General features: G+C 55.1%; 46 protein-coding genes (1 of these 46 running past the window's edge). 30 read left to right on the top strand and 16 right to left on the bottom strand.

The features are described 5' to 3' along the window. On the bottom strand, positions 1-947 hold the 5' portion of the coding sequence (locus D9N14_RS14560; protein ID WP_290580948.1) for an enoyl-CoA hydratase/isomerase family protein. Its footprint begins 34 nt before the window's first position; only the first 947 of its 981 coding nucleotides appear in the window; it begins with the start codon at positions 945-947; the stop codon falls past the left edge of the window. A gap of 339 nt (positions 948-1,286) precedes the next feature. Here D9N14_RS14560 and D9N14_RS14555 point away from each other — a divergent pair, with 339 nt between their 5' ends. Beyond that, positions 1,287-2,084: an SDR family NAD(P)-dependent oxidoreductase gene (locus D9N14_RS14555; RefSeq protein ID WP_290580946.1), complete on the top strand. Its 798-nt coding sequence runs from the start codon at positions 1,287-1,289 to the stop codon at positions 2,082-2,084. A 54-nt stretch (positions 2,085-2,138) separates the two neighbouring features. Here the strand turns inward: D9N14_RS14555 and D9N14_RS14550 are convergent, their stop codons facing one another. Further along, positions 2,139-3,737 carry a cytochrome P450 gene (locus tag D9N14_RS14550; RefSeq protein ID WP_290580944.1) on the bottom strand — a complete coding sequence of 533 codons (1,599 nt, stop codon included), beginning with the start codon at positions 3,735-3,737 and terminating at the stop codon, positions 2,139-2,141. Positions 3,738-4,150: 413 nt separating this feature from the next. Between D9N14_RS14550 and D9N14_RS14545 the strand changes: the two genes are divergently transcribed. Next, positions 4,151-5,344, top strand: a complete 1,194-nt coding sequence (locus D9N14_RS14545; protein ID WP_290580942.1) for an amidohydrolase family protein — start codon at positions 4,151-4,153, stop codon at positions 5,342-5,344. Positions 5,345-5,554: 210 nt separating this feature from the next. Here the strand turns inward: D9N14_RS14545 and D9N14_RS14540 are convergent, their stop codons facing one another. Next, positions 5,555-7,183 carry an AMP-binding protein gene (locus D9N14_RS14540; RefSeq protein WP_290580940.1) on the bottom strand — a complete coding sequence of 543 codons (1,629 nt, stop codon included), beginning with the start codon at positions 7,181-7,183 and terminating at the stop codon, positions 5,555-5,557. Between the two features lie 291 nt (positions 7,184-7,474). Between D9N14_RS14540 and D9N14_RS14535 the strand changes: the two genes are divergently transcribed. After that, positions 7,475-9,079 (top strand): hypothetical protein, encoded by a 1,605-nt coding sequence (locus tag D9N14_RS14535; RefSeq protein ID WP_290580938.1) that lies wholly within the window; start codon positions 7,475-7,477, stop codon positions 9,077-9,079. 27 nt (positions 9,080-9,106) lie between these two features. Continuing rightward, entirely contained in the window at positions 9,107-10,273 is a 1,167-nt protein-coding gene (locus D9N14_RS14530) for a MaoC family dehydratase N-terminal domain-containing protein (RefSeq protein ID WP_290580936.1), read from the top strand. Between the two features lie 66 nt (positions 10,274-10,339). Here the strand turns inward: D9N14_RS14530 and D9N14_RS14525 are convergent, their stop codons facing one another. Beyond that, a complete protein-coding gene (locus D9N14_RS14525; RefSeq protein ID WP_290580934.1) occupies positions 10,340-11,152 on the bottom strand; it encodes an IclR family transcriptional regulator in 813 nt (270 codons plus the stop codon). Between the two features lie 237 nt (positions 11,153-11,389). Here D9N14_RS14525 and D9N14_RS14520 point away from each other — a divergent pair, with 237 nt between their 5' ends. The 13 genes from D9N14_RS14520 (at position 11,390) to D9N14_RS14460 (ending at position 30,616) form a co-directional block, all read left to right on the top strand. Further along, positions 11,390-12,955, top strand: a complete 1,566-nt coding sequence (locus tag D9N14_RS14520) for an acyl-CoA synthetase (protein ID WP_290580932.1) — start codon at positions 11,390-11,392, stop codon at positions 12,953-12,955. A gap of 38 nt (positions 12,956-12,993) precedes the next feature. Beyond that, positions 12,994-14,118: a MaoC family dehydratase N-terminal domain-containing protein gene (locus D9N14_RS14515; RefSeq protein ID WP_290580930.1), complete on the top strand. Its 1,125-nt coding sequence runs from the start codon at positions 12,994-12,996 to the stop codon at positions 14,116-14,118. A gap of 124 nt (positions 14,119-14,242) precedes the next feature. Next, on the top strand, positions 14,243-15,943 hold the full coding sequence (locus D9N14_RS14510) for a class I adenylate-forming enzyme family protein (RefSeq protein WP_290580928.1): 1,701 nt from the start codon (positions 14,243-14,245) through the stop codon (positions 15,941-15,943). Between the two features lie 71 nt (positions 15,944-16,014). After that, the gene (locus D9N14_RS14505) at positions 16,015-16,671 is read left to right on the top strand and encodes a TetR/AcrR family transcriptional regulator (protein WP_290580926.1); all 657 of its coding nucleotides are present in this window, start codon (positions 16,015-16,017) and stop codon (positions 16,669-16,671) included. Between the two features lie 200 nt (positions 16,672-16,871). Further along, on the top strand, positions 16,872-17,612 hold the full coding sequence (locus D9N14_RS14500; protein ID WP_290580924.1) for an SDR family NAD(P)-dependent oxidoreductase: 741 nt from the start codon (positions 16,872-16,874) through the stop codon (positions 17,610-17,612). Between the two features lie 113 nt (positions 17,613-17,725). Next, complete coding sequence (locus D9N14_RS14495) at positions 17,726-19,579, top strand: flavin-containing monooxygenase (RefSeq protein ID WP_290580922.1); 1,854 nt, start codon at positions 17,726-17,728, stop codon at positions 19,577-19,579. A 49-nt stretch (positions 19,580-19,628) separates the two neighbouring features. Then, positions 19,629-21,023: an aromatic ring-hydroxylating oxygenase subunit alpha gene (locus tag D9N14_RS14490; RefSeq protein ID WP_290580920.1), complete on the top strand. Its 1,395-nt coding sequence runs from the start codon at positions 19,629-19,631 to the stop codon at positions 21,021-21,023. A gap of 42 nt (positions 21,024-21,065) precedes the next feature. Continuing rightward, complete coding sequence (locus tag D9N14_RS14485; protein WP_290580918.1) at positions 21,066-22,502, top strand: aldehyde dehydrogenase family protein; 1,437 nt, start codon at positions 21,066-21,068, stop codon at positions 22,500-22,502. 173 nt (positions 22,503-22,675) lie between these two features. Continuing rightward, positions 22,676-24,613: a pyrroloquinoline quinone-dependent dehydrogenase gene (locus tag D9N14_RS14480; RefSeq protein WP_290580916.1), complete on the top strand. Its 1,938-nt coding sequence runs from the start codon at positions 22,676-22,678 to the stop codon at positions 24,611-24,613. 131 nt (positions 24,614-24,744) lie between these two features. Continuing rightward, positions 24,745-26,361 carry a cytochrome P450 gene (locus tag D9N14_RS14475; protein ID WP_290580914.1) on the top strand — a complete coding sequence of 539 codons (1,617 nt, stop codon included), beginning with the start codon at positions 24,745-24,747 and terminating at the stop codon, positions 26,359-26,361. 205 nt (positions 26,362-26,566) lie between these two features. Next, positions 26,567-27,553, top strand: coding sequence for an MDR family oxidoreductase (locus tag D9N14_RS14470; RefSeq protein WP_290580912.1), 987 nt, complete (start codon positions 26,567-26,569; stop codon positions 27,551-27,553). A gap of 89 nt (positions 27,554-27,642) precedes the next feature. After that, positions 27,643-28,836 (top strand): MaoC family dehydratase N-terminal domain-containing protein, encoded by a 1,194-nt coding sequence (locus D9N14_RS14465; RefSeq protein ID WP_290580910.1) that lies wholly within the window; start codon positions 27,643-27,645, stop codon positions 28,834-28,836. 25 nt (positions 28,837-28,861) lie between these two features. Beyond that, entirely contained in the window at positions 28,862-30,616 is a 1,755-nt protein-coding gene (locus tag D9N14_RS14460) for a class I adenylate-forming enzyme family protein (protein WP_290580908.1), read from the top strand. A gap of 40 nt (positions 30,617-30,656) precedes the next feature. Here the strand turns inward: D9N14_RS14460 and D9N14_RS14455 are convergent, their stop codons facing one another. Beyond that, positions 30,657-31,433 (bottom strand): CbbQ/NirQ/NorQ/GpvN family protein, encoded by a 777-nt coding sequence (locus D9N14_RS14455; RefSeq protein WP_290580906.1) that lies wholly within the window; start codon positions 31,431-31,433, stop codon positions 30,657-30,659. Positions 31,434-31,497: 64 nt separating this feature from the next. Continuing rightward, positions 31,498-33,045 (bottom strand): nitric oxide reductase activation protein NorD, encoded by a 1,548-nt coding sequence (locus tag D9N14_RS14450; RefSeq protein ID WP_290580904.1) that lies wholly within the window; start codon positions 33,043-33,045, stop codon positions 31,498-31,500. A 177-nt stretch (positions 33,046-33,222) separates the two neighbouring features. On the opposite strand from D9N14_RS14450, the gene D9N14_RS14445 reads away from it, so the two are divergent. Further along, complete coding sequence (locus tag D9N14_RS14445) at positions 33,223-33,891, top strand: TetR/AcrR family transcriptional regulator (RefSeq protein ID WP_290580902.1); 669 nt, start codon at positions 33,223-33,225, stop codon at positions 33,889-33,891. Positions 33,892-33,918: 27 nt separating this feature from the next. On the opposite strand, the gene D9N14_RS14440 is transcribed toward D9N14_RS14445, so the two are convergent. The 7 genes from D9N14_RS14440 to D9N14_RS14410 all read right to left on the bottom strand — a co-directional run bounded on the left by D9N14_RS14440 (position 33,919) and on the right by D9N14_RS14410 (position 42,550). Next, a complete protein-coding gene (locus D9N14_RS14440) occupies positions 33,919-35,469 on the bottom strand; it encodes an AMP-binding protein (RefSeq protein WP_290580900.1) in 1,551 nt (516 codons plus the stop codon). A 56-nt stretch (positions 35,470-35,525) separates the two neighbouring features. After that, the gene (locus tag D9N14_RS14435) at positions 35,526-37,181 is read right to left on the bottom strand and encodes an OmpP1/FadL family transporter (protein WP_290580898.1); all 1,656 of its coding nucleotides are present in this window, start codon (positions 37,179-37,181) and stop codon (positions 35,526-35,528) included. 203 nt (positions 37,182-37,384) lie between these two features. Continuing rightward, a complete protein-coding gene (locus tag D9N14_RS14430) occupies positions 37,385-37,966 on the bottom strand; it encodes a TetR/AcrR family transcriptional regulator (RefSeq protein ID WP_290580896.1) in 582 nt (193 codons plus the stop codon). Between the two features lie 24 nt (positions 37,967-37,990). Then, positions 37,991-38,311 (bottom strand): 2Fe-2S iron-sulfur cluster-binding protein, encoded by a 321-nt coding sequence (locus D9N14_RS14425; protein WP_290580894.1) that lies wholly within the window; start codon positions 38,309-38,311, stop codon positions 37,991-37,993. Between the two features lie 12 nt (positions 38,312-38,323). Continuing rightward, positions 38,324-39,598, bottom strand: coding sequence for a cytochrome P450 (locus D9N14_RS14420; RefSeq protein ID WP_290580892.1), 1,275 nt, complete (start codon positions 39,596-39,598; stop codon positions 38,324-38,326). 244 nt (positions 39,599-39,842) lie between these two features. After that, on the bottom strand, positions 39,843-40,709 hold the full coding sequence (locus D9N14_RS14415; protein ID WP_290580889.1) for an alpha/beta fold hydrolase: 867 nt from the start codon (positions 40,707-40,709) through the stop codon (positions 39,843-39,845). 38 nt (positions 40,710-40,747) lie between these two features. Further along, on the bottom strand, positions 40,748-42,550 hold the full coding sequence (locus D9N14_RS14410; RefSeq protein WP_290580887.1) for an OmpP1/FadL family transporter: 1,803 nt from the start codon (positions 42,548-42,550) through the stop codon (positions 40,748-40,750). A gap of 747 nt (positions 42,551-43,297) precedes the next feature. Here D9N14_RS14410 and D9N14_RS14405 point away from each other — a divergent pair. The 6 genes from D9N14_RS14405 to D9N14_RS14380 all read left to right on the top strand — a co-directional run bounded on the left by D9N14_RS14405 (position 43,298) and on the right by D9N14_RS14380 (position 47,105). Then, entirely contained in the window at positions 43,298-44,026 is a 729-nt protein-coding gene (locus D9N14_RS14405) for a hypothetical protein (protein WP_290580885.1), read from the top strand. After that, entirely contained in the window at positions 44,023-44,799 is a 777-nt protein-coding gene (locus D9N14_RS14400; RefSeq protein ID WP_290580883.1) for a hypothetical protein, read from the top strand. The genes D9N14_RS14405 and D9N14_RS14400 overlap by 4 nt, the downstream gene beginning before the upstream one ends. A gap of 31 nt (positions 44,800-44,830) precedes the next feature. After that, entirely contained in the window at positions 44,831-45,463 is a 633-nt protein-coding gene (locus tag D9N14_RS14395) for a cytochrome c oxidase subunit 3 (protein WP_290580881.1), read from the top strand. A gap of 15 nt (positions 45,464-45,478) precedes the next feature. Then, positions 45,479-45,784 (top strand): cytochrome C oxidase subunit IV family protein, encoded by a 306-nt coding sequence (locus tag D9N14_RS14390; protein WP_290580879.1) that lies wholly within the window; start codon positions 45,479-45,481, stop codon positions 45,782-45,784. 43 nt (positions 45,785-45,827) lie between these two features. Further along, positions 45,828-46,592, top strand: a complete 765-nt coding sequence (locus D9N14_RS14385) for an SDR family NAD(P)-dependent oxidoreductase (RefSeq protein ID WP_290580877.1) — start codon at positions 45,828-45,830, stop codon at positions 46,590-46,592. 105 nt (positions 46,593-46,697) lie between these two features. Then, positions 46,698-47,105 carry a nuclear transport factor 2 family protein gene (locus tag D9N14_RS14380; RefSeq protein WP_290580875.1) on the top strand — a complete coding sequence of 136 codons (408 nt, stop codon included), beginning with the start codon at positions 46,698-46,700 and terminating at the stop codon, positions 47,103-47,105. Positions 47,106-47,164: 59 nt separating this feature from the next. Here D9N14_RS14380 and D9N14_RS14375 read toward each other — a convergent pair whose 3' ends face one another. From D9N14_RS14375 to D9N14_RS14365, 3 genes are all read right to left on the bottom strand, one after another. Beyond that, positions 47,165-47,998 (bottom strand): TauD/TfdA dioxygenase family protein, encoded by an 834-nt coding sequence (locus tag D9N14_RS14375; RefSeq protein ID WP_290580873.1) that lies wholly within the window; start codon positions 47,996-47,998, stop codon positions 47,165-47,167. A 68-nt stretch (positions 47,999-48,066) separates the two neighbouring features. Then, entirely contained in the window at positions 48,067-48,633 is a 567-nt protein-coding gene (locus D9N14_RS14370; RefSeq protein WP_290580871.1) for a carboxymuconolactone decarboxylase family protein, read from the bottom strand. A 214-nt stretch (positions 48,634-48,847) separates the two neighbouring features. Continuing rightward, positions 48,848-51,205 (bottom strand): efflux RND transporter permease subunit, encoded by a 2,358-nt coding sequence (locus D9N14_RS14365; RefSeq protein WP_290580868.1) that lies wholly within the window; start codon positions 51,203-51,205, stop codon positions 48,848-48,850. Positions 51,206-51,452: 247 nt separating this feature from the next. Between D9N14_RS14365 and D9N14_RS14360 the strand changes: the two genes are divergently transcribed. The 6 genes from D9N14_RS14360 (at position 51,453) to D9N14_RS14335 (ending at position 57,590) form a co-directional block, all read left to right on the top strand. Then, a complete protein-coding gene (locus tag D9N14_RS14360) occupies positions 51,453-52,226 on the top strand; it encodes an enoyl-CoA hydratase/isomerase family protein (protein ID WP_290580866.1) in 774 nt (257 codons plus the stop codon). A gap of 43 nt (positions 52,227-52,269) precedes the next feature. After that, complete coding sequence (locus D9N14_RS14355; RefSeq protein WP_290580864.1) at positions 52,270-53,526, top strand: MFS transporter; 1,257 nt, start codon at positions 52,270-52,272, stop codon at positions 53,524-53,526. Positions 53,527-53,554: 28 nt separating this feature from the next. Further along, positions 53,555-54,394: an SDR family oxidoreductase gene (locus D9N14_RS14350; protein WP_290580862.1), complete on the top strand. Its 840-nt coding sequence runs from the start codon at positions 53,555-53,557 to the stop codon at positions 54,392-54,394. Between the two features lie 32 nt (positions 54,395-54,426). Further along, positions 54,427-55,230, top strand: coding sequence for an SDR family NAD(P)-dependent oxidoreductase (locus D9N14_RS14345; RefSeq protein WP_290580860.1), 804 nt, complete (start codon positions 54,427-54,429; stop codon positions 55,228-55,230). Positions 55,231-55,245: 15 nt separating this feature from the next. Further along, positions 55,246-56,112 (top strand): acyl-CoA thioesterase domain-containing protein, encoded by an 867-nt coding sequence (locus D9N14_RS14340; protein ID WP_290580858.1) that lies wholly within the window; start codon positions 55,246-55,248, stop codon positions 56,110-56,112. 170 nt (positions 56,113-56,282) lie between these two features. Then, a complete protein-coding gene (locus D9N14_RS14335; protein ID WP_290580856.1) occupies positions 56,283-57,590 on the top strand; it encodes an ISNCY family transposase in 1,308 nt (435 codons plus the stop codon). Positions 57,591-57,671: the final 81 nt, after the last annotated feature.

The raw sequence follows: 57,671 nt of genomic DNA, 5'->3' as shown, positions 1-57,671 counted from the left end.
CACTCTGGCGGGTACATCATGTCGATATCCTTCACCACGTTATTGAGGCCTTTTTCGAAGGTATCGCTGTCCACACCCGCCTGATTTTGTCGATCGTTGGTCATCATCGGCAGCATGCCTTCCACAAAACCGGTCAACAGGCTGCCCATGTATTCGCCGCGGTACTGTTTGTACATTTCAATAAAGGTTTTTTGTACCTGAACCACATCGGTGGGCCGGCTGCGGGAGCAGGCGAGGGCGTATTTCCGGGTCTCATCCGCCAACTTTTCCAACGGCACTACGCTGTTAATGAAGTTTGTCTCGTACATTTCGGCTGCGGTAAACGGGCGACCGGTGAACAGCATTTCAGAGAACTTACGGAGCCCGATTTGCTCGATCCAGGTCCACATGCGAGGGCCCCAGCCGGCATAACGGAAGGAGGGATGTCCGAACAGGGTGTCCTCTGACGAGATCAGCAGGTCGGCATCCGCCGCCTGGTAGAAGTGCCATCCATAGCAGTAGCCTTTGGTTTCTATGATGCTGATTTTCTTGAATTCCTGCAGTGGACGGCTGCCGGCCGGTGCCTTGGCATAATGATCCGTCATACTGTGCAGGAACCGGTAAGAGCCCCGCGGTGGATATTTGACATCGGGGTCGTTGATCCCGAATTCATGCAACAGGGACATGTCCTCGCCGGAGTCGGAGTACATGTCGGCCTGCTCCTGCAGATCACCACCGCTGCCGAAATGCTTGCCTTCCCCCCGAATCACCAGCACTTTAACGTCATCATCCACGTTGGCCTTGAATACCAGGTCGGCATAGTACTGTCGCATACCCGTGGTGGTGGCGTTCAGCGCGTCCGGCCGGTCGAAAGTCAGATAGGCAATCTTGTTTTCGGTGTCTTTCTCATACCGGATATATTCCTTTGCCTCTTCCTTGAGCTGATTGATATCGGGAGCTTGTTTCATAGAGATACGCCTGTGCTGGAAACGGAAGTCAGAGATAGATCGTCAGTACAGGTTGTACCATGGGGGTCTGGAGGCGTCCTGACAGTTCATGCCACAGTCTCTACCATGAGCGCAGCCGGCGCCCCAACCTCACTCACTAGCCTGAACAGGCGCACTGAAATGCCTGAGCCTGTATTCCGGGCGGATCTTCGGCCTGGCTATATCGTCAGCTGGATACCCGGGGATATACACTGTTGTGACTGTTCCGGGAGCGTTCCCGGATGTTGAGAAATGTCCGAATGGGCCCGGCGCAAACGGGCTCTAAGTAACGGGCTGTACACAGGGGAGGCTAATAACAATATGAATGATCAAGCTCAACGGCCAGTGGCTCTGATTACCGGCGCCAGTTCCGGAATTGGCGAGGCCATCGCGCGCAAGTTTGCCAAAGAGGGATGGCGCATCGTCGCCGTAGCGCGACGGGAACCCCGCCTGCAGCAGCTGCAGCAGGAGCTCTCCGAACTGACGGATCTGGAGTACCTGGTGGCGGATGTCACCGATAAAGATGCCCCCAAGCGAGCGGTGGATCTGGCTTTACACGCGTTCGACCGTCTCGATTGCCTGGTCAACAACGCCGGTTCCGGCAAGTGGGCACCTCCGGGAGAGACCGACGATGATACCATCGATGAAGTGCTGAACATCAGCCTGAAAGCACCCTTCCGCTTCGGACGGGAGGCATTACGAGCCATGCAACCGGGTTCGTCCATCATTAATATCGGCTCGGTGTTTGGGTTGTTGGGGGGCCTGGACGGTGGTATCTATTGCACCGCAAAAGCCGGCATGATTGGCATGAGTCAGGCGTTCGCCGTGCAATACGGCGCCAAAGGCATACGCTCCAACGTCGTGGCACCCGGTGTGGTTAAGACAGAAATGACCGCTGCGGCCTGGGACTTTCCCGGCTTTCAACGCACCAATCAGGAACTGACCCCGTTTGACCGCGACGGTACGGTGGACGACGTTGCCAACACCGTGTTCTTTTTGGCGTCCAAGGAAGGCAGCTATATCAACGGTCAGACCATCGCGCTAGATGGCGGCTGGTCAACCACCAAGTACGTAGCCCCGGAAGCCCTGCTCTGTGAACGGGTGATGCCAGGCGAGTAATACCAGAAAAAAGAGCCGCATAAGCGGCTCTTTTTCAACTGCGTACATCACAGCTTATTTGGCGACCGGGGTTCCGCTGAACGGAATCTTGGTCATCATGGCCTTGATGTGGCCGCTGATGTTGTTGTCTGCGTCCACGGTGGCGCTGTACGTCACGGTGAGCTTCACTGGCTTGGTGACTTTGCTTTTCCAGGTCAAGGTTTCGCCATCGTATTTGCCGCCTTCGATGGGCTGCTCACCAAACTCCGGATTGGTGATGGTGCCGGTCAGCACCTCGCCTTCGGATTTCAGGGTCACAACACTTCGCTGTTCACCGTTGGGGGCTTTGATTACCAAATCCCAGGCATTATCAATACCTGCTTCTGTTGCATTAGACACGGCTTTCTCCTGTGGTCTGTTTTTGTTTTGCTCTTGTTTCCACTTCGCTTCGTCGGTAATCACCGGCAAAGTTTCCCAGCCCCGAACCGTTGAGGTGCGGGCCTGTTTGGCGTTCTCCCAATCCACTTTCCAACTGGGGAAACGTTTGAGAACCTCTTCCAGGGCTATCCGACCTTCCAGCTTGGCCAGGTGACTACCCATACAGAAATGCAGACCATGACCAAAGGTCAGAGTCTGATCGATCTTGCGCCGGATATTAAAGGTGTCCGGATCCTTGAACTTGCGCTCGTCCCGATTGGCGGAGGCGTTCAACAACAGGATGACACTGCCTTTCGGCACGATCTGCCCGTAGTGCTCCACATCGCGGGTAACATAGCGGGCCTGAACCGGGGAGGGAGGCTCAAAGCGCAGCACTTCATCAATGGCGTTATTAATCAGGCTGGGGTCTTTGGCCAGCTCGGCCAATTGCTCCGGGTGATCGGCCAACACCTTGCCAGTCCAGCCAATCAGGCGCGTGGTGGTTTCATTGCCGGCACCGGCCAGTAACCGCACATAACCCAGGATTTCCTCCCGGCTCAGGCGGCGCTGGGTACCGGTCTCATCCACAAACTCACTGGTCAGCAGTTGCGTCATAAGATCGTCGGAGGGATTTTGTTCGCGCCAGTCCAGATAGGCGCCAAACAGATCATTCACTTCAATGGGATCGCCATCTTTGCCGTTAAAACGAAACTCGAAATCCACAGCCGGGGCGCCGCTCTCATCCAGATCCAACCCTTCCAGGGAGAAGTCACGAAACTTGGCCTGATCCGCCTCTGGTATACCCAACAACATGCCAATGGTGCGCATCGGCATCTCCGAACCCAGGTCTTTGATAAAGTCGAAGCCCCCTTTGCCAATCTGGGGATCCAACACCTGGGTGGTAAACTCCCGGATTTTGGGTTCCACCGCGGCAATAGCACGGGGGGTGAACAACCGGCGCAGGATGTCCCGGTGAATGTCGTGCAGTGGCGGATCTTCAAAGATGAACATGCCCGGTGGTGGCTGAAACCCGGCTTTGATCAACTCCATGATGGTGCCCTTGGCTGAGCTGTAGGTTGCAAAGTCCTTGAGACACTTGGTCACATCTTCGTAACGGCTCAGGGCATAAAAATCATATTTTTCATTGTAATAGAGCGGCGCTTCGTCTCGCATCCGTTTCCAGACAGGATACGGGTTCTCATCGATATCAAAATCATAGGGATCGTAATACAGCGGTGAATCCACTTTTGCGTTCATCTTTCCAGACACCTTTAGTCCAAACACCTCTGTGTTAATAGGGTTCCAGGCAACGTTGTAACCGGATCGAAGGTCTAGGGTGGCCTTACCGGGACTCGACGCTTTGGGACCTGCGGTATGCTCTTTGCGCACTGCAAGCCTTTGCGCACCAGAAAGTTGTGCACTGGATTCAAGCGCTTAGCGCTGCATTTGCCGGCAGCGATTAACGATTGCCGGAGATGGTGCTTAAGCTTAAACTGCCCACCAATTGTTAGTCAACATTGGTGTTCACTTGCTGGGTTGCATCCGAGTACCTGTCCAGACAAGCGAACACGTGTTAATCTGCCCAATATAAATCAACAGTGTTGTTGACTTAGAGGGGTTTCCTTGGATACCCTACTACAAACAAATAGAATGCATGAAAGGTGAATATTATGTCTGGCTTACCCTATCCAACTTATGACGCGGACCATCATTTTTACGAGCCACCCGAAGCTTTGATGCGTTACCTGCCCAAGGAATTCAAGCACGCAGTTTCCTATGTACAGGTAAATGGACGCACCAAGTTGGCGATCGGTGGCCTGATCAGTGACTATATTCCCGACCCCACCTTCAGCCACATTGCCGCCCCTGGCAAACTGGTGGAGTGGTACATGGGCAAGAACGCCGAAGGGCTTTCCATGCGCGAATCCATGGGCAAGCCCATCGCACCCAAGAATGGATGGCGCACCGGCGAAGAACGCATAAAAGAGCTGGATGAGCAGGGCCTGAACGGAGCACTGATGTTTCCGACCCTGGTTTCCGCCGTTGAAGAACGCATGGGCCAATACAACATTCCAGCCATGTGCGCGATCATGCACTCCCTCAACCAGTGGATGCTGGAAGAATGGACCTTCAACCGTCAAAACCGTATCTTCGCCGCCCCGGTGATCAGCCTTGCGGATATCGACTGGGCGGTTAAAGAGCTGGATTGGGCAATCAAAAACGGTGCCAAAACAGTACTGGTGCGACCAGCGCCTGTGCCCGGCATTAGCGGTACCCGCTCTCCCGGCTTCGAAGAATTTGATCCGTTCTGGGCCCGCATCAACGAATCCAAGATCTTTGTATCCATGCACGCATCCGACAGCGGTTACGATCGGTTCGTTCGTATGTGGGTGGGTGGCAACGAATACAAACCATTCAAGCCTTCCGCGTTCTCGCACATCCTGAAGCCTGCTGCCCGGGTTATTGCAGACACCTGTGCCGCCCTTATTTGTCACGGCGTGTTCGACCGTTTCCCCGATGTGAAAATTGCCACCATCGAAAACGGCGCCGCCTGGGTTGGCGAACTGCTGCGCACCATGGAAAAGGCCAAAAACATTTTCCCGCAGGAATTCAAATACGATCCGGTTCAGCGCTTCAAGGAGAACGTGTATGTTGCTCCTTTCTATGAAGATTCCCTGGACGGTTTGCGTGATCTGGTCGGCGCTGACCAGGTACTGTTCGGTAGCGACTATCCGCACCCTGAAGGGGTCGCCAGCCCGCTGCAGTTCATCGACCGACTGGATGCCTACACCGAAGAAGAGCAACGCAAAGTGATGGGCGGAAACCTGTTGGGCCTGCTGGAACGTTCCGGCTCCCTGCAGTAAGGAATACCCACAGTGGGTCGACGCCAAGCCGCGACCCACTTCAACAATCTTTTGTGCCAAGTCTTATGGGTTTCTATCAAGAAAGGATTTGGTATTTTGCCGACCCCCAGTCGGCATTTTTTATTCCGGGCGCTCCGTGCAGGCTACCGAAATGCCAAGCGCCCACTCTCTATATCAAGCCTTGTCAAAGCACCAAGCGCAGCAGAAGCGCTAGGCCTCTGCCTGCAGCAACGTTTGACGAATCTTGTGCTTCAACACCTTACCGGCATCATTTTTGGGTAATGCTTTCCAGATGGCTACCTGTTCCGGAAACTTGAATTTGGCGACACCCTGGCGCAGCAGGAAATCAGCCAGGTCAGAGACCGTGGGCGTGGCATCCCCGGCCGGCACAATCACAGCACAGGCCCTTTCTCCGGTTTTCGGATCGGGTAGGCCGACGATCGCAATCTCAGCGATCTCCGCCAGATTGACCAGCAGATCTTCGATCTCCTTGGGGGCAATGTTTTCACCATGGCGGATAATGATGTCCTTGGCTCGACCCACAATGACCAGATAATTCTGATCCACCCAGCGACCAAGATCCCCGGTGCGGAAGAAGCCGTTTTCATCGAACACACTGGCCTCATCTTCGGCATGCACATAGCCCACCAGCATTTGTGGCCCTTTGGCAATCACTTCACCACTGTCGGCCGTTGCGTTCTCGATGCCAGCAAGCCTCACCTGAGCGATACCGGGCTGGCCATCGGTCTCCGCGGCATGATCAACATCCCCCACGGCGCCAACGGTCATCACCGGGACCTCGGTGGACCCATACACCCGGGTCACCGCGGCACGTTCAAAGTAGTCATCAGCCTCGCGGATCAGTGACGCCGGCACCGATGCGCCACCACACACGAACAGTTTCAAGCTGGGTAACCGGGTCTGCTGTTTGCGGGCAGCGGCCAGAGTCTGCACCAAAAATGGCGTAGCCCCGGCAAAATGGGTACAGCCTTCTGACTGCAATAATGTAACGGCCTGGTCAGGGTTCCAATGCTCCATCAACACCGCCGTTGCGCCCAACAGAAGAGGGCACTCGAACGCATAAATTGAGCCTCCGATATGGCTGATCGGTGACGCCACCAAAAATTTATCTCCGGGCTCCACCCGCCAATGTTCGCCAATCTGTTTGATCAGCGCGTGGATGGAGTTGTGACTGTGCATCACGCCTTTCGGGTTACCGGTGGTGCCGGACGTATACATGATCATCCGCACTGCATCGGCCTCCACAATGGGCAGAGCCTGCTCCGGTGCGTTCTCAAACAGACTGTCGAAGGCAGTGAATTTATGGGGATTACCCCGCAGCACGACCACCTGCGGAGGTGACGCCAACTGCTCGACAACGTGTGACAGCATTTCGGCATAATGGTGATTGCGGAACTGCTCTGGAATGAAAATCATCCGGCAGGACATATCCTTCAACATAAAGCGCAGATCATGCTCACGCAACGATGGCAGGATCGGGTTGGCCACCATGCCGGCCATCGTCGCAGCCAGATAAATCACCGCCGCTTCATGCCAATTGGGGAGCATAAACGACACCACGCTGCCCTCGTGGTGGCCCGCTGCCATCACCCGGGCCAGGGTGCGCGCACGCTCGTACAGCTCACCGGCAGACAGGCGAACGCTGCCCTCAATCACGAGCACCCGATCAGGCTCCTGGGCTGCAATGCGCTGCAGGGAATCGGCCAGCGTTTCGTGGGTCCAGTAGCCCCGTTCATAGGCGGCTTTCGCCTGCTCTTCATCCCACCGAACCGATCTGCCAACCAGAGTTCTGCGCCCATCCTTCACTGCGGATTGCATGACAAAAAGTGCTCCATAGATATTGTTTTTTGCTATGTCGTTACGATACCATTTGACCACAAATGAACACAAGTGTTGATTATTATAGCCGCCAGCGGAACTGCTCCGGAAGCCACGGGCTAATCAATATTCATAACAAAATCAACAATTAAATAAGCGCCAGCGGGCACTCGGCCCATCAGCTATCGAGGAAAACAGAGGGGTAACCTGTGATGTTGTTGTCCCTTGGAGAAATAACCGGAAGAACCAAAAGAAGAACAATAACCAGAAACCAGGGGAGCTGATTTCACCATGACCTCAATGAATAGTCGCTATGCGCCCGAAGTCCGCGCAACTCTGGCGCAGGGCTGGACGCTTGAACGGCTGACCCCACCCAGCCGGCTGTTTGGTGCCAACGGAATCCGTACCGGCCCGGACGGGCGCATTTACGTAGCCCAGGTATCGGGCAGCCAGATCAGTGCTATCGACATCCACCACGGACACATCGAAACCATCAGCCCAAAAGGAGGGGACATCGTTGCCCCCGACGATCTGGTGTTCGATGCCCAAGGCAATATTTTCGCCACCGAAATCACCGAAGGCCGGGTCAGCATCCTGAGCCCAAACGGCATCGCAAAAGTCGTGTGCGCAGACTTGCCTTGTGCCAACCCCATCACCATCCACCAGGGCCGGTTGTTTGCGGGGGAGTGCAGGCCCGATGGCCGCATTCTGGAGCTGGATCTGCACGGCGGCGCCCCACGGGTCATCCTGGAAAACGTTCCCTTGCCCAACGCCATGGAGGTAGGGCCTGACGGGTTGCTGTATTTCCCGGTCATGGGGGCCAATGAAATCTGGCGCGTCCATCCCGATGGCGGTGCACCTGAGGTGGTTGCCAGGAACCTGGGCGTACCGGACGCCGTCAAGTTCGATGCAGAGGGCTACATCGTTTCCACCCAGGTGGCCAGTGGGCAGGTGTTACGCATTGATCCCCGCACCGGAGCGCAATCGGTACTGGCCAACATCGCCCCCGGTTTGGACAACCTCACCTTTGTTGGAGATCGACTGTTCGTTTCCAGTATTTCCGGGCAGATCAACGAAGTCCTTGCCAATGGACAAGTGCAGTCCCTGGTGCCGGACGGCTTGAACTGGCCGCTGGGTCTGGCAGTGGATCCGGATGGACTGCTGTTCGTTGCCGACGGGGGCTTCACTTATACCTTACCGTCAGGGGGCCCACTGCAACCGGCTGGTATGCTGTTTACGCCGGGCTTCCCCGGTTATACCCGGGGTGTGGCTGCGGTGGGATCGTCTGAGTACATGGTCACCACCGCCAATGGTCAGGTGTCACTTTGGTCCCCTGCGAAGCAGGAACACACCGTGTTGGCAGACGGGTTCGATCAGCTGTATGGCATCGCCTTAACCAGCCGGGGTACCGCGGTGGTTGCGGAAAAAGGCCGTGGCCGCGTATTGGCGGTCACCGCCGGAAACGTCGAAACCTTGCTGGACGGACTGGCAGGGCCAAGCGGTGTCGCGGTCAGTGGCGACACCATTCTGGTGGCCGAAGAGGGCGCCGGCCGAGTCATCAAAGTCACCGGTAAAGGGCCGCAGACGGTGGTGGACGGTCTGCGTTCACCCCAGGGCATCCTGGCCACGGGTGAGCACTTGTACATTGTGGATGTGGGGAGCAAGGAGTTGATTCAGTTTAACCTCACTACCGGAACCCGGCACAGCATCGCCACCCAATTACCGGTGGGCGCACCACCCGGCGTAACCCCAAAATTTCTCGGGCCCATTGGCGTCCTGTCCGGGCCCATGGGGCCCTTTGCAGATATTGCCGAAGGCCTCAATGGTGAACTCTATATCTCTGCCGATGCGGAGGGCAGTGTTCTGAAACTGCAACCAGGCCTGCCCACCCATTGACTAATCGATTTTTATTTGGAGAACCGCATGAGCGATAAAATTCTGGACTGTTCCGATCTTGATAACCACATGGGCAAGCCCATTGCACCGGCCAGCATGAAGGAACCCCTGAACAACAATGATTTTCGGCGCTGGGCACAGGCAATGCACTATCCCAACCTGCTGCACTACGACCATGATTTTGCTGCCGAGAGCCGCTACGGGCGCCTGGTAGCCCCGCAGTCATTTGCGGTGGCAACCGACGACGGCCATGGTGCCGGCCCGGCCTGCGTCGGCATGATCCCCGAATCCCACCTCATTTTCGGCGGCGACGAATGGTGGTTCTACGGCCCAAAAATGTTCGCCGGTGACTGGATCACCAATGAAAAGATTCCGTTTGATTACGTAGTAAAAGACACCAAGTTTGCCGGCCCCACCTGTTTCCAGCGGGGCGATAACAATTACTACAACCAGAACGGTGATTTTGTTGCCAAACAACGCTCCACCACCATTCGCTATCGCGCGGATCTGGCCGTGGAAATGGGGGCCATGGCGGACAACACAGACGATCCAGTATGGACCCCGGAAGCCCTCAAGGAGCTGGAAGACAAGAAATACGAATACATCAAGATGATGCACGAACTTGGTCACGGCAAACGTTACTGGGATGACGTGGAAGTGAACTCGGAACTGCCGGTGCGCGTAATTGGCCCGCACAGCATCGCCAGTTTCACCACCGAGTGGCGCGCCTACCCATTCACTATATGGGGCACAACCAATCGACCCGGTTACGATCTGGCGGGCATGGGTTTCACTGAGGAAATGGCCGGTTATGAAAATGACCCAGTGATGGAGAAGGATAACCCGGAGTGGACTGACGGTGCCTACTTTGGCCCATCACGGGGTCACCTTTTCCCGGAATACGCCCGTAAGATCGGCATGCCCCGGGGCTATGGCTATGGTGCCTCCATGGGCGCCTGGATTCTGGACTACCTGAGTGGATGGGCCGGGGAGTGGGGCCAGGTTGTCCACTGCAATTCGTCCTACCGCGGCCCCGCGTTCACCGGCGACAGCACCATCATGACCGGCACCATTGTGGAGAAGTCCACCGATGAGGACGGTCGTAATATCGTTCAGGTGAAATGCAAAATGACCAACCAACTGGGCCATGTGATGGCGACCGCCACGGCGGAAGTGGAACTGCCAAAAAAATAGCGAAGATAATAAGCCAATGAGGGTGTCGTTGAGCGCTACTGAACATCAGCAGCGCTCGACGGTTGGTTAGAATTCACCGCTGAGTTGGTTTGACAGCATCTGGGCGCTCTTTAGAAGCGCATTTTGCAGGGCAGGTAACCCGTTTCGGTTCAGGGTGCTGCTGATACCGATGGCAACCATTGCGTGACTGAGCTTCTCCCGGGTTTTCCATACCGGGGCTGCCACAACCGTCACGCCGGAGATGTAATTACCTTCATCGACCGCGTAGCCATCCGTGCGCACCTTCTCAATTTGCGCCATCCATTCCTCGAAGGAGGGCGGATCATCCCAACGCAGGGTGTTGAATTTTTCTTCCAGCTCTTCGTGGGTGTAATTGCCAAAAGCGGCAATGCAACGACCGGTGGCACTGATCAAAGCAGGAAAACGGCTACCCACCTGGGCACTCAGCTGGAAGTTGTTTCCGGCCTGGGAAATGGCGACCACAATGATGTGCTCCAGCCCGACGATGTTGACGCCGAGCACCGTGCAATCGAATTCCTGGCTGATGCGATTGAGTTCGGGCTGGGCCAAATCAGTGAATTGGTTTCGACGCAGCCAGTGCCGGGCCAGGGTGAGGACTCCTGCCTCCAGGGAATAGCGTTTGGTGTCGGGGTCAAATGCAACGAACTCCTCATCCACCAGTGCGCGCAGCACATAAAGACAGGTGCTGGGAACCAGGTTGAGGGAACGTGCGATGGCCTGTAGACCCATCGGCGTATCGCTTTTGCCAAGCAGCCGGAGTATGGCAGCGGCGCGGGAAATGGCGGGAGCTTTACTTTCTTTCAGGGCGTTGGCGAGTTTTTTGTCGCTCGTCATGGCCTGGGTGGAATGTTGCGTCATTGGGGTCCCCTGTGTAGTCCTTTGTTTTTACTGTAATTAGCGCTGAGTCAGAATTTTTACCATTATGACATCACCCCTCTTCATATTCAATATATAAAATCTGTTTCTATATTTACAACACTTTTTTTTCGTGGCATTGTTTTTACACGATGAATTACGGCCCAAAACCACCCGGATTCGAACAACGACGATCTGCTTTGGGGCGCTAGAAACTGATAACAATAACCAGGTGATTGAATGGCAAAGCTCACGGAATACACCACCTACGCAGATGCCCAAGCCCATGCGAATTCCACTGCGTTGTGGGAACTTTTCGATGGTGACAAAGAACATCTCAATATTGCCCACGAATGCATTACCCGCCACGCAGACGGGTCCGGCCGGGCAGCAGTACGCATTGCCAAATCCGACGGCAGTGATGAAATTCTCAGTTTTGACCAGCTGGCCTCCGGCGCTGCGCAATTTGCCCACTGGCTGGATGACAATGAAGTTCAACCCGGTGATCGCATTGCGTTCATGCTGGAGCCGTCACTGCCATTCTATGTGTGCCTGTTCGGTGCCATGCAGACCGGCGCCATCAGCGTACCTTTGTTTACCCTGTTCGGGCCGGATGCCTTACGGCTCCGTATTGACGACTGCAAGCCCACCATCCTCATCACCAATGGGGAGAAAGCAGAACTGGCACGGGAAATCGACGGTTTGCGTGTGATCGTGGCGGATCAAGCATTGTTGGATGACATCGCCAAATACCCATCCCGTTACGAGCCCAAAACCAAAGCCAATGACCTGGCGGTGTTTCAGTACACATCCGGCACCACCCGCGAGCTGCCTGCTGCGGTTAAACACACTCACAAAGCCATCGTCACCCTGATGTTTGCAGCCTTGTATGGCACCGGTATCCGCCCGGGCGATGAGTATTTTTGCCCTTCGTCCCCGGCCTGGGGGCACGGACTCTGGCACGGTACCCTGGCACCACTGGCCCTGGGTGTGACCACCGGCACCTTTGCCGGGCGCTTTGACGCGGTGCGCCTGATGCGGGCTCTGCAGGATTTCAAAATTACCAATATGTCCGCTGCGGCCACGCATTACCGCATGATGAAGAACACCGGCCAGGCAGACGCATTCACCTTTCATTTCACCAAACTGTCCTTTACCGGTGAACCCATTGATCCGGCCACTCTGGAGTTTATTGATCAGTATTTCAAAGTGCCCGCCTGCAGCATGTATGGCACTACGGAAATCGGTGTGGTGTTGGTGAACTACCCTGGAGCGGAGGATTTCGAAGTCAAGCCTGGATCACTGGGCAAACCGGTGCCTGGCCTGAAGCTTGAGGTGCACCGCCCTGACGGTTCACCCACTGCCGCGGGTGAAGTGGGGGAGCTGATGCTGTGGAAACGGGATCACTGGGAAACCACCAAAGACCGCGCCAAACTAGACGATGAAGGTTACCTGTATCACTGCGGACGCGCGGACGATGTGATTATTTCCGCCGGCTGGACCATGAGTGCGGTCGAAATTGAACACACTATGTTAAAGCACGACAACGTTACGGAAGTCGGTGTAATCGGAGTTCCGGATGATACCCGTGGCCAGGTAGCGAAAGCCTTTGTGGTGAGCAATCGCGCCCCCAGTGCCGAATTCATTGTTGAATTGCAGAATTTCACCCGCGAGAAACTCAGTCAACACGAGTTTCCCCGCCACATAGAATTTGTAAGCGAGCTGCCTAAGACGCCCGCTGGCAAAGTCCACCGCAAAATATTGCGTGATCGTGAGGCTGCCAAATCGCCAGCCGCCATTAACTAACGGCTGCGGCCGGCAATTAAGAACCAAGGAGAAAAAAGATGTCCGCCAAGTTTCCAAAAATAACCGAACAGGGTCTGGCTGATCTGCGCGAGCGCATTGGCGTCAAGATCACCAACACCGTAGAACCTTGGAACTACGAAGCCACACGCGATGCCATCCGCCATTACGCTCATGGCATTGGTGACGACAACCCGCTGTGGTGTGATCCCGAATACGCCGCCAACACCAAGTACGGCTCCATCGTGGCGCTGCCCAGCTTCCTGTTCACCACCAGCCGCATTGTTTCCGGTTACTGCGGTGGCCTGTCCGGTGTGCACGCCATGTGGGCCGGTGCTGACTGGACCTGGCACAAGCCGGTTCTGCGCAATGATGTCATCACCACCGAAGCCTATCTGAAAGACCTGGTGGAACACCAAACCAAATTTGCCGGCCGTGCCTTCCAGCAGATCTATCACGTGGACTTTTTCAACCAGTCCGGTGACAAAGTGGCAGAAGCCGATTCCTGGGTATTCCGCACCGACCGCGACGAAGCCCGTGAACGCGGCACCAAATACACCGAAGCCCGCGGCCGGGTGGAACCCTTCACCGAAGAACAGCTGGCGGAATTCAGCAAGGTCTATGAGCAGGAAGAAATTCGTGGTGCCACACCCCGTTATTGGGAGGATGTGAAAGAGGGCGAAGAACTGCCTACCATGATGAAGGGCCCCATGACCGTCACCGGCTTCATCTGTTACGCTCAGGGCTGGGGTGGTCTTTACATCCGCGCCAACAAGCTCGCCTGGAAAATGCAACAGGCGCATCCTGGCCTGGGCATCAAAAACCGCTTTAACGTGCCCGACTGTCCTGAGCGTGTGCACTGGGATGAAGACTTCGCGTTGGAAGTGGGCGCACCGGGTGCCTACGATTACGGCCCGGAGCGTTGTTCCTGGCTGACCCATCAGATCACCAACTGGATGGGAGATGACGGCTTCCTGCGTAAGGCGAAAAGTCAGATCCGTCGGCACAATCCCGATGGGGACGCCATCTTCATCAATGCCACGGTGGTGCGCAAATTCGTGGAAGATGGTAAGCATCTGGTAGAAATCCAGCAGAAAGCAGAAACCCATCGGGGTGAACTGTCTGCCAGCGGTGTTGCCATTGTTGAGCTGCCCAGTCGCGCATAACATCACTGCGCTTACCAGACAAGGAAAGGCGTGCTTTTTGGCACGCCTTGTCCTACCATCTTCTGAAATCTCAAACGCAGTCAGACCACAAAAACAATACTACCGAAAATAAAAAGGTAACAACATGACGCTGCCAACCCAATCTCGCGAAGGCTTGTCCCTGATCAAGGGGATTCCACTGAATGAAGAAGAAGGTATCGGCGCACTCACTTTAGGTGGCTACCTGAAGGAGGTGACCTCCCGTTTCGGCCCACGTGAGGCGGTGATGTTGCCCAGCACCGATGGCGCAGAACGCTGGACTTATGACGAGTTATGGTCCCGCTCGGTGGTGGTGGCCCGTTCCTTATTAGCCTGCGGTGCCGGCAAAGGCACTCGGGTAGGCATTCTGATGACCAACCGCCTGGAGTTTCTATCTGCGGTGTTCGGTACCGCCCTGGCCGGTGGCGTGGCGACAACGCTGAGCACCTTTTCAACGCCCGCCGAGCTGAAAGTGGTATTGGAAAACTCGGGCTGTTCCATCCTGCTGTTCGAAAGACATGTATTGAAGAAAGACTTCGCTACCGTGCTAAGGGAGCTGGAGCCAAAGCTGAGCAACGCAGCCCCTGGTCAATTGTTTTCTGAAACGTTCCCTTACCTGCGACACCTGGCGACGGTAGATAGCGAAGAAACAGCAGGTGGCATTGAAGGCTGGAACGCCTTTCTGGCACGGGGTGAGAGCATCTCACCGGAGCTGGTTGAAGCGACCGCTGCCGCTGTGCAGCCTGCCGATCCAGGCGTACTGTTTTTTTCCTCTGGCTCCACCGGCAAACCGAAAGGCATTCTAAGTGCCCATCGGGGCGTTTGCCTGCAGCTCTGGCGCTGGCGTAAATGGCTGGGGCTGGATCAGGATGTGCGCTCACTCACCACCAACGGCTTTTTCTGGTCCGGTAATTTTGCCATAGGTATCGGCAGCACGCTGTCGGCCGGGGGCACCCTGGTGCTGCAGCAAACCTTCCAGCCGGAGGAAGCACTGGCCATTATGGAGGCCGAGAACGTTTCCTATATTTTCGCCTGGCCCCACCAATGGGCGCAGCTGGTGGACGCCAAAAACTGGCTTGATGTGGATTTGTCAGCGTTAAAATACATTGACGCCAATTCACCGGTGGCGGGTCACCCTACAGTGAATTCCAACTGGATTGATGCCACCCACGCTTACGGCAATACGGAAACCTTTACCCTCAGTTCCGTATTTCCCGCCAATACGCCCAAATCGGTTTCCGGTGACAGTCACGGCATACCGGTGGCGGGCAACACATTCAAGATCGTAGACCCGCTGTCCGGTGATTTAATGCCACTGGGGGAACGGGGTGAGATTGCGGTGAAAGGCCCAACCCTGATGCTGGGCTACATCGGTATCCCCCAAGATGAAGTGTTGGACGAAGAGGGCTTTTTCCGCACCGGCGATGGTGGATTTTTTGATCCGCAGGGCAGACTGCACTGGGAAGGCCGCCTGAACGACATCATCAAAACCGGGGGCGCCAATGTATCCCCCGTGGAAATTGACACCGTCATAGCCCAGTGCCCCGGAGTCAAGGTCACCAAAACCGTCGGCATTCCTGACGAACTGCTGGGGGAGCTGGTGGTGACCTGTATCGTCCCGCAGGAAGGCGCTGAGCTGTCGGAAGAGTTGGTCCGCTCCTTTGCCAAGGAACAACTGGCCAGCTTCAAAGTGCCGCGACGCGTATTGCTGTTCAGGGAAGACGAACTGGAATGGACCGGCAGCGCAAAGGTCAAAAGCTCACAATTGCAGACCCTGGCGGCAGACCGACTCAAGGCACAAGGCTGACGTTTGTTAAAACGACCAGATCTGGTAAAGTGGTTTTTCACTGACAGCAATAAAAAGATACCCCATTCCACATGGCAGTACGAAAAACCACTAAAGCAGAGGCAAAACGGCCACGGGGTCGTCCACGGCCGGAAGACGTTGCAGACATCGAAGACCAACTCCTGGCAGTGGCCTTGCAGGAGTTCCAGGATCAGGGATACGGTGCCGCCTCGGTCAGCCGCATTGTCAAAACCGCCGGCATGTCTAAAACTACACTGTATTCCCGCTACCCCTCGAAAGAGCAGTTGTTCCGCGCCATTCTGAAACAACAGATCGAACGCTATTCACCTTGGGCCTCCCTCACGGTGGATACCAGTGGCAAACCGAATCTCGAAAAAGGGCTCACAGCTTACGCCAATCGCACTTTGGAGCTCAGCCTGGCCAACGACGAGGTGGCGGTGAATCAACTGATCTACAGTGAAATCCATCGTTTCCCGGAGCTGGGTAAAGCCGCCGCGGAGCGTACCGAAATTGGAATCCGCCGTATTGCCGAGTTCATTGAACAATGTGCTCAGGCAGACAACCTGCCCTGTAAAGACGCCAGCGCGGTCGCGGAAGTGTTCATTCACATGATTCGGGGCTGGTACATCAACGCCATGCTTTCGAAAAAAGAAGTCTCCGAGAAAGAGCGCCGGGAATGGGTGGGCAAAGCCGTGCGCACCCTGGTGTCCGCCCGTTCCGACTGGTAGAAATTCGTTACGAAACCATCCCTAAGTCCCGCAGTTTTCAGCGATTTTTAGCGCAATCCACGCCATTTCATTCCCCCACCAGATTCACTCCGGCGCTCCTTAAGGAGCGCTTGTCTTCGTCTTGACAACTAAAAGTACTGACCGGTATTATTAATCAACAGTGTTGTTAAAATAAGAGCCAACCATTGGAGCAAAGATCCATGTCATTACAGGGGAAAGTCGCGGTGGTTACCGGCGGCGGAAGTGGAATTGGAAGAGCCATCTGTCTGCAGTTGGCAAACGACGGCGCGGCAGTATCCGTCTGGGACCTGAACGCGGACAGCGCTGAAGAAACCGTAGCACTGATCTCCGCCAATGGTGGGAAGGCCATCGCCTGTGTGGGCGATGCATCCTCAAAAACGGACATTGCCCACAGTGCCGAACTGACCCGGCAGGCGTTCGGCCCCATCACCGTTTTGGTGAACAATGCGGGTATTTCCGCCTTCATCCCGTTCATGAATATCGAAGAAGAAGCGATTGATCGCATGATGGCGATTAACATCAAAGGCCCCATGCTGTGTTGCCAACAGGTCATTCCAGATATGCTGGCCGCAGGGTGGGGGCGCATCATCAATATTTCTTCATCATCGGCACAAACCGGCGCGCCCATGATGTGTCATTACTCCGCGTCCAAGGGTGGGGTTATTGCCTTCACCAAATCCCTCGGCCTCGAACTGGCCGCAAAAGGCATTACCGTCAACAACATTCCCCCCGGCTTTGTCGACACACCGATGTTGCGCCAATCCCCCGTGGACATCGACAAACAAATCGAAGCGTCGCCCATGAAGCGAGCCGGTAGCCCGGATGACATAGCCGCAGCATGTTCCTTCCTGGCGTCGGAGCAAGCGGGTTACATCACCGGCCTCACTCTGGGCGTAAACGGTGGACGTGTAATGCCTTAGCCGTTCGATATATAAAAACGGCCTGAATATTTACTGCAAATCCCAATCATGGCAATGTTTGAATAGCTCACCAAGCTGACGTTACTGCCACAAATATAAGAAGAGATCGGACCATGAAGTGTAAAGCGACGAATGTGCCACCCGCTGGTGAAGTTGATATCCCGGCACTGCGGGAAAAGTATCGGCAGGAACGGGAAATACGAGTAAGACCCGAAGGGCAAAAGCAATATGTGCGCCCGGACGATGACGGCAACGATGCCTATGAGATCGACCCTCACACACCAGTGCAGGCCCGCGCGCCCATCTCGGAAGATCTGGATGTGGCAGTACTGGGTGGTGGCTGGTCTGGTTTATTGGCTGGCGTGGAATTAAAAAAAGCGGGCGTCAAAAACTTCCGCAACATCGATCACGCTGGTGATTTCGGTGGTGTCTGGTATTGGAACCGCTATCCGGGAATCCAATGCGATAACGATGCCTATTGTTATCTCCCCATGCTGGAAGAGATGGGGTACATGCCTTCCAAAAAGTACACCGATGGCTATGATATCTACGATTATATGCGTAGCATCGCTGATCGTTTTGACCTGTACGAAAAAGCCTTGTTCCATACGCTCGTGTCCACCATGAAGTGGGACGACAGGCTGAATCGTTGGCGCATCAAAACCAATCGCGGCGACGAAATTCGAGCGCGGTTTGTGGTCATGGCCAATGGACTGCTGAACATTCCCAAGCTGCCGGCAATCCCCGGAATTCATGACTTTAAAGGCAAAATGTTCCACACCGCACGCTGGGATTACGAGTACACCGGCGGTGAATATCGCAATCCAGAACTGTCAAAGCTGGCCGACAAAACCGTAGCCATTATTGGTACTGGTGCCACCGCGATCCAGGCCATCCCCTATCTTGGACGGTATGCAAAGCAAGTCTATGTGCTGCAACGCACGCCCTCTACCGTGGACGAGCGCAAAAATGTTCCCACCGATCCTGAATGGGCAAACAGCCTGAAGCCTGGCTGGCAGCAGGAACGCAAAGCCAATTTCCAGCGTGCCGCTATTGACACCTTCGCCCCCGGTGACGAAGACAATATTTGTGACATCTGGACTGAGGTCAATCGCAACCTGGTGGCGGAATTTGAACAGGAAGGTTGGCCCACCAGCCCAGAGCAATTCATGGAAAAACGGGAGCTGATGGACTATCGCGTGATGGAGCGTCTACGCGCCCGTGTAGAAGCCCTGGTGGAAGACAAAGCCACGGCGGAATCCCTGAAGCCCTGGTACCGTTTCCTGTGTAAACGACCCTGTTCCAACGACGATTATTATTCCACCTTCAATCGCCCCAACGTTACCCTGGTGGATGTCTCCAAGACCCGGGGTGTGGAAGAGATGACTGAGAAGGGCTTTATTGCCCAAGGTCAGGAATACGAAATCGACTGCATGATTTTTGCCAGTGGCTTCGAAGTTACCAGTGATCTGGACCGTCGCTGGGGGATCGATGCCATCGAAGGTCGTGACGGCTTGTCTCTCTATGAACATTGGGCCGATGGCTATCAAACACTGCACGGCATGATGAGCCACGGCTTCCCCAATCAATTCTATGTGGGCTTCTACCAGGGGGGCTTTAACGCCACCACCACAGAAACCTTCAGCCGGCAGAGCCATCATATTGCCTACATCATCAACGCGGCATTGGAGCGCGGTTTAACGTCGGTTGAGCCAAGCAAGTCCGCCCAGGATGCATGGATACAACACATCCGTGAAACGGCCATTGATATTTCTCAGTTCCAGCGGGAATGTACCCCCAGTTACTTCAACAACGAGGGTGAAGCCCAACTGGATAGCAAAGGCGAGGAAAAATTCCGCTGGTATCTGGGAGAATCCTACGGTCCGGGTTGGGATGCGTTCCAATCCCTGATGCAGGACTGGCGCGATAAAGGCGACCTGGAAGGCATGGTCGTCGGTACTGACTGAAATTTTCAATGGCTTTGCACCAATGACATCGCCATGGCTGGAGAACCATATGAACAAGAAAGCCGATATTAATCCTGACAAAGTGATCCCGGTGGAGGACCTCTCCGAACCTTTGACCTACGGCGTCGAGGCATTCACCTGCCCCGAGTATGCGCGCGAAGAGGGCGACAAGATTTGGTCGAAGGTCTGGCAGCACGCCGGCCGGGTTGAAGAAATCCCCGAAGTGGGCAACTTCATCACCTATGATGTCATGGACGACTCCATTATCATCGTGCGTACCGGCCCGGATACATTAAAGGCCTTTTATAACGTCTGCTCCCACCGGGGCCGGCAACTGGTGGACACCCCGGAAGGCGCCCACAGTGCTTGTGGTCGCAAACAGAATTTCGTGTGCGGTTATCACGGTTGGACCTACAACCTCGAAGGCAAGTGCACCCGCATCCTGGATCAGGACGATTGGAAGGGCTGCCTGAACGACGAACGAACACAATTGGGTGAGGTGAAAGTCGACACCTGGGGCGGCTGGATCTGGATCAACATGAACCCGGATTGTGAGCCGCTGGTGGAATACCTGATGCCCGCATCTGACCTGTTGAACCAGTTTGAATTCGAAGACATGCGCTATCATTGGCGCCAGTACGTAGTGTTTGACTGCAACTGGAAGACCGCGTTAGAAGCCTTTATGGAACCTTACCATGTTGAAGGCACCCATCCGCAACTCTGCGTGTACGGCGACTTTTATGCCTGGAGCAAAGCACAAGGGCTGCACGGCAACGATGGTTTCGATTCGAAAGATCCGGAAGAGGGTGACTCCGCCGCCACCACCACCGTCACCCGCACCGGCAAAGGCCCGGATGCACGCAAGATGATTGCCCAGATGCAGAATGAGTTCTGGGATACCATTCGGGGCAGCACCACGCCAACGCTGGTGAATGCCGCCAATCGACTGGTGGACGAGCTGCCAGAAGACACTCCGCCACACGAGGTGCATGAACACTGGTATGAGTCAGCCAAACGGGATGATGCAGCCCGTGGTGTGGTCTGGCCCACCATTGATCCGGACAAGCTGGCCAAAGCTGGGCTGGCGTGGCACATCTTTCCCAACATGTCGTTTATCCCTGGCCTGACATTCCTGCTGGGTTACCGGGCTCGGCCGTACGGTGGCGACCCCAATAAGTGCATTTTTGAAGCTTATGCACTGGAGCGTTATCCGCAGGGTGAAGAGCCCAAGACGGAGTGGGTGTACGCAGAACCCACCGAAGAAAAATGGCGCAAAGTGCTGGCACAGGATTTCTCCAATATGGCGGCCGTACAGAAAGGCATGCGCAATCGCGGATTCCGTGGCGCCCTGCCCAATCCGCACCAGGAACAGAAGATCACCAATTTCCACCGCAACCTGGCCCGTTTTATGGGTAAAGGATCACCCCGGGTGATCGAGGATTAACGCGGTTCATAAAACAATAAGACAGAATACAGGATGCTTACCATGCGCGAATATTTGCAATTCTACATTGACGGTGAATGGGTCGACCCGGTTGAGTTAACAACACTGGATGTGGAAAATCCGGCCACGGAATCCCCCTGCGGCCGGATCGCAATCGGCTCCGCCGCCGACGTGGATAAAGCGGTACGGGCAGCGCGCCAAGCATTTTCCAGCTGGTCTGTGACCCGGACTGGCGATCGGCTGGAGATCCTGCAGAATATTCTTGCGGAATACGAGAAACGCACAGCGGATCTGGCCGCAGCCTTGACCGAGGAAATGGGCGCACCGTCGTATCTGGCCAATGGTTTTCAGGTAGGGCTGGGCTCCGGGCATTTGCAAACTGCCATTGAAGTACTCAAGACGTTTCAGTTCGAAGAGCAGCGTGGTGCCACTTTGGTCGTGAAAGAACCCATCGGTGTCTGTGGCCTGATCACACCCTGGAACTGGCCATTGAACCAGATCGCCGTCAAAGTGTTCCCAGCCCTGGCCACCGGCTGCACCATGATTCTCAAACCCTCTGAAATTGCACCCTTCACCGGCCAGATTTTTGCGGAAATCCTGCACGCCGCCGGCGTCCCGGCCGGGGTCTTTAACCTGGTGCAGGGTGATGGGGCAGGGGTAGGCGTAGCGCTGTCTTCCCATCCCGATGTGGACATGGTCTCTTTCACCGGTTCCACCCGGGCCGGCGTGGAAATAGCGCGCAATGCCGCGCCCACCGTCAAACGGGTCACTCAGGAGCTGGGGGGCAAAAGCCCCAGCATCATCCTGGATGACGAAGCCTTTGCCGAGAGTGTCGCCGCCAGCGTCGCCGGCATGATGGGGAATTCAGGCCAAACCTGCAGTGCCGGTTCCCGCCTGTTAGTACCTGCCGCCCGCATGCAGGAAGCCATGGATATCGCCCGGGAAGCCGCAGCCCAGGTCTCTGTGGGTGATCCCAATTCCGAGGTGGTGATGGGGCCGGTTTCATCGAAAGCGCAATTCGAAAAGATCCAGTCTCTGATCCAACAGGGGATCGATGAAGGCGCTACGCTGGTGGCTGGTGGCGTGGGGCGCCCGGATGGCCTGCACACCGGCTACTATGTGAAGCCCACGGTTTTCGGCCAGGTCAACAATAACATGACCATCGCCCGGGAAGAGATATTCGGACCAGTGATCTGCATTTTGGATTATGACGACCTGGAGCAGGCCATTGAGATCGGCAACGATACCGAGTACGGATTAGCCGGCTATGTGTCCGGAGCCAACCTGGAGCAGGCCCGTTCCGTAGCACGACGCCTACGGGCCGGTTGGGTGGCGATCAACGGCGGCTTTGATTTCAACTGCCCCTTTGGTGGTTATAAGAAAAGTGGTAACGGTCGCGAGTGGGGCGAGTTTGGTTTCCACGATTATTTGGAGATCAAAGGCATCCTGGGATACGCCCCGGATCAGGCGCCCCAATAATCCAGCCCGAAAATCCAGCCCGAAAATCCATAGCAGGGCTACCACATTGAATTGACGCAGCAACGGATTGGTGACAGCATACTGTCATTAATTTATTGCAGGCCGGGGTCGTCTGGAACAAGCTTGCCCAGAAACTCGTGCCAAGGATACACATGCCAGGAATAACAATAAGTATGAAAACGCTGTATAGAATGCCTTTGTTAAAAACCCTCGTGACGCCCATTCTGTTGGTCACCGCGCCATTGTCCCTCGCCGCCAACTCTGTAGTGGATCAGCTTCAGCTGGGAACCAAATATTCCGCACTCAAGCAAATCAACAAAGACAATGTCACCCAGCTCGGGGTCGCCTGGGAATACCATACCGGCGACGGCAAGGAGCCCAAACCCGGATCGTTAACCTCGTTCCAGGATCAACCCAGCCTGATCGAAGGCAACCTGGTGGTGTGCAGCACCAATCGCCGCGTCATCGCCCTTGATCCCAAAACCGGAGAAGAGCGCTGGGTGTTCGATCCCAAAGACCCCGAAACCGGCATGAAGAAATGCCGGGGCGTCGGCAACTGGGTGGACAGTCAGGCGGAAGCGGGCGCGGTCTGTCAATCCCGCATCTTCCTCGGCACCGCCAACTATCGATTGTTCGCCATCGACGCCAAGACCGGTAAACCCTGCCCCGGTTTCGGGAACAACGGTGAAGTGATCATGCCAGTGGAAAAGCCGCAGATCTTCACCGGGGAAGTGCTGGCTAATTCGCGCCCTGCCATCGTCAACGATGTGGTGGTGGTGGGTTCGGTGGTGGCGGATAACCAGCGGATTGAAGCCCCCAGCGGACGAGTCCTGGCGTTTGATGCCCGCAGCGGAGAACAACTCTGGTCGTTCGATCCATTACCCCGCGACCCGTCTGACCCGGCCATGAAAACCTGGCTGAAGGGATCGGTGGGTGAATTCGGCGCCGGCAATGTGTGGGCCACCATGTCAGTGGACCAGGAGTTGGACATGGTCTATCTGCCCACCTCCAGCGCCTCTGGTGATTTCTACGGTGCCGGACGTCCGGGCAACAACGAATACACTTCATCCGTGGTGGCGTTGAAAGGCACCACCGGCGAAGTGGTCTGGCATCAACAGTTAGTGCATCACAACGTTTTTGATTATGACGTGCCTTCGCAACCTCTGTTGCTGGACTTCCCCCACAAGGGCAAGCTGGTGCCGGCATTGGTGCAGAACACCAAGATGGGTTTGATTTTTGTCTTCGACCGTAAAACCGGAGAGCCACTGATTCCCATCGAGGAACGCCCGGTGCCTCAGGAGGGCAAAGTGGAAGGGGAGTGGCTGTCACCCACCCAACCGTTCCCGGTGGGCATACCCAATATCATGCCCCTGGGTTTTTCACCAGATGACGTATGGGGCTTCACACCGTTGGATGAGTGGCTGTGCCGCCGCAAAACCGAAAGCCTGCTCTACGGTGATATTTACACCCCGGCCAGCCTCAAGGGCACCATCTTCAATCCGTCCGTAGGCGGCGGGCCCAACTGGGGTGGCGGTGGTTACGACCCGGCCACCAACATCATGGTGGTGCCGTCCAACCGCATCCCCACCATCGTTACCCTGGTGCCCCGTGAGCAGGCGGAGTTCAAGGAAGGCCAGGCCATCGAGGCCACCTCCGAAATGATATTCCCGGTGGAGGGCTCCCCCTATGTCCCCAAGGTACAGGGCTTGCTGTCCATCTTCGGCGCCCCCTGTTCCAAGCCACCCTGGGCGGCACTCACCGCAGTGAACATGGCCACCAAAGAAATTGCCTGGGAAGTGCCTCTGGGCAGCGTCGACAAGATGTCCCCATTCCCCATGCCCTGGGACTTAGGCATGCCCGGCGCCGGTGGCCCCCTGGTCACCGCAGGGGGGTTGATCTTCATCGGCTATTCGTTGGATGACACCATGAAGGCCTTCGATCTCAACAGCGGAGAGCTGTTATGGGAAGGCGACCTGCCCGCCGCCGGCACCTCTGTACCCATCTCCTATGAATGGGAAGGCGAGCAGTACATCATCATTCCCGCGGGGGGGCACAGCATGTACAACTCCACCATGGGTGATTCGGTGATGGCCTTCAAGCTGAAACGGTAACGGTTTGAATCCGATAAGAAAGTAGAAGAGGGGGTAGTTCAGGCTACCCCCTTTTTTGTGGATTATCTTGACGCTGAAATCATTTGGTGTCAGCATGCTGTCACTAATTATAAAAAGTGGAGATGGTTGTCATGGCAGAGAATGCAGTATTGGGTAGCAGCACTGGTAGCACCGCCGGTGACAAGGTCTATTACGACCCCTACCTGCGAGAAATCGTTAAAAACCCCTATCCGGTGTATCGACGCCTGCGTCAGGAAGCACCGCTGTACTACAACGAAAAATACGACTTTTACGCCGTCAGCCGTTACAGCGACGTGCAGAAATGTTTTCTCGATCACGAGACTTTCATCTCCGGTCGGGGTGGCATTCTGGAGTTGATCAAGGAAAACGTGCAGATGCCCCCCGGCACCTTCATTTTTGAAGATCCACCGCAGCACACCGTACATCGGCGCATCGTGCAACGCATTTTCGCTCCCAAACGCATGGCGGCGCTGGAAGAACAGATCCGCGAAATGACCAAAAAGCACATGGCGGAACTGGCACACCGGGATGAATTCGATTTTATCGGCGACGTGGGCGGGCAGATCCCCATGCGAGTGATCGGGATGTTGCTGGGCATTCCGGAAGAGGACTTCCAGGAAGTGCGCCGCATCACCGACTCGAAGCTGGTGACCGAAGAGGGCAAACCGGTGGACTACTCGGCGGGGCTGAACATCGAACAGGATTTCGAGCGCTATGTGCATTGGCGCCGGGAAAACCCTTCTGACGATGTCATCACCGAATTACTGAATGTGGAATTCACCGATGAGAACGGTGTGGAGCGCAAGCTTTCCATTGAAGAGCTCACCACCTTCGTGAACCTGCTGGCAGGCGCGGGTAATGAAACCACCAACCGCCTGATCGGCTGGATGGCAAAATCCCTGGCAGAAAACCCGGACCAACGCCGGGAACTGGTGGCAAACCCGGCCCTGATTCCACAAGCCATCGAAGAGGCATTGCGCCTGGAGCCACCACCGCCGCACGTGGGCCGCTATGTGGCGAAAGACGTGGTGATTCAGGGCCAGACTGTCCCGGCGGGCAGCACCATCCTGCTCCTCGTAGGCTCTGCCAATCACGATGACGAGGTCTTCCCCGATCCCGAGCAGTTCAACATGCACCGGGAGCGTCCGCGCCACATGACCTTTGGTCACGGCATTCACACCTGCATCGGTAATGTGCTGGCCCGGATGGAAGCCCGAGTGGTGTTCGAAGAGCTGCTGAAGCAGATTCCGGATTGGGATGTGGATCTGGAGTTGGCCAACCTGTCTTCCACCTCCACCGTGCGCGGCTGGGAGACCCTGCCCACCTATCGTAATGAAGCGGGCAAACAGAAGCTGCGCGCGAATGCCGCGGCCAAGGTCGCCGCCGAAGCCAAAGCCAAGGCGGAAGCCGGTTCCAAAGCGCCTGCCTCAGTGGAAGGAAAGTGGACGGTCACCGTCAAAGGCCCCACCGGACCGATGGACAGCTCGCTGGAGCTGGCAACCGTCAACGGCGCGTTAGGCGGCACCCAGGCCGGCGACGGCAACGTGGATCCCATTGATTCCATTACCTATAACCCGGCCAACGGTGAGATAGAGTGGATCAACAAGATCAAAAAGCCCATGAAGCTCAAACTGACCTTCAAAGGCGTGGTTGAGGGCGACACCATGACCGGCAAAGTGAAAACCGGATTCATGGGCGCGTTCCCATTCACCGCGGTAAAAGCCTGATCCGGCGGCTTCCGGAAGGCATACTGGGGGTTTGCACGTATTGTCAATGGGATCGGTTTGCAGGGGCGAGAACGAAACAACACTGTTGACTACTATGTCCCGAACCAGCAGACTAAGGTCTCTTAAAACGGTCGCACTTGGCATAGCGTTCTCGCATCACATGCGGCCTTCTCACATAAATTGATAGTAGCGAGAGACAACTAGTATGTTTTCCGGAATTCTGATTAGCAAAGACGATCAAGGCCAGACGGTTGAAGTAGCTCAGATCGAGGAATCCCAGTTGCCGGAAGGCAACGTGACCGTGGAAGTAGAGTGCTCGACGCTGAACTACAAAGATGGCCTGGCCATCACCGGCAGTTCACCGGTCGTACGCAAGTTCCCCATGGTACCGGGCATCGACCTGGCCGGTGTCGTCAGCGAAAGCAGCCACCCGGACTGGAAAGAAGGTGATCGGGTTGTACTGAACGGCTGGGGCGTGGGCGAGACCCATTGGGGTGGCCTGGCCCAGAAAGCCCGCCTTAATGGCGACTGGCTGATTGCACTGCCGACTGCCTTCAACAGCCGCCAGGCCATGACCATCGGCACGGCGGGTTACACGGCCGCACTCTGCGTGGACGCCCTGGTCAACTACGGGATTACCCCGGATCAAGGTGAAATCTTGGTCACCGGAGCCACCGGCGGCGTGGGCAGCGTTGCGGTTATGCTGCTGGCCAAGGCCGGATTCAAGGTGGTGGCCGCCACCGGTAAAGCCTCTGAAGAAGCCTACCTGAAAGGTTTGGGCGCCACCGACATCATCGAACGGGCCAGCCTGGCTGAAAAAGGCAAGCCCCTGCAGAAAGAACGCTGGGCCGGGGTCGTGGACGCGGTGGGTAGCCATACACTGGTGAACGCCTGTGCCCAGACCCGCTATTGCGGTGCTGTTGCTGCCTGTGGTTTGGCCCAGGGCGCGGATTTTCCCTCCACCGTGATGCCGTTCATCCTGCGGGGTGTGGCGCTGTTGGGTGTGGACTCCGTAATGGCCCCCAAAGCGCGCCGTATGGCGGCCTGGGAGCGTTTGGCCCGGGATCTGGATCTGAACGCACTGGAAGATGTCATCGCCAAGGAAGTCGGACTGGCGGACGCCATTCCCGCCGCCGCCGAATTGCTGGAAGGCAAAATCCGTGGCCGCGTTCTGGTAGACGTAAACAAATAAGGCGCCTGCCGCCAGCGGGGTCACTCAGCCTGTGTGACCCCGCCTGTTACGGGCGCTATCCGATGCAATGTAAGACGGAGCACGCTCGTATGTCTGTTGTCGAAACACAACAAAACCAAACACAACTGGACTTAAGTGAACTGGATAAATGGGTGGGCAAACCCATTGTGTTCGCGGAAATGTGGGACCCCTGTAACGCCACGGACATCCGGCGCTGGGTTCAGGCAATGGATTATCCCAATCCTTTGCATTGGGATGAGAATTTCGCCCGCGAATCCAAATTCGGCGGTATTGTCGCACCCCAATCCTTCACAGTGGCCATGGATTACGGTCACGGTTGTCACCCTTCCTGCGTTGGCAAGATTCCCGGCTCTCACCTGATCTTCGGGGGCGAGGAGTGGTGGTTCTACGGCACGCCCATCCGCCCCGGGGACAAACTCACACAACAACGTCGTTTTGATGGCTACGATGTGGCGGACACCAAATTTGCCGGCCCCACCGTTTTCACCCGGGGCGATACCGTGCACCACAACCAGCATGGTGCCATGGTGGCAAAAGAACGGGCCACCGCCATTCGTTACCTGGTGGACGAAGCGAAAAAGCGCGGCATGTACGACAAGGAAAAGCGCGCGCCTAAACGCTGGAATGCTGAGGAATTGGCAGACATCAACCAGCAACGTATGAATTGGATACTCTCCAACCGGGAAGGCATCTCACCACACTTCCGCCAAGTCAATGTGGGCGACAAGTTACCCCGCCGCGTGATCGGCCCTCATTCCGTGGTGACCTTCGCCCTGGAATGCCGTGCCCACCGCCAGAACATCTGGGGCACCTGGCGCTGGAACGTGCCGGAAGGGGTACACGATCCCGCCACTGAAGACGCCGGCTTCTCAGAAAAAATGTCCTACGACTTCGAAGCCCGCAAGATTGATCCCCGCATGGCGGACGGCCTGTTCCATGGGCCTTCAAGCGGCCATATCAACTCCGACAAGGCAGAGGATATCGGCATGGGTGGCGCTTATGGATACGGTGCATCCATGAATGCCTGGTTCGTGGATTACGTGGCCTACTGGGCAGGGCACAATGGCTTCATCTGGCATTCCAAATCCCAGTTCCGCAGCCCCGCGTTTGAAGGGGATGTTACGTTTCTGGATGGAGAGGTGATTGATAAGATCGAAACCTCTGCCTATGGCATGCCCGTAGTCCAGATCAAGGTGAAACAAACCACCCAGGAAGGCGATGTGATTCTCACCGGCATCGCCGAAGTGGAATTGCCTTACTAACCTCAATCAATCCGGAGCAAACACTATGGGTGGTCAACGGGCTACGGTCGACGATCTGTCGGCGTCGCTGGTACGGGGTATGCCATTGCAGGAAGAAACGGGGATGGGCGCACTGACTATTCCCGGCTATCTGCAGGAAGTGTGCGAGCGCTATGGCGACGCGGAAGCACTGGTACTGCACACCGACACGGGAACCCTTCGCTGGCGCTATCAGGATTTGTGGCAGCACGCCATCGAAGTGGCCCAGGCACTGATTGCCGCCGGCGTTAACAAAGATACCCGGGTGGGTATCCTGATGACCAACCGCCCCGAGTACTTATCCCTGCTGTTCGGTACCGCGCTCGCCGGCGGTGTCGCCGTGGCACTCAGTACCTTCTCCACCCAGGACGAGCTGGAATACCTGCTCTCGGCATCGTCGGTTTCCGTATTGGTGTTCGAGGATTGGGTGCTGAAGAAAAATTTCGCGGACATGCTCACCGCCATCGAGCCGGCGATAACAGAAAGCAGCGCCGGGCAACTCAGCTCAAAGAAATTCCCGTATCTTTCCCGGCTGGTGTGTCTGGAAGGCATCACAGGCCCGGGCAGCGCAGAGCCGGCAGCGTTTGACGGCGTTGGATTTGAAAGCTGGGACACCTTTATCACCCGGGGCCAGGGAGTGGGGGAGGACATCGTACACGCCCGCGCCAAAACCGTCACACCGGGGGACGCCGGGGGTTTGTTTTTCTCCTCCGGCACCACCAGCCTGCCCAAAGGCATCCTGCATTCACAACAGGCCATTGCCATTCAATGGTGGCGCTGGCCCCGGGTGATGGCGGTAAAGGAACCGGCACGAGCCTGGACCGGTAATGGCTTCTTCTGGTCCGGTAACGTCTCCATGGTGGTGGGCGTCGCCCTCTCCACCGGGGGCACCGTAGTGTTACAACCCCTGTTTGACGCCGCGGAAGCGGTACGCCTGATTGAAGCAGAGCGCATCAGTTTTATGAACGGGCGTCCACACCAATGGGCCCGCCTGCAGGCGGTACCCGGGTATCAGGAGGCAGACTTGAGCAGCCTGCGCTATGTGACCCGCGGTGAATTGGTGGTGTCACACCCTACGGTTAATACCCAATGGAATCTGCCCATGTCCTTTGGCACGACAGAGACCATGACCATCATCACCTCATTTGATGCGGACACCTCCGCCGAAGACTACGCTGGCAGCGCCGGTGTGCCATTACCGGGCAATCTGTTGAAAGTGGTGGACCCCAATACCCACGCCCTGGTGCCCGTGGGCACACGGGGGGAAATCTGCGTCAAGGGCCCCACGCTGATGCTGGGCTACATCGGCAAAACGCTGGAAGACTGCTTTGATGATGAGGGTTATTACTGCACCGGCGACGGCGGCTATGTGGACAGCGCAGGCCGCTTGTTTTGGGAAGGCCGCCTCAACGACATCATCAAAACCGGCGGCGCCAACGTATCACCAGAGGAAGTGGACTCCATCATCGCCAAGTTCCCTGGAATCAAGCGCACCCAGACCGTCGGGGTGGAGCACGATACCCTGGGGGAAATGGTGATTTCCTGCATTGTTCCACTGGCCGATACCGTGGTTGAACCCGAGCAGCTGATGGTGTTTTTGAAAGAGAAACTCGCCAGCTTCAAGCTGCCAAAGCGTATTCTGATTCTGGATGAATCGGAGTTCGCTATCACCGGCAATGAGAAGGCCAAAGCCGGTGAAATCAGGGCGGTGGCACTTAATCGGCTTAAAGCCCTGGGGGAACCCGGGGTGGTGTTCAGCTAGGCGCCTCGGTTTACATCTGCTCGGTTCACATCTGCTCGGTTCACAACAGGCAGGCGGCTGCGATTTCCCGCAGACCGTCCGCCACTGCACCTTCGTTTGTCAGCGGTGCCAGTATGCAAACCTCAGCTGCTTCCATCTCAGAGGCACCCACCGCGATCATTTTTGCCGCCGACACCAAAGCCCGAGTGGAAGGTGGCTCAAAATGAAAAACAGCATCCGCATTGCGAATGCTGGTAGCGCATTGCACCAGGCGGCTTGCCACCTTGTCGTCAATATTGGCTTCACTCATTAACACCCTGGCTTCACGTTCCGGGTCGAGAAAATTCATGGCCACCGTCACAAAGCGTTGACGGAATGAAGGCTTCAGTTCTTTCAACGAGCTGCGATAGGCTGGATTGTAGGAGCACACCAGCATAAAGCGGTCGGGTGCGGTGACCGTCTCCGCGGCCCGGTCCAGGTACAGGGTTCTTCGGTGATCGGTGAGGGAATGCAGCACCGCCAGGGAATCGTGGCGTGCCTCCACCACTTCATCCAGGTAACAAATGGCACCGTCTTTCACGGCCCGGGTCAACGGTCCGTCCGTCCAGACCACATCACCTCCGGTCACCATAAAGCGACCCACCAGATCCGCGCTGGTCAGATCATCGTGGCAGCTGATGGTCACCACCTCCCGCTGCAGCACCTCACCCATGTATTCAATCAATCGGGTTTTGCCACATCCGGTAGGGCCGGTAAGCATTACCGGCAACCGTTGCTCCGCCGCTTGCTTGAATAACGCCACTTCGTTTTGATTGGGTTGGTACATCAGGTTACCCATAGATTGTTACCCATAACTTGTTACCCATAGCTTGCCTCGTTGTATTGCCTTTCGTTGTGTTCAATTACGCTGAAATCAATTCCCGATGCACCCGCGCCAGCACTTCAGGCAGTTGCTCCACCTGCTGAATTCGGGTGGAGCGCCGGGGGCCGAACACATCCGGCAGCGGATCAACCCGCGCCTGCCCAACCCCGATATAAAACAGGGATACCCCGGCCTGTTCGGCTTCTTCCACCGCGTGGGCAGAATCGGCCCAGGCGTAACGCCCTTCATAGCCTTCATCGGAAATCAGCCCATCCCCGATCACAATGAGTAAGCGCCGTTCGGAGGCCTGGGCCAGTAAGCGTTGGGTCAGATGACGCAGCGGCGCCCCCAGGCGCGTGTATCCTCCGGTGGTGAGCCCCATATCTCCAGGGACGATCGTATAGCGGTCATCAAAATCCCGCAGACAGGTGACGTCGACCCGGTGCCGGGATTTCCCACTGAACACAAACAGCCCGTGACGCTCCCGGGCCTGGGCCATGGCCTGACACAGACCATCAGCACAGGCCAGCTCCAGTTTGAACACATCGCCGCCCCCGGCACTGAGGGAAGCGCTGCCATCCAGGAGAACGGCGGTAGTGACATCCCGATAGGCGGGTAGCAGATCGCGAAACACGCGGGCGTCAGTGGCGATGCCGGTGCGCAAACGGATGTAGTGATCGATGTAGCGCTCCACGTCCAGGTCCGAGCCATCCTCCAGGCGGTTTTTCATAACGCGATGGGTAGGCATGGCAAACCAACGTTGCAGGTTCACCGACGGGGAGTTCACGGATTTAGATGCAGGTGCCACTTTGCGTTCCAGTACTGCAACGTGATTTTTGAGGAACTGTTCTGTCCACAGATTCCATTCGGGGTAGGGCACGCCGGCCCGCTGATCCGGCCGTATTTCAATGTCGTCCTCCTCCGGCCGGCTGGCAGGGGGTAGGCGTGAACTCTTGATATTGCTTTCGCCGCCGGCTGGAATGGACTCATAGCCTGGGGACACATAACGTTTGCTGGTGGACCAGGGTGCGCGGGCCTGAGCCCGCTGCAGAGCGGCCAGGATACCCTGACGCCCGATGCGGCCCGCCGGCAGGCTGCCCAACACCGGATGGTAGTGGATCGGCTGCTGACGTTTGGCCAAATCCAGGGCGCGTTCAAGAATGCTTGCACCATCCAACTCCGGTGCAAGGGGCCTAAGATCCGGCATACAGCGTTCTGCCTCTGTAACCAGGCCAGGCCAGCGTTGGTACAGCCAGCCCAACGCCACTGCGCCCTCAACCCACGCCAGTGCCGCCCGTTGCCGTTGATTTAACGCCGCCAGGGTAAATTGCGCGATTCGTGCTTTGGAAGGCGCACACTGCAGGGCGATACCGGTACTCCAGGTTCGCAGGGTCCATCCAAAACCCAGCGCAGGGTAGGGCACCTGAAGCAGCGTACCTTGTGGATTCATCACAAAGGCCCGCCGCTCGCCGGTCATCAATCGAACCCGCGGGCACACACCGTCCGACAAGGCATTGACCACGATACTGCAAGTCCGCTCAACGCCAGAGGCATCCAACGAAGGAGAGATTACTGGAGCACTCTGCATTTCTTATGGATCGTTCTCAGTCGCTCAAAGTCTTTACCATATAGATATTTCTACTTACCCGCAAGTTATATTACTTTTAAGTAAGTAGAAAAAGCGTGACTATCCTCTATGGGTTCTATAAATTCCCAATGAACATGAATAAAACACATTATCCAGACAGGAAGGCAGCAGTAGAACGTGAAACACGCCAGTACCCGAACCCGACGCACCGCCCCCAAAGCCGAACGCACCAAGGCATCCATACTCTCTGTCGCTGAAAACTATTTTTCGAAACTGGGCTTTGCCGCCACCCGACTGGAGGATATTGCCGATGAACTGGGCATGACCCGGGCTGCATTGTTTTATCACTTCAAGGATAAGCAAATGCTGTACGACGCCATGGTAGCGGAAGCCTTCAGCGCGTTGAACGAACGCCTGGAGGCGATCCTGGGCTCGGAAAGTAAAACCGTGGTGGAGCGGTTGGAGCTGGCCATTGATGCCTGGGTGGATTCTGTGGTGTCACGGCCGAACCTGGCACGCCTGATTCTGCGCTTTGTCGCCGACGGCACCGACCAACCCACCCAAAAGGTGTTTGTGAGCGACCAGCTGGTACCGGCAAAGTATTTTCAATTATTCCACGAAGGGCGGGAAAGCGGAGAGCTCAACCCGTTGCACGACGATCCCATCCATGTGGCCAGCACCATCCTCGGCACCACGGTATTTTATGTGGCAGCCCTCAGTGCGTTGTTGCCCAACCAGTTTGAGCCCCTGGAGCCGGAGCAAGTGGAAGTGCATCGACAAGAAACCCTGTACTCCGCCCGACGCCTGTTGGGCATCCAGACCAAAACCCGGCGCAAACGCAAATAGCCACCGTAGGGAATCCACCTCGGTAAATCAGGTGATAGTGCGATAGCGCTCCCGCAAGCGCTTTTTATCCGGCTTGCCCACCGGCGTTTGCGGAATCGCGTCGATAAACTCAATGGTTTTCGGCGCCTGGTAGGCGCCCTTACGGGCAATTACCCGTTCCCGCAATGCCTCAACAGATACGGACTTGCCTTCACGTAATACCACCAGTGCTGTGATCGCTTCGCCCCATTTTTCATGGGGCACCCCAATCACCGCCACCTGGGCTACCGCGGGATCTTCCGCAAGAATATCTTCCACTTCCCGTGGATACACATTGAAGCCTCCCGTCACAATCATGTCTTTGGTGCGATCAATGATTCTCAAAAAGCCGTCGCCATCCCGAATCGCAACATCGCCACTGTGCAGCCAACCACCGGCAAAGGCTTCCGCCGTTAATGTCGGATTGTCCCGATACCCATTCATCACCAGTGGTCCACGAATGCAAATTTCCCCCGGTTCACCATCGGGCACCGGCTGGTTGTTGGCGTCCAGTAAGGCCACGTGCAACCAGGGCACCGGGCGGCCACAACTGGCCAGTCGCAGCGGATCGTTAACATCATGCTCGTGCTTGCGCAGGATGGTGATGGCCATGGGCGCTTCCGCCTGACCATAAAACTGCATGAACACCGGACCTATGCGTTCGATGGCTTCTTTCAGGCGGGCAGGTGAGATGGCGGAAGCACCATAAAACACGGTTTCCAGACTGCTGAGATCAAATTCGTCGAAGCGGGGGTGATCCAGCAACGCGTAAATCATGGTGGGCACCAGCATGACACAGTTGATCTGATAATCCTGAATGGTCTGCAGCACCTGCACCGGATCAAATGCCGGTAACACCAACATGGTGCCGCCTTTCAACAGGGTAGGCAGGAACATGGCCGCACCGGCGTGACTGAGGGGCGTGCAGGACAGAAATCGCAAAGGGGCCGGCCATTCCCACTCCGCCATCATGATCGATATCGTGGCCAGACCCGTGCGTTGCACACTGGCCAGGGCTTTCGGCTTGCCAGTAGTGCCGCCGGAATAGCCCAGGCGCAGAACATCGTCACCCGCCACCACCGGGGCCACCAGAGGTTGGGGTTCAAACTCACCCGCCAACGCCACCAGATCCGCGCCATGGCTACTGCTACCCAACGACAACAACTGGAGCCCGGGAACCTGTTCCGCCAACGCCCTTGCGCGATCCCCATAACGCGCCTCATCGAACACCAACACATCAATCTGCGCGTCCGTCACCACATGCAAATGATCGTCAAGTCCACCCAGCGGGTGCATTGGGACATAAATGGCAGCCAGGATCTGGATGGCGTTGGCAACCATCAACACTTCGGGGCGATTGGAGGAGAGCAATCCCACTCTGGAACCCTTGCTGTAACCCAGGCTGTGCAGGGCCTGGCAATAGCGGCTGGTAAGATCGCGAACATCGCCCACAGTGAGGCGATCACCACCCAGAATCTCAAGTAGGGGGCGATGCGGTTCCTGATTGAGGGCATTGACCAATAAATCCGGTGCGTATAACGGGCGGTGCAGGTGCTCCATGGGCCACTCCTTAAACCATCAACAGTGCTGTTTATTCAAAGCACTGCCATGTTACCTCAGAAGTGTTTGCTGTACATGATTTCAAACAGAATGAATTCCACTTTGGATTTAATATCCTGGCCCTGATAGGGTGCGAATACCACGTCATTGGGATTACATCCATTTCCCAGTTTGGCGGAGCAGGGTGGGTAATGGGTTTCAGAGGCAAAATAGCCGATGGCCACATCCAGATTGTCGTCGTCATCGAAGCGGTAGCCAAAGCCCACTGAATAGAGGTTGCCGTCGTTGATGGGAATAAACGCATTGGGTTCGTCATCCGGTACTGCGGAAGGGCGCTTCTCAAAGCCCATGCGCAAAGCCAGATTCTTGTTGTACTGATATTCGGTACCCATCCCCCAATAGGTCACGTCCTGCAGGTTCAGCTGGTACTCCACACCGTCACCGTACACGCCGTTTTTACCCCCGGTACCCAATTGATCCGCCAGCTCACCTAACTGCATGAGGGGAATGTCACGATCAAACTTGAAATTGAGTTTGCTGAAGGCAGACCACTCCGTCCAGCGTACGTCCACATTGTATTTCCACTTGGGTGTGATCTGCAGGCTCATACCAAAATTCCAGTGTTGTGGAATTTCGTAGGTGACATTGATCTTACCGCTGCCCTGGTTCGCTGTTTCCTCGGCGGTTGGCAGCTCATACCCCAATGCGCCGGCGGCCGCCACCACCAAAGGCCAGTCGTCCCCCCCCATGGCCGACAACAGCACCTCTTTAAAGTAGGGGCGGATCGGGAATTCGTAGTCGCCATCCATATCCACGTTGATATTGGAATTGTAGGATAAACCAAAGGTGATCCAGGGCTCGGGGCTCCACAACATGCCGACGTTGTAGCCGAGCACCAGATTCTGGTCCACCTCAAAGCGCAGATCGGTATAAACCGTATAAGGACTTACAGTGTTACACAGATCGATATCAGTGATGCCCTCAAGAGGGCCTTCGGGATTACAGAAATTCTCACTGATGAAATCAGAGCCGTAGAAGAACAGGGCCAGATGGGGTTCCCGTGCAGGAAGGTCAATTCCCATCCCGGAATAGTTGAAGTTGATGGAAAGGCCGATCTGAAATTCATCCGACACTTCAAAAGCAACACTGGGGGAGAAATAGGTGAGGAGAGTAAAGGCGCCGCGCTGTTGGAAGAAGCGCCCGGGATCATCATCGTCCCGGTGCACACCGTTCATCATAGGTGCATAGACGTTGGTGGCAAAGGTATAACGGCTACCCGGTGGAGTATAGGAGGCTCCCCCCATAAAACCACCGGCAAACGGCAGGTCCACCATCCCGCCCGGCAGCATCACCGTGGGTCCTTCAACTTCACTCTTGGTATTCAACGCCTCGTCGTAAAAATACGCTTCACCTTCCGGTGTCAGATTGCCATCCTCGTCGCTCCAGTACTGACTGTATTCATCGATCAATCCCTGCTGAAACTCCCCGTAATCCCCCAGCTCGTATTCTGTGGAAAAGATGCCATACACGAATTTCAGGTGCAGTTGGCGACCTTTAAGTCGGGTCAGGCCAGCTGGGTTGTAGTGGACGGAATCGATACTGGGCGGATCAGCGGTGACCGCGTGGCCAAGGGACAGTGCTTTCGGGTTACCGATGGTGAGGTTGTCGGTGAAAGATGCGTAAACTGATTGTGCAGTGCAAACCAGTATCAACGCAGCTAAATACTTCGTGATGCTCGCAACTGGGCACGGCGCCGAGGGCATTATAATTCTATAAATCATTTTTACGACTTTATATTTGTTATAGATTCGAAGGCGTTGTCATTGTCTGACAATCATTAATCCAATCTATCTGAAGGCTCAGTCGTAAGAAATGCTTCAGCGAGCTATATAAGTTGTCTACACACACCCCGGATTCAGGATGGCCTGATGATGGGGGAGACCACCGCACTGTCAAAGATTGCGGCTATTTTGTCAACGGGCATAGGATCTTTCTGTTTCAGCCACCACGCCAACAACTCAATGGTGCCACTGGTCACCAGGATAACACCCAGTTCCGCAGGTATGGTTTCATCACTGCCTTGCCAGGCCGCGGCCACCTGCAATGACAAGCGCACAAACTCATCCCGCAGCACGCTGGCGGCGCCGCCGGTCAGCAGGGTAGACCACAATGCGCGGTGTTCAGCCACATAACCGCACATGGCCAGGGCGGCTTCCCGGGAGTCGTTTGGACCCAGCACCGACAACGCCAGTTCAATCAGGTTCTGAATTTCGGCTGCGGCTATTTCATTGAGCAGCTCTTCTTTGCTGGGGTGATGACGAAAAAAAGTGGTGTAGCCGATGGCGGCTTCCGTGGCAATTTCACGCACGGTGATCTGGTCAAGGGGTTTCTGATCGAGCAAATTCAAAAACGCTTTGCGAATGGCTGCCCGTGTCTGGTGGACACGGGCATCTTTCGCTGTGGAATAGTCAGCTCGGTAAATCTTGCCTTGGGACATTTAACAGCTACCTGGATTCCGTAATCAGTCTTCGGGCGCAATTTCCAATGACAAACCACCCAAAGATTCCGACATCCGGATCTGGCAGCTCAGGCGAGAAACTTCCGGTTTGCGGTGCAGCGACCCATCCAACAGCATGTCTTCATCTTCACTGATGGGCGGCAGTTTTGCCATGAATTCAGGGTCAACGTACACGTGGCAAGTTGCGCAGGAGCAGCAACCTCCACATATGGCGTCCATACCGTCGATTCCGTTGTCCCGAATCACCTCCATCAAGGTTTGGTTTTCCTCCGCGTCGATTTCATGCTTGTCGCCGTCGCGGGTTGTAATGGTTATCAGGGGCATATTCTTACTCTCTTAACTGACTGGAGTGAAATCGATGTACAGGTCTTTCAGGGCACGCAGGGTATAGATCCCCTCATAGTTGAAACGACGTTCACCCGCAGGACCATGGTGCGCTTCCGAAAAGCGGATATCCTGCATACGATCCAGGATACGATTCAGGCTGGCCGTTACTTCCGCTTTCGCCAGGGGAGCACCCGCACAGGTATGGGCGCCACGGCCAAAGCCAAGGTGTTTGCGCGCATTGGGGCGATTCAGAATTACTTCTGTGGGCGCTTCAAATTCACGGGGATCACGGTTACAGGCTCCGTACAACAGTGCCACATGGGTGCCAGCTTTGATTTCAACGCCACCGACCGTGGTGGTTTTGACCGCCAGGCGGTGGGCACATTTCACCGGCCCTTCGTAACGCACCACTTCCTCGATGAACGCAGGAATCAGAGAACGGTCATTTCGAACCTGTTCCTGCAGTTCGGGATTCTCGCAGAATACCCGTAGGCAGGCACCCAAAAGACGTGCAGTGGTATCCTGGCCGGCACCGAACAGGAAAGCGGCAATCCATACCAGATCATAGACCTCAGGCGTGGAGCCATCGGGGAATTTCGCCTGGGCAAACTGGCTCAGGATATCCCCTTTTGGCGATTCGCGACGCTCTGCCAGGTATTGACCAAAGTACTCAAACAGGAAGCTCATTCCCAACACCTGGGAGTCTTCGTAGCTGACTTCCTCACCCACAACCCCCGGCGGTGGCCCCAGCTTTTCACAGAAAGTGATGCGATCGTCCTCAGGAATACCCAGCAGATCAGCAATGACCAACGTCGCAAAGGGCGTGGCATAGGAAGCAATCAGATCACAGTGGCCTTTATCGGCAGAATCATCCAACAACGTGTCGGCCAGGCTCCACATGTATTCTTCGTTCGCTTTCAGGCGGGAAGGGGTGAACAGGTTCATCATCAAAGAGCGGTGATTGGCATGCTCTTTACCGTCTTTACACACCACCAGGCCAGTGGCAATCAATTCGTCACGATGTTCGTCCAACTGCTCGCCGATATCATCACCTTCCGGCTCCCAGGGCAGATCGGGCAGCGGCCCTGTGGCCGCATTGGCCGAGGAAAACGCTTTGGGATCGTTGAGAATCTCAATCGCCTCTGCGTAACCGGTGACGGCCAGTACATTTCGATGGGGCAGACGGGCAATGGGGCCCTGGCTGCGCAGGTATTCGAAATAGGGAAACGGGTTTTCAATCAGGGATGAGTCAGTATAAAAATCTACCGTTGCAAAATCGGTCATGGTTCCCTCTCTTCTCTTCTTTTTGGGCTCATTAGGGCTTATTCGACGCTACCGTCATTTGGATTTCAGCAATCGCTGCTGTAAGCGGGTGCGCAACCTACAACAAAGATATGAAACTATGTGTTTCATATTAATTCGATGCGGTGGAAAGTCAATACATCATGTTTTGAATTTTTTGTTATCAAGACGTGCGCGCCGGAGCCATACCCTTTCCCGGCAAAGCGATTCAACCCATTGAAAATGTTTATAAAAGCGATTGGATCGCCGCCACCAGCCGAAGTGGGTGATCCACCATAAGGTGGTGACCCGCCGCGGGAATAATGATGAGCTGACCAGCCTGGGGGAAATGGGCTAAGACCCGGGCCGGTTTATCATCGACATTCAGGAAGCTGTTCTCCCCATAAATCATGTCGATGTGCACAGCGGCAGCACGGAGGATGTCCGCATCTTCGATTTCACCCACATTAACGATGTTAGGGTCCGCTTTCCAATGCCAGCCTTGGGCGCTTTGCGCGCAGGAATGATAGGCGATGTAACGCACCAGGGCAGGGTGATAATCGGGTTGCGGGGGCACCAGGCGGAAGCGGGCCATACAGGCTTCACGGGATTCGCTGAGTTTGTGTTGCCCTTTGGGCACCAGGCGCCGGATGAGTGGTTCCGGTGGCAGCCTCACATTGGAATCCACCACAATCCCATGACTGAAACGCTGCGGCGCCATCCCCATGGCGCGTATGGCCTGGGCACCACCAAAACTGTGGCCGACAATGCACACCGGAGCCAGATGATTGTGTTCGATGCAGGCAATTATGGCGCGGGCGAAGCCATCATCCACGTATTGCCGCGGTGGCTCACTGTCACCAAACCCTGGCAGGTCTATGGCAGCAACGCGATAGTTCGGCAGAAAAAAGGGCGCCAGAAAACTCCACCAATGAGCGTGCGCGCCAAAGCCATGGATCAACAATAACACGGGCAGATCCGTGCGTTGCCAGTTCCAGGTCAGCATATGTACCCGATGGTCGTCCACCTGGGTATATACCGATTGCCCCGGCTGCTGAATATTTTCCAACAGCCACTCAGGCGCGTCATGCAACGATAACGCCGGTAGCTCCATATGTACTCCTACTGCTTTCGCTGCTGTCCGGCCCGGCTCTAGAAGTGCTGACTGAAACCCAATTCGAACAACATCACTTCGACTTTAGTCTTGATATCCTGACCAGTATAAACCGGGTACACCACGTTGTAAGGATTGCAGGCATTACCCAACTGAGCGCTACAAGGTGGGAAGTGGGTTTCGGATTTCATATAACCGAAGGCAAAATCGATGTGCCGCTGTTCCGGCAGGTCATAACCAAAGCCCACGGAATACAACTTGGCGTCGTTCATTGGAATGAAGGCATTTGGGGCATCGTCAGGCACCGCAGACGGCCGATCTTCAAATCCCGCACGTAACACCAGGTTCTGACTGTAGCGATACTCGGTACCAAACCCCCAATAGCCCACATCCTGCAATCCCAGTTTGTAGGCCACTTCATCCGGACTGATGCCATTCCTGGCACCGTTAGCCACCTGATCGGCCACACTGCCCCACATCAGCAGGGGAACGTCGATACCGAACTTCAGGTTGATGTCACTGAATGCGGACCATTCCGTCCAACGATAATCCACGTTCACTTTCCAATTGGGGGTCACCTGCAGGCTCATACCGACATTCCAGCGTTGTGGCACCTGGTATGAAACGGTGAGCGGGCCTTCAGCGTCTACCGCCGTCTGCTCAGCGGTGGGTAGTTTCACGCCCAGGGCGCCCAGACCATTGACCACCACTTCCTCCCAACCGGGGCTGCTCTGAAGGTTAATCAAAAAAGTCTTGAAAGGATCGTGAATCGGGAAAGCGAACTCACCGTCCATCTCCACGTCCACAGCGGAGTTATAGGAAAGTCCGAAGGACAACCAGGGCTGGGGTTCCCACAGCAAACCGAAGTTGTAACCCAGCACAATGTTCTGATCCACTTCAAACCTCAGCTCACCGAATTGAGTATAGGGTGGCACTTCAGTGGTACAGACATCAATGCCCAGGCTATTGGGTACAAAGGTGCCATCTTCACCGATCTCGCAAAAACCTTCACGCTCCATGGGATCACCCGGGTTTTCACCGGGAATACCGGTAATGGTGGGTGACCCCAATAAGAAGATGGCTTCGTGCGGCTCCCGGATGGGCAATTCCATCCCCATACCGGAATAGTTGAAGTTGATGGAGACGCCCATGGAGAGTTCATCTGAAAACTCGTAGGCAATGGTGGGGGAGAAGTAGGTAATGAGTGTGAAGGCAACCCGCTGTTGAGCAAACCGGCCCGGGTCGTCATCGGAACGGTGGAAACCGTTCATCAACGGTGCGTACACATTTGTACCGAAGGTGAAACGACTTCCTGGTGGGTTGTAGGATGCTCCACCGGCAACCCCGGCCCCAATGGGCAGATCCACCATGCCGCCCGGCAACATTAGCGTGGGCCCACCTTCCGACTCACTCTTTGTGTTTAACACCGGGTCATACGCGTATTCGTCGTAAGGCCGCTTGCCATAAAGGTAGTTTCCGTTGTCATCCCGATAGGCGTCATCGTATTGGGCGCGATAATTTTCAATCAGGTCAGTGGTGTAGTCCCCGTATTCGCCTAGTTCCATTTCGGTAGAGAACACGCCGACTATCCCTTTTAGGAACATCTGTCGACCTTTCAAGCGGGTCAATCCAGCGGGATTAAAATGAATGGAATCAATGTCGGGTGGATCAGCAGTCACAGCATGACCCAGGGCCAGTGCTTTGGGATTTCCGATGGTGATACTGTCAGTGAACGAAGCCAGCGCCAATTGGGAAAAACCCAACGCTCCCAGAAAAAGACCGGGCTTTAACTTCGCATACTTTTTACTTGGGTAAGTAGTTAAACCAGTTTCGTACTTCATGGGAATTTTCTTTGTAATTGTTTTTATTGAACAGCTAAACCGGCAAACCAAAAATCCATGTCGAGCTGACTTGTTTCAATTCAATCTATCTGATTGGGGAGGCAGTAGCAATAGACCAAAGCCGCATAATCAACTCAATCAGATTAATTTTTTCGATCAACATTTCATATGTTGAATCACCCACAATCCGGTTCATTATCTTGAACATATTGTCCGGTTTTTCAGCCTATTGAAGACATCGATGGGGTTAAAATCAGGGGCTTGGAAGGCGCCCTTCATTTTTAAATCATGCTTGGGGTCCTGGGCACAACCGGCTCTTACAATGTATGAAATTTGTAACGTCAAAACGAAAGCATTTTGGTTCTCTGTCTGGACGACATCAAAGCACTACTCACACCCCAATCAGAATCCTAAAAAGGGGTCGAGCCAACGCTGGGTTCGCATCCAATTGCGAGGCTTTTTAACCTCGTTCGTTCGGTATGTTGAAGCCTACAAAGATCGGTGCAGTGGAATTATTGTAAACAGAACAGCGTTGGTTTACTGTTGTAGACCAACGCGCCAAGGAAGCATATCCAGGCAGCGCAAAACACCTGAGAAGGTTGTCATAACCATAATAAAATCAGGCCACGCAATTCGCATGTTGGCGGTTCATCTAAGCAACCAGCCTTAATCGCTGAACCCGCAAAAGCAACTATGCCAAGAACAGCAACACAGCGTGCCTGAATTCCCAATGAGGAAAGTGGCCCCATGCAAACCAAAGATCAACTCATCTGTTTGTGGCTAGTGCCATTTTTCGGCCTGGCATTTCTGTTTGCCTTCTGGAACGCCAATGGTTTCTTTCCTCCCATGTCACCCACCATGACTGCCGAAGAGGTAGCTACCTTCTATCAAGACAATCTCGCAAGCATTCGCTCCAGCATGATCCTTTGCAACATCATCGGGTTGTCTCTGGTGCCTTTCTATATGGTGATCATCGTGCAGATGATGAGAATGGTGCATGCCAGCCGGGTATTCTCTTACTCGTACCTTATCGCAGTGGTGAACGGTGGCACGATGTTCGCCCTGGCAGATCTGGCATGGCTGAATGCAGCGTTTCGCCCGGATCGCGATCCCCAGCTGACCATGCTATTGAACGACCTGGCCTGGTTCGCGTTTATCACACCGGTAGGTTTTTTCATTGTGCAGAATTTCTGTCTGGCCATGGCCATTCTGTTCGACAAAAGTGCGCAACCGGTATTCCCCCGATGGGTCGCCCATTTTAATATCGTAACGGCGCTGCTGGTGGCCCCCAGTGCCTGTGCGCTCATTTATAAAACCGGCCCCCTGGCCTGGGATGGCGCCATCAGTTTCTGGCTGCACATGACAACCTATGTCTGCTACGTTGCCGTCATGTTTATCGTTACCCGTGCAGCCGTCATCCGGCAGGCCACTGAATCCAGCACACATCCACAAACCTGGCAGGAGCAAGCCGCATGAACAGCGCAGCGGTTCCCGCATCGCCGGGCATCGACCTGAGTAAACCCCGAATGCTGAGCAACCCAAAACTGGATCAATGGATCTGCTTTTGGTCTATCCCCGTATTCTATGTTTTATTCGGGATCATCTTCGTGATCTTCGGGCGCATAATGCCCCCACCCACACCAGCCATGGCCACTGCCGATATCGTGGCATTCATGACCTCGCCTTACCTGTCCATCGCTGTGGTTCTGTTGGCAATGTCACTGGGCATCTATGCCTTGAACTCTGGCCTCATGCTGACGCAAATGAAAAGAATGGAAGGGGTCAGCCCAGTGCTACGCTACGGATATATCGCCGTTCTGGGCGTCGGAGGCTTACCGGGTTGCCTGTTCCCCGGATACATGTTCGCCCTGGGAGCGTTTCGGCCTGAATACGATGCGCATATCCAGGTCATGTTGTACGAATTGGGGTTCCTGTGTTTCGTGGGCTCACTGGGGTGCTTCATCATCCAATACACCCTGTTTGCGATCGCGGTTTTTCTGGATAAGCGGCAGCTGTTTCCCAAGTGGTTGGCATACTTCAGCATCTGGACTCTGGTGACAGAGTTGGTGGCAGCGCCGGTCTTCATTACCCAGACCGGGCCTTTCGCCTGGGATGGTCTACTGGCGTTCTACCAAGGAACGATCATCTGGGTTGCCTGGCAAACCTGTCTTACGTTCTACCTGTTCAAAGCCATCAAAGAACAGCCCATTGAAGAACTCGGTTTGCCCATGCGACCTAATGAGCTGTAGTGCAGCGTAACGAATCAGGTAGCTATCCATTATGAGCAACAGCAGCTTCACCTACGAACAAGCCTCTCAATTCACAGAGCATCTTCAGGGGCCATCCGGCAGCGCTCCCGACAAACCCATTGCCCGTGTACCCGGTCAGGCCGCTATGTGGTTCTTCGTTGTGGGCGACCTCTGGATTTTTACGTGCTATTTTGCCTGCTACGCCTACGATCGGGCACAGGAGCCCATGGCCTTCCTGCAAGGCCAACTCTCCCTGAGTCAGGATCTGGGTGCATTCAACACCGTACTGTTGCTCACCAGCTCGCTGCTGGTAGCCTTGTGTCTTAAAGCCACACGCAAGCAGCAGCACACCCAGGCCCGGCAATTATTGCTGATGGGGGGCACATTGGGAGTCTGCTTTCTGCTGATTAAAGCGGCGGAGTGGTATGTCAAAATTGAGGCCGGGCTGCCGGTAATGAGCGGTCAGTTCTTTATTTATTACTTCATGTTTACCGGGCTGCATTTTATGCACGTATCCCTTGGCCTTGTCATTCTGACCCTGGTTTATCTTGAGTTAAAAAAAGCCACAGCGGGTAACTTAGCCATGGTGGAAGCGGGCGCCGTGTACTGGCATATGGTTGACCTGCTTTGGATTATTATCTTTGCCTTACTGTATTTAATGTGAGAGGAAAGGGCACCCATGAATCCATTTCGCAATCTCAGCCTGTTTCAGAATCGGCTAACCCACGTCTGGGCCTTCCTGGTCGCCACCACCCTGGCATCCTGGTGGCTGGGTGGCAGTGCGCACCGGATAATGGAAGGCGCACTCGCACAGGAGCGCTTTACCACCACCAGTATCATCATCGCCATTGCGATCATTAAAATGCGATTGGTGATCTGGCATTTTATGGAAGTCAAAGCATGCCCTCGATGGCTGCGCTGGACCTGTGACGCATGGTTACTGTCTGTCGCAATTATTGTGCTTGGACTGTATCGATTTGCTTAAACATCCGGGTAGAACACCCGGAACACGAAGTGGAGGACAACCGATGGAAGTAGCGATCATCACCGGAGCCGGTAGTGGTATCGGGCTGGAGACGGCCAAAATGCTGCACCAAAATGGCATGGCCATTGTGGGTGTGGGCCGTGATCAAAACAAACTGGCGAACCTGGAAAAGGAAATCAACGATCCTGAACGACTACTGACCCTGTCGGTGGACATCACCACCGATGACGCACCCCAAACCATTGTCACAGCGACATTGGAACGCTTCGGCCAGATTAACTACCTGGTAAACAACGCCGGGATTGGCAGCCCAAAACCGCTGCATGAAACCGACGACGCCACCCTGGATCATTTTCTTGGCATCATGCTGCGCGCCCCTTTTCGGCTGGCCCGCGATGTGATTGTGCACATGAAACCGGGCTCCGCCATTGTCAATGTAACTTCCACATTCGCAGTGATTGGGGGGCGCCGGGGGGGAGCCTATTCCGCTGCCAAAGGGGGATTGACTTCGCTGACACAACATATGGCCTGTGAATATGGACCACAAGGGATTCGTTCCAACTGTGTTGCTCCCGGAGTGACCATGACCGATATGGTGCGCGAGCGTTTCAATGACAAGGGATTCCGACGGATGCAGGTGGACATGACCCCCTATCCCAGATTGGGGGAGACCGAGGATGTGGCCAGCACCATCGCATTTTTATGCTCGAAGGGTTCCGAATTCATCAATGGCCAGACCATAGTGGTGGATGGTGGTTGGTCCAGCACCAAATACCTGTCGCCCGATGCCATCAACGCCGGCGACTGACCCATGCTTTCCCGCGTCAGACACAATTTTATCCTCTCACTGTGCGCAGCATGGTTTTGCTGCGCCGCCAGTGCAACAGAAACTCACAGTAACGATGGTAGTGCAATGAGCCTTTCACCTAAACAACAACGCAATCTGGAAATCCTGCAAACCATGGCGGCCAATGGCATCAAAGGCAACTGGGACATCGTGCGCCCTTTTGTGGATGACAATCTGGAAATGATCATGCCGGAAGGCCTGCCATACGGTAAAACCTTTCACGGCTGGGACGGCTATCGGGAAGGGTTGGCCGCCTTGGGCTTCTGGACGGAGCTGAGCTTTACACCGGGTGAAATGGTGCCAACGGAGGACAAGGTCATCTATCTTTCCCATTTGAACGCAAAGATCAAGAGCAACGGAAAAGCAGTGTCGCAGCCTTATGTGGCGGTGTGGGAAATCAAAAATGAGAAGGTGGTGAAGATAACGGCGTTTTACTTTGATACGAAGCAAATCGCTGACCTGGCGTCCCAATAGCCCAGGCGGAACCGCATTGAAACCCCGAGCATAACTCCGGGGTTCCAATGCGCGGTTTATCAGGCGAAAGGTTCTTCACCTTGCAACTTGGTCCGAATCATCAGACGACCGCTGTTGGGATCGTAAGGTGTAGCGCGATGCATGGTGCCGGTGTTATCCCAGATTACACAGTCACCCACTGACCATTTATGGCTGTACACAAACTGGGGCTGGGTGGCCCATTCACGCAAACGTACCAACAACTGGGTGCTGTCCCGGGCACTCAAGCCTTCCACATGATGGGCGGTACAACCAATTACCAGCGATTTGCGCCCTGACCGGTGCTTCCATACCAAAGGCAGCACGCGCTCGCCGATGGACATCATTTCCTTGGTTTTCGCCAGGCTCGGCTCAGGATCGTAATAGAATAGGGAAGTCCAGGCCGAGTGCATGACTTTCATGGTTTCAAACTGTTCTTTGTCTTCATCCGAGAGCTGCTCCCAGGCTGCATAAGTATTGCAGAACTCCGTATTGCCACCGGTGGGCGCCAACACCTTGCCACTCAGGATGGATGCCAGAATGGGTACTTCATTCATGGTCCCGTCCAGGTGCCAATACATGGACCCCTTCAAATAATCGGCTCTTGAATTGGCCTTGGTATCCAGAGTGACCTTATAGGTAGGCTCGCCCGCCATCTCTGGTGCCAGATTCCCGAGGGTTTCGGTGAACTGGATTTGTTCCTCATCGGTAAAGTTGATTTTGGGAAAAACCAGAACGCCGCGCTGTTCCAGAAGATCCCGCAGGTCCGATGCATGCTCACCACTGAGCAACTCATCCTTACTGAGGTGAACCTGGCTGCCGATAAAGGGACTGATTTCTGATGACTTCAATTTTTCTTGGATAACGGCTGACATAATTGCAATCCTTCTTTATTTTCACTGGTACACATTCTTTGTGCAAAGCAGAAGCTCTGGTACTTGGATCAGGATGACGTACTGAACATTCTCGCTCTGACTTCCGGCGCCATTGGATCCAGACAGGCCTCAAAGGGCACACCAAAAGATTTAAATGCCATTGCCAACACCTCGTAACACCCAACCGTGAATACGATGTCGATCATTTGCTCGGTGGTAAACTCATCGCTGAGGGCACTCCAGGTGGTCGAATTCACACAGGCATCACGAACCAGATCATCGGCCGCGCGCAACAGGTTGGCGTCCACCTCATTCCAGGTGGTGGCTTCGGGACCATCCTGGATAGCGGCAATTTCCGCCTCCGTCAGGCCGGCCCGCAATCCCAGGACCACATGTTGTTGAAATTCATATTCGGACTGGCGCAACCAGCTCACCCGCAGGATCAACAGCTCACAGATACGCTTGGACAGTTTGTTGTCTTTCGCTATGTGGTTGTTGAACGTCAGGAAGGCTTTTGCCAGGGCAGGGTGGTTCAACATGGCACCCACACCATTCATGCCACGGGCCTCTCCAGCCTCCCAATTATTCAGAATAAAGTCGCGCCCGGCTGGAAAGGCGCTGACTGCATCGTGCATGTCCGGGCTCCAGTCTGAAGGTAACAACGGAGGAATTCGGGGTGAGGACTCATTCTGCATAGGGGTATTCTGCTCGTACCTGATGAAGTCTGTTTTTATTAATAGTACCACCCGGTACTATAATAATAAAGCTGAAAATCCGGTGAACAACCGGTTATTCCCTTGCGCATTTCAACTGGTTGAACAGCTCTGGTTCGCCCCTGAAAAAACGCCTTTAAGCAGCCTGCAAGGGCGAGGCCTCTACGGGTGAATCGGCTGAATCTTCGCTTGCATGCTGGTACTCTGACTTACGATTGCGATCCACGATCAGCAGAATGACAGGCAGCAGAACCACATCCAGAACGAACGCCGCAACCAGAATAACAGCGGTTACCTGACCCAGAGCGCTGTTAATAATAATCTTTGAGGTGCCAAGCACACCAAATCCACTGGCCAATACCGCGGTGGTCATGAACAAGGCGGAACCCACCTGGCGGAAGGTGGTGCGAATGGCCTGCTCGGCATCACCCAGGTGATCCTTGAGTGCCTTTTGATACTTCACCAAAAAATGCACCGTATCATCCACCACAATGCCGATGGTGATAATGGCGACGCAGGTAAGACCCAAGCCCACGCTGCCGGAATATAAATACCAGATTCCAAACCCGAACGTGGCCGGAACAATATTCGGAATCAAACTGATGAGCCCATAGCGCAAAGAGCGCAGCAGCAACAGCATCACCATGGAAATCAGGACCAGCGCTATGGCGGACCCCTCCAGCGAGTTGGTCAGACTGTGAATGGTCAGATTGGACCAGATCGTGGAGATGGCGCTGTTGCGTGCCTGCATGTGTGGCGGCAGGTTTTGTTGCTCCCACTCCCAGATGCGTTCATCCAGCGCGATGTCGGTTTTGGTATCAAGTGAAGGCATGCTGGCCGACAGCAGCGTACGCCGTCGATCCGGTGTCACCTGCGCCCCCAGATCCAACCCGAAGGGTAATGACATTTCGTACATCAACACGTATTGCGCAATCAGCTGACGATCATCCGGGATTCGATAATAGGCCGGGTCGTCGTTGTGCATGCTTTTATTCAGATTCTTTATGACATCTGAAAAGGTATGAACCGCGTTGACCTCCGGTTGCTGCCGCAGAAACTCGGCGAACTCATCGAGCTTTTTCAGATATCCGGGGTCAAAAATGCCGTTTTCCGCGCCTGAGTCCACGTCGAAGTTATTGATATACAGCGCACCAAAGTGCTCATCAATGAGGCTGGTATCGCTGCGAAAAACATGGGGTTTATGCAGGGTTTCCGTCAGGCGGTCATTGAGGTCGTTCATGAAGCTCAGGCCCACCATAAGTACGGATAAAGCTGACATGAACAACAACACCAGATACTTGCGCCGGATCAGCAGGTCCGCCAGTCGATCCATGACCCGGTCGATCACAAACTCGCTGGTCTGGTGCGCTTTGAACGGCAGCAGCATCACCAATGCCGGCAACATGGTCAACGACAACAGCCAGGCCATGGCCGAACCAATGGCCGCAGCATTACCCAGATCCGCCGCCGGTGGCAGATCATTGGTGTTCAGGCTCAAAAACCCAATCAAGGTGGTCAGTGTGGTTACGGTTACGGCAAAGAAGTTGATGCGCAGGCTGGAGGCAATAGCCTGTAGCTTATCCTGGGTTTGCAGCTCCTTGAACAGCTGGGTGAATATATGAATACAGTGCGCAACCGCCACCGTGATACTGATGATCACCGCATTCACCGACAATACCGAAAAGGTAATACCCAACCAGGACGCGATCCCCAAAGCCCCCACAGCGGAAAAAAATGCCACCCCGAACGACACCAATACGGTGGAGACACTGCGCAAGAGCAACCCCAGCACCAGGAACATAAGGCCAAACATCACAGGAATCATGAACGTCATATCCTTACGGGCCACTTCCGAGCTGTAGACCGTACTTAACAGACTGCCGGTGGCGGCGATCTCGATATTGGGATACTTCTGTTCTATGGATTCATACAATTCGATACTGCGACGCAGAAGATCAGCGCCTTCGCCGGTTTGCGTCTGCTCCGATGTCAGGGTCAGAGACAAGATCACGGCCGCGTGCTTTCCATCCCTGGATACCAGGCGGTTAACAATATCCAGCTCCCGCAGTGCTACCGCCTGGCGTTCCGCCAGCAACTGAGGATCTTCCATCACGGGTTCGCCGAAGATGTCCTCGACAAACAGCTCGTCATCATAGCTGTAGGTGTACTGATAGTTGCTCAGGGAATCCACCCGGCGCACATAGGGTAACTCCCACGCCTTATCGGTCAGCTCCTGAATCGCCTGCAGGCTGTTGGGGTCCATGATGCTGCCCTCACTGGCAGACAACATCAGGAATATCTTCAAATCGCTGCCATAGGTTTCCTCCAGCGCTTCAAAGCGGGCATAGGAAGGGTTGTCTGACGAGAAAAAAGCGCGGGGCGAGCCGTCAAACTTGAAGTGTTGGAAGCCGGCCATGGCAAAGCCCAACAACAACAGCGAACCCAGAAAAAACAACCAGCGAAAACGAATCAACACATTGATTAATGATGGCATCCGACTAATTCCGCCCCTCACGGGGTATATTATTTTTATGAATCAAATTACGATAACACCGCTATATTAATAAACACAACTGTTGATTATTATGTAATATATGGCTGAGTTTCATTCGCGTTGGGGAACCCACCCTGACACGCCGAATTTTCTCCGTCAGATGGGTGCTTGGACACGCCTCTGAAATACAAATATAACGTTTAAATACAACAAGATAATTAACTATCGCCGGATAAGGATTAACACCATGAGCCATACCCTGGATATCGGAATCAGTGGGCCTATTGCGACCATTCGCTTTGCCAACCCACCCTCCAATTTCGCCACGGTAGGCCTGATCAGTGCCATCGCCGATGCCCTGGAACAGGTGGATCAGGCAGCGGAGGTGAGGGTCATTCTGCTGGTGGCCGACGGCAAGGTCTTTTGCGCCGGTGCCGATCTGGTGTCTGAAAACGGCTTTGGTGCCAACAGTGATGATCCACTGCGGGAGTTCTACGATCAGGTGGTCCGGCTATTTCATAACAAAAAACCCATTATTGCCGTAGTGCAGGGGGCCGCCATTGGCGCAGGTCTGGGGCTGGCCGTGGCCGCCGATTTCCGGATTGCCTCTCCGAATGCCCGCTTCTCCGCCAACTTCGTCAAGCTTGGATTTCATCCCGGGTTTGGGCTTACCCACACTTTACCCAGGCTCATCGGCCAGCAGCGGGCACTTGAAGCGTTCCTCTCCGGTAACCGATACCGCGCTGAAGAAGCGTTGCAGTGGGGACTGGTGGACCGGGTATCGACCGACCACGATTCCCTGCTGGACTGTGCGCTGGCGTTCGCCCAGCAGATCGCTGAAAACGCCCCCCTGGGATTGCTTGCCACCCGCGAAACGCTCCGTGGCGACCTGGCGCGGGAAGTAGAGGAGGCCATCCTGCGGGAACACTCAGAACAGCTCAAGCTACAGAAAACGGAAGACTTTGCTGAAGGGATACGGGCAGTGACCGAACGGCGCCCCGGCCACTTCAAAGGCCAATAACGATAACTGAAACAATAATAATGAACAGTGAGGGAAATCCGGTATGAACTCAACGCAGAGCGCAATGCAGGAATGGCGTGGATTCTGGTTTCTGCCGATCGCAGCGGGATTGGGCTATGCCACAGCCACCATGTATGTGTATTCCATGGGGCCTTTTATTGCCCCCATCCAGGCTGAATTTCAATGGAGCCGGGCGCAAATCGCGTCAGGCATCACCATCGCCGCGTTTTTCAGCGCCATATTCGGTATCCCGATGGGCATGCTGGTGGACCGCATCGGGCCACGCATCGTGGGTTTGGTGGGAGCGGCCCTCATGTGCGGTTGTTTCGCCCTGATCGGTACCGCCACCGGCGACAAGACCAACTGGATAATCCTGTGGGGCTGTTTGGCGGTGTCCACCTTGTGGGTTCAGGCCACAGTCTGGACCAGTGCGGTCAACAGTCGCTTTCATACATCGAGAGGCCTGGCACTGGCCATTACGCTGTCGGGCGCGTCCTTTGCGGCGGCGGTGTTTCCGGTCATTGCCACAGCCCTGATTGAAAAACTCGGCTGGCGCATGGCGTATATGACCATGGGCGGACTCTGGTTCATCCTGGTGTTCCCCATCCTTCTGTTCGGGTTTCGCGGCGCTCAGGATGGCAAACGCAACAAAATCACCGATGCGGATCTCACGCCGGCAACACCATTGACGGGCGTCAGCCTGCAGCAGGGCCTGCGCTCGCCGGCGCTTTATAAACTGGTCGCGGCAGCGGGGTTTTTCACCTTTACGGCGGTGGGCATCGTGGTGCACTTTGTCCCCATCCTTACGGATCGCGGCGCTGATCCTTTATCCGCCGCCAGCGTGGCATCATTAATCGGCATCTTCTCCATAGTCGGTCGCCTTGGCACCGGATTTTTGCTGGACCGTTTTCCCGGCTATCTGGTGGGTGCATTTGCGTTCCTGATCCCGATTGTGGCCTGTGCGCTGTTGATTTACGATGGCGCCAACCCCGTAAGCCAATCCATCGCTGCCGCCATTTTTGGACTGACGCTGGGCTCGGAAGTGGATGTCATCGCGTATCTGGCAGCAAAGTATTTTGGCCTGAAACACTTCGGTGCTTTGTACGGTGCGATGGTGATGGCGTTATCCCTGGGTACCGCCTTTGGCCCGCTGGGGGCAGGCGCCGTATTCGACGCCTATCAAAGCTATGAACCCTTCCTGATCCTCACCGCCGTATTAATGGGGTTGAGCGCCTTGGCGCTGCTCAGCCTGCATTCCGTTCCGGATGTGAATCAACTCAAACTGGAACAGGCCAGCTGAATGAACAAAGTGGCATAGGGAAACCAACATGAGCGATCTGGCAATCATAACCGGCGGAGCAGGCGGAATGGGCCTGGCCTGCGCTAAAATTTTGGGCCGGGATCATCAGCTGATCATTTGCGATATCAGCCAGGAAAAGTTAACCCAGGCAGCGAACGAACTGAAAAGCTTGGGTATCCAATGCGCCACTCGGGTGTGTGATATTACGGATCAGCAGGCTGTGCAACAGCTCTTTCACGATGCAGCAAAAATGACTGAACAAAAAGGGGCGGGAGAGGGCACTTTACGCTGTGTGGTCCATACTGCGGGGATCAGTCCTCAGATGGCGGACCCGTTGACGATCCTGAGAGTCAACACCCTCGGCACCATTCATATTACAGAGGCTGCACTCGCCCTGGCCGGACCAGGCTTTGCCCTGGTGAATGTCGCTTCCATGGCTGGGCATCTGCTGCCTAACATCATGATTCCAACCCGGGCCTTTCGTTTGGCCTTCACCAATCAAACAAAATTCATCCACAAGCTGCTGTTCCCCTGCCAACTGATGCCCAAGCCCCTGTACCGAAACGGACTGGCCTATGCCATCAGCAAAACCTTTGTGATCTGGTACTGCAAGCGTATGGCCGGGAAGTTTGGCGACAGGAATGCAAGAATACTGTCGGTGTCACCCGGTAGCTTCGATACCCAGATGGGGCGACTGGAAGAGAAAAGTGGGTCTGCGGATATGCTCGAAAACGCAGCCCTCAAGCGTTTTGGAAAGGTCGAGGAAATTGCGGAACTGCTCGCGTTCTGTGCCAGCGATAAAGCCAGCTACCTGACCGGCACCGACATCCTGTGTGACGGTGGTGTAGTCGCAGCACGTATAAAATAGGGTCTCGCATAGAGTAGGGTAGAGCAACGTATATGGACCTGATGGGAAAAGTAGTAGTGGTAACCGGTGGCGGCAACGGCATAGGCCAGCAGATTGTACTGGCGCTGTTGAACAAAAATGCCATCGTCGCAGCGGCTGACATTAATCTGGATGGACTGAATGACACCCAGACCAAGGCCGGATCACTTGGCACCCGACTGAGCCTGCATCAAACCGATATATCCAGCCGTGAGTCAGTGCAAAAACTCTGTAATGAGGTAACGCACAAGCACCAACATGTGGATGTCATTATCAATAACGCCGGCGTCATTCATCCTTTTGTTCCGGTAAGCGACCTGGACGATGCAGTGATCAACAAAGTCATCAACGTCAATCTGTTCGGCGCCATCAACATGACAAAAGTGTTCCTACCTGTGCTGTTGAGTCGCCCGGTGGCCCATATCGTGAACATATCCAGCATGGGGGGATTATTTGCCTTCCCCAAACAAACCATCTACGGCGCCAGCAAAGCAGCCGTAAAACTCCTAAGCGAAGGGCTCTATGCCGAACTGAAGCAAACCAACGTAGGAGTCACTGTGGTTTTTCCCGGTGCGGTCAAAACCAACATCACCAAGAACTGTGACTCGCATCCGGTCGCCCTCGACAAATTCGAGCGATTCCACCCCGGGATGTCACCCCAAATCACGGCCCAGCGCATTGTCACGGCGATCGAGAAAAACACCTTCAGATTGCACATCGGGGCAGACTCCCGCTTGTTGAGCCTGGTGTACCGCCTGGCACCCAACTTTGCCATTAACCTACTGGCCAAAGTAATGCGAATGGCCATGGATGGATAAGCAAACGTGACTGATATGACTGAAATCGAATCGCCACAGCGCAACTTCTGTTTTGATTTACACCTGAACTCCATTCTGGTGACACCGGAACGCTGCATTATGACAGCGCCTTTAAGCAGGGAAATTCGGGCGGACGACCATCTCAGTGCCAGGCTGGGCGTTCTGGCGACGATGCTCGATGTAGCGGGTTCCGATCCGGTACTGGCTGCGTGGAGCCCGGATTGGACAGCCACACAGGACCTTTCGGTACACCGCATTGCCCCCATACAGCAGGGCCCGATTGTGGTGGATGCCAAGACTGCGCGCCTCGGGAAACGTGTCATTTTCGTCAGCGCCGACCTGTATGACGGAAACGGCATCACGGACATACCAACCTTACAGGAGGCCATTGATCACCGGAGTAGCGCCCGGACCGTACCAACCCTCGCAGCCAAAGGCCTGATAACATTCATCAGAATCCCCAGAACCGGGGCCAGCGGCGTAGACAGCTACGATCCGAATCTTTGGGTGGGCAAGTTAAAGAAAAGAGCGGCTGACCGCCATAACCCGGAGTTCCTCAATGAACGCCTTGGCATCGACGTGATAGAAGCTGAAGCCGGCATCGTGGAAATCGCCAACAATCCCTACGTGGCCAACAGCATCGGGACCATCAATGGCGGCGTACAGGCCATCACTGTAGAGGCCGCTGCAGAAGCCCTGTGCCCACACCGGATCGCGGTGGACCTGCAAATGCACTTTCTGTCACAACTCAAAGCGGGCCCGGCACGAACCCGATGCACTCTGGTACGGGAAGCCACGGACCATAGCATTGTGGAAGTGCACCTGGTGGATACCGCGGCGGGTGACAAGTTGCTGGCCAGGGCGTTGGTTACGCTAATGTGAGGGTTTGAGGGCAAGATATGCTATTTAACATAATATATATTATGCGGAATTGGAATGTAGAAATGATATAGAAATGTCACTGGTTAGTTTTTTAGAAATGTCCCTCCTTGTAGTCTATCAGGTCCCCCCTGGCACAGACACACGGAGGCCCAACCGTGACGATCTATACCATGACAGAACCCGAACTCTCCAAATTCCAGGTCATCCAGCAACTCAGTGAAGGCAAGCTCACACGACGTCAGGCTGGCGAGTTATTGCACCTCAGCATCCGTCAGATCCAGCGCCTGCATAATCGCTACCGCAACCAGGGTATCGCTGGTTTGGTGTCCCAGAAACGCGGCCAGCCCAGTAACCGCAGCTATCCAGATGCGTTCAAGCAATACGTGCTGTACCTGGTGAAAGCCCAATACACCGACTTTGGTCCGACTCTGGCCTGTGAGAAGCTGGCAGAACTCCATAACCTGCATGTGTCCGTCTCCACCTTGCGCAGCTGGATGGTGGAAGCCGAGATCTGGACCACCCGCAAAGCGGCTGCGAAACGGGTTTACCAACCCCGCTATCGCCGGGAGTGTTTTGGTGAGCTGATTCAAATCGATGGCTCCGATCACTATTGGTTCGAAGATCGCGTTCCCAAGTGCACGCTACTGGTGTTCATCGACGATGCCACCAGCCAGCTGATGGAACTGCGCTTTTGTCCCAGTGAAACCACCTTCGACTACTTCCAAGCGACCAAACGTTACCTGGAAACCTACGGCAAACCGGTGGCGTTTTACAGTGACAAACACTCCATATTCCGGGTCAACAAACCCGATCCCACCACCGGGTCTGGCATGACGCAGTTTGGCCGAGCCCTCCAGGACCTCAACATTGACATCATCTGTGCCAACACCTCCCAAGCCAAAGGCCGGGTGGAACGGGCTAATCGAACCCTGCAGGATCGTCTGGTGAAAGAACTGCGACTCAGGGACATCAGTGACATCGATGCCGGTAATCAATACCTGCCGGAATTCAGGCAGGCTTTCAACCAGCGCTTTGCCAAAGTGCCCTTCAACGATAAAGATCTGCACCGACCGTTGAACCAATTCGATGACCTGGAGGATGCACTGACCTGGCAGGTAGAACGGACCGTTAGCAACAGCCTCACAGTACAATATGATCGCGTGGTGTATCTGTTGGAACCCAACGACCTCACGTTGGGATTGAAGCGCAAGAAAGTTAGAATCTACGATTATCCGGATGGCACCATCGAGATCCGCTACGATGGACACCCTCTTCCCTACTCCATCTTTGACAAGGTCCAGGAAATAACGCCGACCGAGATTGTGAACAACAAACGACTTGGGGTGGTTTTACAGTACGCCCAAGAGAAACAGAAAGAGATTGGCTACAAGCGCAGCCAACATGCACCGAGTAGAAAGGGCCAGGCACATGAGGCCAGGAAATTAAATCCGGCAGCTCGTCAAACAGGGCCTACATAGCACCCTCCATAAAGCCACTCACAGATTCTAGTACCCTAGGCATATCTTCCTTATGAGGAACATGTCCGCAATTTGGAATAA

Source organism: Ketobacter sp. (genome assembly GCF_003671495.1).
Classification (GTDB): domain Bacteria; phylum Pseudomonadota; class Gammaproteobacteria; order Pseudomonadales; family Ketobacteraceae; genus Ketobacter.
The sequence above is the reverse complement of the archived record's forward strand: the minus strand, read 5'-3'. Positions and strand labels throughout refer to the sequence as shown.

Bases quoted from the DNA above. Each gene is read 5' to 3' on its own strand.
- D9N14_RS14555 (WP_290580946.1), top strand. From the start codon at position 1,287: ATGAATGATCAAGCTCAACGGCCAGTGGCTCTGATTACCGGCGCCAGT.
- D9N14_RS14550 (WP_290580944.1), bottom strand. From the start codon at position 3,737: ATGAACGCAAAAGTGGATTCACCGCTGTATTACGATCCCTATGATTTT.
- D9N14_RS14545 (WP_290580942.1), top strand. From the start codon at position 4,151: ATGTCTGGCTTACCCTATCCAACTTATGACGCGGACCATCATTTTTAC.
- D9N14_RS14540 (WP_290580940.1), bottom strand. From the start codon at position 7,183: ATGCAATCCGCAGTGAAGGATGGGCGCAGAACTCTGGTTGGCAGATCG.
- D9N14_RS14535 (WP_290580938.1), top strand. From the start codon at position 7,475: ATGACCTCAATGAATAGTCGCTATGCGCCCGAAGTCCGCGCAACTCTG.
- D9N14_RS14530 (WP_290580936.1), top strand. From the start codon at position 9,107: ATGAGCGATAAAATTCTGGACTGTTCCGATCTTGATAACCACATGGGC.
- D9N14_RS14525 (WP_290580934.1), bottom strand. From the start codon at position 11,152: ATGACGCAACATTCCACCCAGGCCATGACGAGCGACAAAAAACTCGCC.
- D9N14_RS14520 (WP_290580932.1), top strand. From the start codon at position 11,390: ATGGCAAAGCTCACGGAATACACCACCTACGCAGATGCCCAAGCCCAT.
- D9N14_RS14515 (WP_290580930.1), top strand. From the start codon at position 12,994: ATGTCCGCCAAGTTTCCAAAAATAACCGAACAGGGTCTGGCTGATCTG.
- D9N14_RS14510 (WP_290580928.1), top strand. From the start codon at position 14,243: ATGACGCTGCCAACCCAATCTCGCGAAGGCTTGTCCCTGATCAAGGGG.
- D9N14_RS14505 (WP_290580926.1), top strand. From the start codon at position 16,015: ATGGCAGTACGAAAAACCACTAAAGCAGAGGCAAAACGGCCACGGGGT.
- D9N14_RS14500 (WP_290580924.1), top strand. From the start codon at position 16,872: ATGTCATTACAGGGGAAAGTCGCGGTGGTTACCGGCGGCGGAAGTGGA.
- D9N14_RS14495 (WP_290580922.1), top strand. From the start codon at position 17,726: ATGAAGTGTAAAGCGACGAATGTGCCACCCGCTGGTGAAGTTGATATC.
- D9N14_RS14490 (WP_290580920.1), top strand. From the start codon at position 19,629: ATGAACAAGAAAGCCGATATTAATCCTGACAAAGTGATCCCGGTGGAG.
- D9N14_RS14485 (WP_290580918.1), top strand. From the start codon at position 21,066: ATGCGCGAATATTTGCAATTCTACATTGACGGTGAATGGGTCGACCCG.
- D9N14_RS14480 (WP_290580916.1), top strand. From the start codon at position 22,676: ATGAAAACGCTGTATAGAATGCCTTTGTTAAAAACCCTCGTGACGCCC.
- D9N14_RS14475 (WP_290580914.1), top strand. From the start codon at position 24,745: ATGGCAGAGAATGCAGTATTGGGTAGCAGCACTGGTAGCACCGCCGGT.
- D9N14_RS14470 (WP_290580912.1), top strand. From the start codon at position 26,567: ATGTTTTCCGGAATTCTGATTAGCAAAGACGATCAAGGCCAGACGGTT.
- D9N14_RS14465 (WP_290580910.1), top strand. From the start codon at position 27,643: ATGTCTGTTGTCGAAACACAACAAAACCAAACACAACTGGACTTAAGT.
- D9N14_RS14460 (WP_290580908.1), top strand. From the start codon at position 28,862: ATGGGTGGTCAACGGGCTACGGTCGACGATCTGTCGGCGTCGCTGGTA.
- D9N14_RS14455 (WP_290580906.1), bottom strand. From the start codon at position 31,433: ATGGGTAACCTGATGTACCAACCCAATCAAAACGAAGTGGCGTTATTC.
- D9N14_RS14450 (WP_290580904.1), bottom strand. From the start codon at position 33,045: ATGCAGAGTGCTCCAGTAATCTCTCCTTCGTTGGATGCCTCTGGCGTT.
- D9N14_RS14440 (WP_290580900.1), bottom strand. From the start codon at position 35,469: ATGGAGCACCTGCACCGCCCGTTATACGCACCGGATTTATTGGTCAAT.
- D9N14_RS14430 (WP_290580896.1), bottom strand. From the start codon at position 37,966: ATGTCCCAAGGCAAGATTTACCGAGCTGACTATTCCACAGCGAAAGAT.
- D9N14_RS14425 (WP_290580894.1), bottom strand. From the start codon at position 38,311: ATGCCCCTGATAACCATTACAACCCGCGACGGCGACAAGCATGAAATC.
- D9N14_RS14420 (WP_290580892.1), bottom strand. From the start codon at position 39,598: ATGACCGATTTTGCAACGGTAGATTTTTATACTGACTCATCCCTGATT.
- D9N14_RS14415 (WP_290580889.1), bottom strand. From the start codon at position 40,709: ATGGAGCTACCGGCGTTATCGTTGCATGACGCGCCTGAGTGGCTGTTG.
- D9N14_RS14410 (WP_290580887.1), bottom strand. From the start codon at position 42,550: ATGAAGTACGAAACTGGTTTAACTACTTACCCAAGTAAAAAGTATGCG.
- D9N14_RS14405 (WP_290580885.1), top strand. From the start codon at position 43,298: ATGCAAACCAAAGATCAACTCATCTGTTTGTGGCTAGTGCCATTTTTC.
- D9N14_RS14400 (WP_290580883.1), top strand. From the start codon at position 44,023: ATGAACAGCGCAGCGGTTCCCGCATCGCCGGGCATCGACCTGAGTAAA.
- D9N14_RS14395 (WP_290580881.1), top strand. From the start codon at position 44,831: ATGAGCAACAGCAGCTTCACCTACGAACAAGCCTCTCAATTCACAGAG.
- D9N14_RS14390 (WP_290580879.1), top strand. From the start codon at position 45,479: ATGAATCCATTTCGCAATCTCAGCCTGTTTCAGAATCGGCTAACCCAC.
- D9N14_RS14385 (WP_290580877.1), top strand. From the start codon at position 45,828: ATGGAAGTAGCGATCATCACCGGAGCCGGTAGTGGTATCGGGCTGGAG.
- D9N14_RS14380 (WP_290580875.1), top strand. From the start codon at position 46,698: ATGAGCCTTTCACCTAAACAACAACGCAATCTGGAAATCCTGCAAACC.
- D9N14_RS14375 (WP_290580873.1), bottom strand. From the start codon at position 47,998: ATGTCAGCCGTTATCCAAGAAAAATTGAAGTCATCAGAAATCAGTCCC.
- D9N14_RS14370 (WP_290580871.1), bottom strand. From the start codon at position 48,633: ATGCACGATGCAGTCAGCGCCTTTCCAGCCGGGCGCGACTTTATTCTG.
- D9N14_RS14365 (WP_290580868.1), bottom strand. From the start codon at position 51,205: ATGCCATCATTAATCAATGTGTTGATTCGTTTTCGCTGGTTGTTTTTT.
- D9N14_RS14360 (WP_290580866.1), top strand. From the start codon at position 51,453: ATGAGCCATACCCTGGATATCGGAATCAGTGGGCCTATTGCGACCATT.
- D9N14_RS14355 (WP_290580864.1), top strand. From the start codon at position 52,270: ATGAACTCAACGCAGAGCGCAATGCAGGAATGGCGTGGATTCTGGTTT.
- D9N14_RS14350 (WP_290580862.1), top strand. From the start codon at position 53,555: ATGAGCGATCTGGCAATCATAACCGGCGGAGCAGGCGGAATGGGCCTG.
- D9N14_RS14345 (WP_290580860.1), top strand. From the start codon at position 54,427: ATGGACCTGATGGGAAAAGTAGTAGTGGTAACCGGTGGCGGCAACGGC.
- D9N14_RS14340 (WP_290580858.1), top strand. From the start codon at position 55,246: ATGACTGAAATCGAATCGCCACAGCGCAACTTCTGTTTTGATTTACAC.
- D9N14_RS14335 (WP_290580856.1), top strand. From the start codon at position 56,283: ATGACAGAACCCGAACTCTCCAAATTCCAGGTCATCCAGCAACTCAGT.